This window comes from Polaribacter sargassicola, assembly GCF_021991835.1.
GTDB lineage: Bacteria > Bacteroidota > Bacteroidia > Flavobacteriales > Flavobacteriaceae > Polaribacter > Polaribacter sargassicola.
This window is the reverse complement of the sequence record NZ_JAHDAU010000001.1, coordinates 230,685-288,355: the sequence shown is the minus strand read 5'-3', so window position 1 is coordinate 288,355 and position 57,671 is coordinate 230,685. Positions and strand designations below refer to the sequence as shown.

Genomic DNA, 57,671 nt, shown 5'->3' with positions numbered 1-57,671 from the left:
AAAAAATGGCGGCACAAGCCAAGAAGCCGTAATGAAAACGATACAAGTAATGGAAGAATCTCCGTTATTTAATTCTGGTAAAGGAGCTGTTTTTACACATGAAGAAACCAATGAATTAGACGCTTCTTTTATGGACGGAAAAACATTAAATGCAGGTGCAGTTGCCGGTGTAACAAATGTAAAAAGCCCAATAGAATTGGCTATAAAAGTAATGACAGATTCTGATCATGTAATGCTTTCTGGTAAAGGGGCATCAGAATTTGCAAAAGAAAAAGGATTAGAAATTGTAGACCCAAGTTATTTTTATACAGAAAGACGATTTAAATCTTTAAAAAGAATAAAAGACAAAGAAAAAACAGAATTAGATCATGATGATAAAACGGCTGTTTTTTATGATTCTGATATTAAAAATGCCAAATTTGGTACTGTAGGTTGTGTTGCTTTAGATAAAGAAGGAAATATTGCCGCAGGAACTTCTACAGGAGGAATGACAAACAAGCGTTGGGGTAGAATTGGAGATTCGCCAATTATAGGTTCTGGTACTTACGCTAATAATGCAACATGTGGTGTTTCATCTACAGGTTGGGGAGAATATTTTATTAGAAATCAAGTAGCTTATGATATTTCTGCTCAAATGGAATATAAAAATAGTTCTTTAAAAGAAGCAACAAAAGATGTTATTCAAAATAAGCTAACTAAACTTGGTGGTACAGGCGGTGTTGTAGCTTTAGATAAAAATGGAAATATGTCTTTTGAGTTTAATACAGCAGGTATGTACAGAGCTTCTATGGATGATAAAGGAGAATTAGTTGTAAAAATATACAAAGAATAAAACAATATTTGTTTAAAATTTTAGGCAATACAGATTTATTAGAAAAATTAATTTGTATTGCCTTTTTGTTTATTTAAGACCGTTAATGTAGTGGTCTTTTCTTTATCATACCTCCTTTTATATCTTTTATACTATTCATTATAATAAAAGCATTCGATTCAATTTTTTCAATTTCTGTATTTAATTTATTAACCTCTAAACGAGTTATTACAGTATAAATAATTTCTTTTTCGTTAGCAACTCCTTCTTTCTCAAAACCACCTTTTCCTTTATAAATTGTTACAGCACGCCCCAATTTATGAGTAATCATTTCTTTTATTCTTGTACTTTGAGAAGAAATAATAGTTACACCAATATATTCTTCTATACCTTCTATTATAAAATCTAATGTTTTAGAGGCTGCCATATAAGTTATCATAGAATATAATGCTATTTCAATAGAAAGTAAATAAGCGGCAACAGAAAAAATAATAACATTAATTAGTATAATAATATCACCAATGGTTGTACCAAATTTTCTACTTAAATAAATGGCAAGAACTTCTGTACCGTCTATAACAGCGCCACCTCTAATAGAAAGGCCAATACCTGCACCAAGAAAAAAACCTCCAAAAATTGCAACTAATAAATCATCATTTGTAACGTTAGGAAAAGGTACAACTGCAACACAAAGTGCTAAACCAGCAATAGCTAAAGCCGTTTTTATAGCAAACTGTTTTCCCATAATTTTATAGCCCATAATTACAAAAGGAAAGTTGATGCAAATAATTAAAATATAAAGAGGAATTCCTGTAATTGCAGCTATTAGTAAAGAAATACCTGTAGCACCACCATCTATAAAATCGTTTGTTAATAAAAAACCTTTAAAACCAAAAGAAGCAGAAAATATACCAACAATTATTAATAAAAGGTTTTTAAAGTTACGTTTAAAGTTAATTAGAATTTCTTTATACCTTTTGGCAAGTTTATATTCTGATGGTTTTCCTTTAGGATACTTTTTTTTATCCTTAAACTTAAGAGTTGTTTTTATTATGATATTTGCTAAGTAAGATTTCATTATGTTAAGATTAAGAGAGTTTTATTAATAGGGGGTCAGATAAAATGAGTTTTAATTCATTTTAAAACGAAATTAATAGTTTTTTAAATAACAACACGTATTGTAAGTGACAAAAAAACCAACTCATTTGAGTTGGTTTTTTATTTTTTAAATAGATATCTTTTAGAAGTTATTTAGAGCTGTAAATTAACCACTTTTTTGGAAGTGGTCTTAGAGAAAGTTCTATTTCTTCGGATTTTATTTGTTTTTTAAAACCTAAACGAGATATTTTAGGCACAGACAAGTTAATATTATTATTCTTATTGATAAGCTCTAAAACTTCATGTATAGATCTATCAGAACACAATACTAAGTTATTCATTATTAGATTAGATTCGGTGTTTAAATCATAAAAATCTACAAAATATTTAGGCACATTATCTTTATAAATAACCCATTGAGAATATGTTTTTTTTGATGGTACTATAATTTCTTTGCGCCCTTTTAATGTTCTGTATAATTTTTTTTTTAATATCATTTAAATGTTAGTTGGCATGTAAAACTAGAAAAACAGGATAATTTTTTAAATACCTATTTATAGGTATTTTTATTGCAAGCAAATACTGTGTTTTACCTAAGTAAAACCTTTGTAGGTATCTTTAATAGTAAATTTTTAAATATTGAGGGAAGAGAAATTAGCTAAGTTGGCTAATGATATAAATTATAATTTTAAGTAGCTTAGAACAAATTATAATCAATTTTAGATTGTTGTTACAAAAGCTTTTAAATAGTTTCTATGTAATAAGACAACCATTTTTCTGGAATTGGTTCTAAAGAAAGTTCTATTTCTTCAGATTTTATTTGTTTTTTAAAACCTAAACGAGATATTTTAGGCACAGATAAGTTAATATTGTTTCTTTTATTAATTAGCTCTAAAACTTCATGTATAGATTTTTCAGAACATAAAACTAAGTTATTCATTATTAGATTAGATTCTGTTTTTAAATCATAAAAATCTACATAAAAAGCAGGTTTATTATTTTCATAAATAACCCATTGAGAACTTTTTTTCTTAATGGTTTCCACAATTTCTTTAGTACCACTTAGAGTTCTATATGTATTCTTTTTTAATTTCATTAATTATGTTTTATATAAAATTAGACTCTTAATTTTTACAAAAGTCACATTATCGGTAATAATATTAATTATTCAATAAAGATGTTTTTAAAGGATGTTAATTTTTATATAAATATCAGAAGTTATATTTTATCCCAGAAAACAGACCTAAATTATAAGGCGCAAAACCGTTAGAGTTTTTACTAAAAGTGTTTAGTTGCGCTTTAATCATAGGGTTTAAATTAAATGACCAACTGTTGTTTAAAAAGTAATTAAAATCAAAACCAAAATTTCCACTAAAATTGATGTCGTTTAAATTGGTAGCTTCTCCAGATTTTAAGAGTAGTTGAGTACTAAAGTTTATTTTGTTTTTTTGTAAAAATAAAGAGCTAAAACCAGCAACTAATTCGGTGTTAAATTTATTAGTAGCTACAAGATTGTATTTAACCTCTATAGGGATTTCTATATAACCATAATTCTGATTTAAATTACCGTTTAAATCTGATGTGCTAGTCATTATTGAATTAAATTCATCAAAGTTTTCAAAATCAGAAATTTCGTTAGTATTAGCAGTAAAGTTAAAAGAACTACCAGTATTAAAAGTAACAGAAGCTGTAGAGTTTCTTGCAATAGAAGGCGATACAGTAATTTGTTTATTAGTGTAATTAGTTTCTTGCAAAAATATACCAGATTGAATGCTCCATTTTTTATTTATTTGATAACCTACTTGTAAACCATAAGAGATAGAATTTTTTCCTTGAGTTGTGTTGGATAAATTTTGATCTATTGGAGAAGAATTTGAAAAAGAATTAGAATTTAAAACTGCAAAAACAGGTGAAATAGACCAATTTTTTTTAGAAGATTTTGCAATATAAACACTGTCTTTCTGCTTTATAAAATTATTAAAATCTATCTTTTTAATAGATGTATTCTTGTTTGTTTTAGTAGTATTTTTTTGTTGTTCTTTGTTCTTATTTATTAAAGTATCTCTTTTTTTATTAGCGTGTTTTTGAGTTTTGTTTTCTTCAACTTTTTTATTTTTTTCATCAGAATTATTAGCTAATAATATCTTTTTCATAGCGTTTTTTGAGCTAACAATCTTCTCCTCTTTAATTGAGTTTTTTGTAGTAGATTTTTTGTCTTTATCTGTTTTTTGTTTGGTGTTATTATCAACAATACGTATGTTTTCTTCAATTTTTTCTGGCAGAATTAAAGAATCTATACTTTCTGTTTTTTTAAGCGGAGTATTACTGTTTGTAATTATGATATTAGAATCGTTTTTAATAAAATCATCATTAGTAGAAAAAGGGTATAAAAATAATCCTAAAATTAGTAATGCGGCAACACCTGCAGTTGTAAACCACCAAAAAGGAATTACTTTACGTTTTTTCTTTTTAAGTTTAGACTCTATGTTATTCCATACTTTTTTATTTGGAGTTACCTCCAAATCTTTAAGTTGGTCTTTAAACAATTTATCTATATTCTTATTACTCATTAATTAAGCTTTTTGTGCCTTTTTTTGATAAATTTCTAATTTATCTTTAAGAATTTTTCTTGCTCTAGATAAGTTAGATTTAGAAGTTCCTTCAGAAATATCTAACATTTTAGCAATCTCTTTATGCGAAAAATTATCTAAAACATATAAATTGAAAACCAGCCTATATCTATCTGGTAATTCTTGAATAAATTTTAATAAAACATCTACATTTACAGTAGTATTTTCTAGATCTAAATCTGTTTCTTCTTGTTCATCATCATATTCTTTTACAATTTGTAAAGGAGATTTTTCTCTATACTTTTGCAGTGCTGTATTTATGGTAATTCTTTTTAACCATCCTTCAAAAGAACCTTTGTTTTTATATTGATTAATTTTATCAAATATTGTAATAAAACTGTCTTGTAAAGTGTCTTCTGCATCTTGATAATTACGAGAGTATTTTAAACATACAGCAAAAAGCTTATCAGAAAAAATCTGATAAACTTCTGCTTGCGCTGTAATTTTTTGTTTGCAGCATTCTTGTATGAGTTTCTCTAGTTTGATGAGGCTAATTTACAGGAACTATTATTTCATCAAAAATATTTTCTCCATCACTATCAACTCCTTTAAAAAATTTAAAGATATAATCTTCTTTTTGTGATGCCATAATTGGTATGTCGTATTCTTCTTGTATAATTTGTTCAGCACAATCATCATCTAAATTTACTAAAGCTGTAACAGCTACAATTCTAGTAGTATCTTGTGTTTCGTAATAAATTCTATCAAAAGAATAGCAATAATTTGGCAGCGAATATTTTATGTGTATGGTATCAACTTCACCAAATGTTAAACTATCTGGAGTTATTGCTTCATCTATTGGTAAATACTCATACGTGTAATTAGGAGTATAAGAATCATCTAGGCAAGATGTAAAAACAATTAAACTAAATAAAAGTAATGTAAGTTTTTTCATTAAAGTGTGTATTTATAAATTAGTATTTAAGTATTGGATATCCATTTTGGCATTCTATAGAAACAGGAGTAGCAGCTAAAGCACAGTCAGAAATTATTCCGTGTTTTTCATTATAATCTTTTTCTGCTTGCGTATATATTTTAATTTTTTCTAAAAAAGCATCAATATCTATTTGATTAGAATAAGGTATATATCCTTGCGGACCACCACAAGCTTTTGCTCCATAAGCGGTAAAAGACCAATTGTTAATATCTGTACAAGAAATGCTATATGCTAGTTCTTCTATTTCTGTAAATAGGTCTATTAAATTTTTATGATCTATTTCTTGCTCTGTAAGCTCTTTTTTAACGACCAATTCAGTTTCTGTTAACGAAACTATTTTTAAAGCATAATCTGTAGGAAAACTTTGTTTAGAAATATTAATAATTTGATTCTTTAACTCAAAAGTACCTTCTACATTAAAGTAAGAAAGTGGTGGCGTGCCACACCAACCAGATGTGCGTTCTGTATAAATATTTTGTTGGTTAAAAGAAATTCCATAACCTTTGTTAGGTAAAGATTCTCCTCTTTTATAAGTTGTCGTTTCTCCGTTGTAAACAGGTTCTACCCAATTACCAAGTAATAAATTATCTGCATCTAAGGTAATTTGGTTTTCTTCACAAGAAAAAAACAACAGCGTAAAAAGAATAAGTATGCTATTTTTAAAGTTCATATTTTTAAATAATAGTTTTAGGTTAACTTTTATATTTAAAAGATGTAAAAAGAATTAAAAGGTTGCGTGTAATAATACTATTTTTGTAAAAGTATATGCAAGAAGATATTTTTAACATACAGACACAAGAAGATTTTAAGCAAGTTGCTTTAGCCATTTTTAAACATCAGTTTAATAATAATAAGGTGTATAGATCTTTTTGTGATCTACTATATATTCATCCTTCAGATGTTACTAAGGTTAATGAAATTCCGTTTTTACCTATTCAATTCTTTAAGAGCAGAAAAGTAATTTCATCATTAGAAAAAGAGCAAGAAATTTTTACAAGTTCTGGTACAACGGGTAGTGTTACAAGTAAACATTATGTAACGGATATTAATCTTTATAAAGAAAGCTATTTAAAAGGATTTGCTCACTTTTATGGAGATATAGAAGATTATGTTGTGTTGGCTTTGTTGCCTAATTATTTAGAACGTAAAGGTTCTTCTTTGGTTTTTATGGTAGATGATTTAATAAAAAAATCGAAGAATGAGCAAAGCGGCTTTTATTTAAATAATATTGATGAATTAGCCGTAAAATTATCAGAATTAGATAAAAAAGGACAAAAAGTTTTATTAATAGGAGTTTCTTTTGCTTTGTTAGATTTGGTTGAAAGCCAAAAATTTCACCTAAAAAACACCATAATTATGGAAACTGGTGGAATGAAAGGTAGAAGAAAAGAATTGGTTAGAGAAGAATTACACGAACTTTTACAAGATGGATTTGGAGTTGATAGAATTCACTCAGAATACGGAATGACAGAGTTGTTAAGCCAAGGATATTCTAAAGGAAATGGTATTTTTAAAACGCCACCTTGGATGAAAATTCTTACCAGAGATACAGAAGATGCTTTAACCATACAACAGACCGGAAAAACAGGTGGAATTAATGTTATTGATTTAGCAAACTATAATTCTTGTTCTTTTATTGCCACACAAGATTTAGGAAAAGTATACCAGAATGATACGTTTGAAATTATTGGACGTTTTGATAATTCTGATATTAGAGGTTGTAATTTAATGGTTTTGTAATTTAAAGATAATTTTTACGACTATTTGTAAAAATATAAATTTATGAAACCTTATTTAACAATTCTATTTTTAGTAGTATCAACATCTTTATTTTCTCAAAAAAACAGTTATAATATTCAAAAAGGCTATGTTGCAGAAGGCTACGATGTAGTTATGTATTTTAAAAACAAAGCTGTTAAAGGAGATAAAAAATTTACAACAGCGCATGATGGTGTAAAATACAAATTTGTATCTAAAGAAAATTTAGAGATTTTTAAAAAATCACCAGAAAAATATATACCTGCTTATGGTGGTTATTGTGCATATGCAATAGGCGCAAAAGGAGACAAAGTATCTATAGACCCTAAAACATTTGAAATAAGAGACGGAAAAATTTATTTATTTTACAATTCTTGGGGAATAAATACGTTAGAACTTTGGGAGAAAGAAGGAGCAGAAGAATTAAAAAATAAGGCTGATAAAAATTGGCAAAAAATTATTAAAGAGTAATATAATGATTGAAAGCAATCTTGGGGGAGTTTGTGAATGTAGTTGAAAAGAAAAAAGAGCTGAATCATCTTCAGCTCTTTTTTTAGTTTTATAATATTTATAAATTACTCTACACTTAATAAATAATACGTTTTTTTACCTCTTTGTAAAAGCACATATTTATTAGCTATTAAATCTTCTTTTGTAATAGAGTAATCTTCTTTTACTTTTTCTTTATTTACAGAAATTGCATTTTCTTTTAATGCTCTTCTTGCGTCTCCGTTAGATTTTAAGAAGTTTGTTTTTGCAGCTAAAGCTCCAATCATATCTAAACCTTCTTCTATGTCTGTAGCAGAAACTGTAGCTTGTGGTACACCATCAAACACGTCTAAAAAAGTTTGTTCATCTAAAGATTTTAAATCAGAAGCTGTAGATTTTCCAAATAAAATAGTAGAAGCTTTTAAAGCATTTTTATAAGCTTCTTTTCCATGAGTTAAAATAGTAACTTCTTCTCCTAATTTTTTCTGCAATAAACGTAAATGCGGATTTTCTTTATGTTCTGCAATTAAATTCTCTATAGTTTCTTTATCTAAAAATGTAAACTTTTTAATAAAATTTTCTGCATCTTCATCAGAAGAATTTAACCAATATTGGTAAAATTTGTAAGGCGATGTTCTGTCTGCATTTAACCAAACATTACCACCTTCTGTCTTACCAAATTTTGTTCCATCTGCTTTTGTAACTAAAGGCACTGTAATTGCGTACGCTTTTCCTTGTGCTTTTCTACGGATTAATTCTGTACCAGTGGTAATATTTCCCCATTGATCAGAACCACCCATTTGTAGCATACAATTTTTCTCTTTGTATAGGTGATAAAAATCGTATCCTTGAAATAACTGATATGTAAATTCTGTAAAACTCATACCTACAGAAGATTCTGAGCTTAAACGTTTTTTTACAGAATCTTTAGCCATCATGTAGTTTACAGTAATATGTTTACCTGTATCTCTAACAAAATCGATTAACGAAATATCTTTCATCCAATCGTAATTATTAACCAATTCTGCTTTGTTTTCTGCAGTTGCATCAAAATCTAAATAACGCTCTAAATTTTCTCTAACACCTGCAATATTTTTTTCTAAAGTTGCTTCGTCTAATAAGTTTCTTTCTGCAGATTTACCAGAAGGATCACCAACCATACCTGTTGCACCACCAATTAAAGCAATAGGATTATGCCCTGCGTTTTGAAAGTGTTTTAAAATAAAAATTTGAACCAAACTACCAATGTGTAGAGAATCTGCAGTAGGATCAAAACCGATATAACCAGCGGTTTTATTTTTTAATAAATATTCTTCCGTGTCTGGCATAATATCATGCAATAGTCCACGCCAGCGTAATTCTTCAACAAAGTTTGTCATTATAAATCTAAATTAATTCAATTTTAAATAGGTGTGTTAAATCAATGTTTTCGAAACTTATATATACGTTCGGTATCTTTAATTTAACGCTTTTATGGCAATTAATCATTTACCATTTTCGTAGCGCAAAGATAAACTTATCAATGAAAAAATCATAAATTAGCCGTATGATTTTAGTTACCGGAGGAACAGGTTTGGTTGGTGCACATTTATTATATCATTTAATTAAAAATGATGAAAAAGTACGTGCTATATATCGCACCAAAGAGAAAATAAAAAAAGTAAAAGAAGTTTTTTCTTTTTATACTGATGATGATTCTCTAATTTCTAAAATAGAGTGGTTTAAAGCTGATGTTACAGAAGTGCCTTCTATGATTCCGGCTTTTGTTGGTGTTAAAAAAGTATATCATTGTGCTGCATTAATTTCTTTTAATCCTAAAGATTATAGAGAAATGCGAAAAATAAATATTCATGGAACAGCAATTATTGTAAATCTTGCTATTGATGCCAAAATTGATAAAATTTGTTTTGTAGGTTCTATTGCTTCTGTTGGCGATTCTTTAAAAGGAGGTTTAATTACAGAAGAAAATGAATGGAATAAAGAGAATGATAATAGCGGTTACTCAATTACTAAATTTGGAGCAGAAATGGAAATTTGGAGAGCAAGCCAAGAAGGAGTTGATGTAGTTATTGTAAACCCAGGTGTAATTTTAGGAAGTGGTTTTTGGCAACAAGGTTCTAGTAAATTATTCTCTCAAATTTATAAAGGATTTAAATATTATACAGAAGGTATTACTGGTTTTGTTGGTGTAAAAGATGTAGTAGAAGTAATGGTTAAGTTGATGAATTCTAATATAAAAAATGAACGTTTTATATTGGTTTCTGAAAACAAATCTTTTAAAGAAATTTTTTATATGATGGCTACTTTTTTTGGTAAAAAAATGCCTTCTAAAAAAATAAAACCTTGGCAAACTAATATTTTTTGGAGAATTTCTTGGTTGATATCTTTATTAACAAAAAAAGCACCTCTTTTAAGTAAATACTCTGCAAAAAGTGCACATTCTGTATCTAGATATTCATCAGAAAAAATTGAAAATATGTTACCTTTTCAGTTTGAAAAAATTGAAGAAGTAATAAAAAGAGTGTGTAAAAATTTTACTTCTTTTTAAGACCTTTAATGCTGTCTACTTTTAGTAATATTTTATTACTTTTAAGTATAGAATCGTTTGTAATAGAATCTTTTTTATCGCTTATTTTTTTGTAAAAAGATTTTTTTTCTTCCAATCGCTTTTTAACATCATCTATCATTTCACCGTATAAATCTATTTCAGAAATGTAGTAAAAATTACTTCTTTTAAAACGAGAACTATCAATTTTATATTTATCGTACACAAAAGACATGTAATTAATCTTAGATTCGTTGTTTTTGTTTTTTACAAATTTAGAAGAAGAAGCTATCATCATGTCTTCTATTAATAGCATCATTGTATCTTTCGGTATTAGATCTTCTGGTTTTTTAAAAATAGTATTACTTGTGCAAGAAACCAAAAAAACAAAGAGTAATAAATAGCTTATTTTTTTCATGTTATCTGTTAAAAGTAAGTCGTTTACCTTTTGTTTGGTCGTCAAATACACCATTGTTGTATATTAGTTTTCCGTTTACAAAAGTATGTGTTATAGTAGAAGAAAAAGTTGTGCCTTCAAAAGGAGACCAACCACATTTATATAAAATATTGTCTTTAGAAACTGTTTGAGGTTTGTTTGTGTCAATTAAAACTAAATCGGCAAAATAACCTTCTTTAACAAAACCTCTTTTTTCTATTTGAAATAATTTTGCTGGATTATGACTCATCTTTTCAACAGCTTTTTCAATAGAAATTACACCTTCTTTTACTTTTTCTAAAATAGCAATTACGGCATGTTGTACTAAAGGTCCGCCACTTGGTGCTTTTGTGTATACGTTATCTTTTTCTTCTAACGTATGTGGTGCGTGGTCTGTTGCTAAAACATCAATTCTATCATCTAAAAAAGCTTTCCATAAACCTTGTCTGTCGGTTTCAGTTTTTACAGCCGGATTCCATTTTATATGTGTTCCTTTTTCTTCATAATCTTTATCAGAAAACCATAAATGATGCACACAAACTTCTGCTGTAATTTGTTTTTCTTCTAACGGGATGTCGTTTCTAAATAACTCTGTTTCTTTAGCAGTTGATAGATGAAAAATATGCAATCTTGCACCTGTTTTTTTAGCCAATTCTATAGCTTTAGAAGAGGATAAATAACAAGCTTCTTCGCTTCTAATAATTGGATGGTATTTTACAGGAATGTCATCGCCATATTTATCTTTAAACTCTTGTGTGTTTTTTCTAATAGTTGCTTCATCTTCACAATGTACAGAAATAATCATTTTTGTTGATGAGAAAATTTTTTCTAAAACAGCTTCATTATCAACTAACATATTTCCTGTAGAAGAACCCAAGAACAACTTAATTCCTGCAACTTTTTTTGGATCTGTCTTTAATAATTCTTCTAAATTATCATTGGTTCCACCAAACATAAAAGAATAATTTGCGTAAGAATCTTTAGCAGCAATTTTAAATTTATCTTCTAATAAATCTTGTGTTGTAGCTTGTGGTACAGTGTTTGGCATTTCTATAAAAGTAGTAATTCCGCCAGCAACTGCAGCCCTACTTTCTGTTTCTATATTTGCTTTGTGTGTTAAACCAGGCTCTCTAAAATGCACCTGATCATCAATAAAACCAGGAATTAAAGTTTTTCCTTCAGCATCAATAATAGTAGCATTTTTTGCTGTTGTTATTTCTGCTGCAATTTCTTTTATAATTTCATTTTCAATTAAAACATCACCTTTAAAAGTATTGTTTTCATTTACTATTGTTGCGTTTTTTATTAAGTAAGAATTCATCTTGCAATTTTATTTTGGTAAACCTTTTAATCTCATTTTTATTACTCCAAATAAAGCTTCATAAACAATATTACCACTCATTTTAGAAGTACCTAAAGTTCTGTCTGTAAAAATAACAGAAACTTCTTTTATATTAAAGTTATGTTTCCAAGCTTTAAACTTCATTTCTATTTGAAAAGCATAACCTACAAACTTTATTTTGTCTAGATTAATTGTTTCTAATACTTCTCTTTTCCAGCAAACAAAACCAGCTGTAGTATCAAAAAGAGGAATTTTAGTTACTAAACGTACGTATTTTGATGCAAAATAAGAAAGTAATAACCTTTTCATATCCCAATTAACAACATTTACTTGATTGTTAACATATCTAGAGCCAACGGAAACATCTCCGTTTTCTTTTTTACAAGCATTATACAAGCGGATTAAATCTTCTGGGTTATGAGAAAAATCTGCATCCATTTCTATAATATAATCATATTTTTTTGCAATTGCCCATTTAAATCCATGAATATAAGCTGTACCTAAACCATTTTTGCCTTTTCTTTTTTCTATAAAAAGACGATTAGGAAATTTTAGCATTAACTCCTCTACAATTTCAGCAGTTCCATCAGGAGAGTTATCATCAACAACTAAAATATCAAAATCTTTTTCTTGATTAAAAGTAGCTGTAATTATAGCTTTTATATTTTCTTTTTCGTTATAGGTAGGAATTATGACTAACGCGTCTGACATAAATAAAATTTCATGTGGTAAGTAGGCAAATATACATGATTTAATTACTAATTTTGTGTTAATATTATAAAACCAAAAAGGTGGAAGTATTAGAAAGGATAAGTTTAAATTCTGATTGGATTACCATATTGTTGGTAACCCTTATTGCTATGGTTTTTTTTTTAAAACTATTAAATGCAAAAAAGTTAGAATCCTATGCTTTATCAATGTTTCAAAGACGTTTTATTCTTAAAGAAATGGAAGAAGAGATTAGTTTTTTAGATTCTTTTCAGGTAATAACTTCTTTATTTTCAACCCTAGTTTTTTCTTTACTTATATATTATTTAAGTCTCTCTTTTTCTTTAAATTTTGTATCAGGTCCTATAAGTTTTAGTTTTATTTTTTTAGGTGTTCTTGGTTATTTTGTGATTAAGAGAGGGTTAGAATTTTTAATGTCTTTGTTGTTTGAAATTAAACCTATAATTGGTTTTTTTTTAATGTCTAAACTAAGCTATTTATATTCTGTTTCATTTTTCTTGCTTTTTGCTCTTTTTTTGTTTGAGTATTCTAGAGTAAATATTGGTTTTTTACTCTGTTTTTCAGGGGCTTTGTTTTTTCTTCGTTCGGTCTTAATTTTTGTAAATAATAAAAAGCTGATTTTTAGTAAGTTGTTTTATTTTATTTTGTACATTTGCAGCTTCGAAATAGCACCTTTATTTATACTGTTTAAATTGATGTTTTAAATACAAAACGAAGCGTATGAAAGTGAAAACAATTTTAGTGTCACAACCAAAACCGAAGACAGAAACTTCTCCTTACTTTGATTTATCTGATAAACAAAAAGTAAAGATAGATTTTAGACCTTTTATTCATGTAGAAGGTATTCCTGTAAAAGAAGTTAGAGGAGAGAAAGTTGATCTTAAAAACTTTAGTGCAATTATTTTAACAAGTAGAAATGCAGTAGATCATTTCTTTAGAATTGCAGAAGAAATGCGTTTTAGAGTGCCAGATGATATGAAATATTTCTGTCAATCTGAAGCTGTTGCTTATTACTTACAAAAGTATGTGGTTTATAGAAAACGTAAAATTTATGTTGGCCCTAGATCATTTACAGAATTATTAAAATTAATAAAGAAACATAAAACTGAAAAGTTTTTATTACCAAGTTCAGACAAATTAAAACCTTTAATTCCTGAAGAATTAGATAAGTTAGGTATAAATTGGACTCGATTAGATTTATATAGAACTGTAGTAAGTGATTTATCTGACTTAGAAAATGTTTTTTACGACGTTTTAGTATTCTTTAGCCCATCTGGTATAGAGTCTTTATTAAAGAACTTTCCAGATTTTAAACAAAACAAAACAAGAATAGCTGCTTTTGGTAATTCTACAATAAAAGCTGTTACAGAAGCTGGTTTTAAATGCGATATTGTTGCACCATCACCAGAAACACCTTCTATGACAATGGCTTTAGATAAATATATTAAAGAAGTAAATAAAAAATAATTTACTTACATTCTTTTAAAATTGAGAAAAACCGAACAGAAATGTTCGGTTTTTGTGTTTTTAGAATATTATATCATAAAAAATAACATATTCTTAAATTTTAGATTTTAAATTTTTGTGTGTTTCATGTTTTTTAAATACATTCAACAAGAAATAATAAACTAAATTAAAATTTAATATTGTGGCTAAAAAACTAATTACATTTGGTGAAGTAATGATGCGCTTATCTCCACCAGGATATACAAAATTTTCTCAAGCAAGTTCTTTTGATATTGTGTTTGGAGGAGGAGAAGCAAACGTAGGAATTTCTTGTGGATATTTAGGAATGAAAGCTGCGCATGTAACCCGTTTTCCAGACAATGCTCTTGGTAAAGCAGCCACACAATTTTTACGTAAACATTGGTTAAGCACTGTAGATGTAGTTTATGGTGATAATATGTTAGGTAAGTATTTTTTAGAAAAAGGAGCAGTACACAGACCTAGTGAGGTAATTTATGAAAGAGAAGGTTCTGCTTTTTCTTTAATAGAACCACACATGGTAAATTGGAAAAAAGTACTTAAAGGTGCAGATTGGTTTCATTACACAGGTATTACACCAGCTATTTCAGAAGGCGCAGCACAATGTTGTTTAGATGCTATTAAAACTGCTAATAAAATGGGTATAAAGGTTTCTGGTGATATTAATTCTCGTAATAATATGTGGAAATACGGTAAAACCATGCAAGAAGTAATGCCAGAATTGGTAAAAAACACAGACATAGTTCTTACTAGTAATCGTGGTATTCATGAAATTTTTGGTCTTGGCGAATTAGGTGGCGGTTTTAGTGCTTCTGCTAAATTATTAATGGACAAATACCCAAGAATAGAAAAAGTAGTAGGTAAAACAAGAAAATCTATCAGTGCTTCTCATCAACAAATACAAGGTAAAATGTGGGATGGAAAACAATTTATAAAAGCAGAAAGATTAGATATTACACATGTTATAGATCGTGTTGGTACAGGAGATGCTTTTGCATCGGGTATTATTTATGGTTTATTACATTATAAAGACGATATGGATGCTTTAAATTTTGCCACAGCCGCTTGTGCTTTAAAACATACCGTTCTTGGCGATGTAAATATGGTTTCTGTAGAAAATGTAACCAGTTTAATGGATGGTGATACTTCTGGAAAAATAAAGAGATAATTTTTTGTTTTTAGTAGCTATTTCCTGCTTTCCGTTATATCTTTTTGTGAAAAACAAAAAGGATGTCACTGCAATCAGGGCTAAGTGTATTTGTTAACTATTTGTTATTTAGAAACAGATGTTTTTCCTTTTAGTTGTAAAGAATTAACTTCGCTAACGTCAATTAAAAACGAGGTATTTTAAATTTAAATTCCAAGTATTTTAATAGTCTATGTATAAGTTAAAAATAGAACTTAAAACAATATATGAAAACATTAAAAGAACAAACTGATGCAAAAATAGCAGCAGGAAGAAAAAATAACCCTAATTTTATGAAAGGGGTTGATGATATTATAGCAAAAGCAAAATCTTTTCAAGAAGGAAAAGACGCCATTAAAATAGGAGAAAAAGCACCAGATTTTCAACTACCAAACCCAAAAGGAGATTCAGTTTCTTTGTCTTCTTTATTAGAAAAAGGACCTCTTGTAGTTACTTTTTATCGAGGCAGTTGGTGTCCGTATTGTAATTTACAATTAAGAGCATTGCAAGCTAAATTAAGCGAAATTCATACTCTAGGAGCAGAGTTAGTTGCAATCAGTCCAGAAGTGCCAGACGGATCATTAACAAAAAATGAAATTAATGAAATGGATTTTATTGTATTGTCAGATCAAGACGCAAAAGTAGCTTCGCAATATGGTGTTGCTTGGGAAGTTCCAGAATTTTTAATGGAACATATGCGAGTAGATCGTAATCTAGATTTAAAGAAAATTAATAACGGTAACGCAAGTATATTGCCAATTCCGGCTACATTTATATTAGGTACAGACGGAGTTGTTAAATGGAGTTATGTAAATGTAGATTATAGAACACGTTCTGAGCCAGAAGAAATTATTGAGGCTTTAAAAGCCCTTTCTTAGAAGCTATTTCCTGCTTTCCGTTATATCTTTTTGTGAAAAACAAAAAGGATGCCACTGCAATCAGGGCTAAGCTTGTTTGACAACAATTAGATTGTAATTGAGTTTAGTACTTATCTAAAAGTAAAATATTTTAGGTCTCTTTAAGTTTTTAAAACTTGAAGAGACTTTCTTTTTGAACCTGATAAGATTAAATTTTAAGCAAACAAAGTAGCAAAAGCTTCTTCTATTTTACCAACTAAAATCAATTTTATAGAATGATTTTTAGAAGATATTTTATTGTATTTTGATGTTACAATGGTTTTGTAGCCTAATTTTTCTGCTTCTGTAATTCTTTGGTCAATTTTAGAAACCGGTCTAATTTCTCCTGCCAAACCAACTTCTGCAGCAAAACATACATTTGGGTTTATAGCAATATCTTGGTTAGATGATAAAATTGCTGCAACAACCGCTAAATCTATTGCAGGGTCATCTACATTTATACCACCAGTAATATTTAAAAAAACATCTTTTGCACCTAATTTAAAACCTGCTCGTTTTTCTAAAACAGCTAAAAGCATGTTTAAACGTTTTAAATTATAACCGGTTGTAGAACGTTGTGGAGTTCCGTAAACAGCAGTAGAAACCAAGGCTTGTATTTCTATCATTAAAGGTCTAATTCCTTCTAAAGTGCTTGCAATTGCAGTTCCGCTTAAATCTGCATCTTTTTTTGAAATCAATATTTCAGACGGATTTGAGATTTCTCTTAATCCGTTAGAAAGCATTTCGTAAATACCTAATTCTGATGTAGAACCAAATCTGTTTTTCTGACTTCTTAAAATTCTGTAGGTATGATTTCTGTCTCCTTCAAATTGTAAAACAACATCTACCATGTGTTCTAAAATTTTTGGACCTGCAATGTTTCCTTCTTTGTTAATGTGGCCAATTAATAAAACAGGAGTAGCTGTTTCTTTGGCAAATTTTATTAACTCTGCAGAGGTTTCTCTAATTTGAGAAATAGTTCCGGGAGATGCTTCTATAGAATTTGTGTGTAGTGTTTGTATAGAATCTATAACCAAAACATCTGGTCCTGTTTCTTCTATATTTTTAAAAATTTGTTGTGTGCTAGTTTCTGTTAAAATTAAACAGTTAGAGTTATTGGCTTCTAAACGTTCTGCTCTCATTTTTATTTGAGACTGACTTTCCTCACCAGAAACATACAATACTTTTTGGCTAATGTTTAAAGCAACTTGCAATAATAAAGTAGATTTACCAATACCAGGTTCTCCACCCAAAAGTGTAACAGAACCTTTTACCAATCCGCCACCTAAAACAGTGTCTAATTCGTTGTTATTGGTAACAACTCTTTCTTCTGGGTTTAGTTGTATGTCGGCAATTTTTAAAGGTTTGTTTACTGTTTGTTTTGCAGTTGTACTTTGTTTCCAAACACGTTTTTCTTCTTTTTGTACAACTTCTTCTACAATGGTATTCCATTCTTTACAAGCGCCACATTGGCCAACCCATTTTGCGTGTTGTGTTCCACAATTTTGACAGAAAAAAGTTGTTTTGGTTTTGGCCATTTATTTTGATTTGTAAAGTTTAAAAGGAGTAAAGTTACAAAGTAAAATTGATTTTAAACACTAAATTAATTTTACAGAATTTTAAAAGTTGGCAAACAGTTGCGTTAGCGATTGAATGGCATGTTTGAGCTCTTTTTTAGTTGTCAGTTCGAGTGAATTTGTGAAGAATGAACAAATTTGTATCGAGAACAAAACTAAAAAAAGCGAGTAATGAAAGCGCGACCTTTAGGGAACGCCAAAAAAATATTTATTTTGAACAAGAAAATAAAGTTAAGAGTAAAAATTAGTTATTATAAATGATATTTCATAAGTTGGTGATTTGGTAAATAAAGTTTATTATGTTTAAAGAAATTGTAGGAATAGAGCCTTTGGGGTTAATTGATTCGGCAAATTTAAAATTAGAATCGTTTGCAGATAATTTGGTGTTGCATACTGATATGCCAACTACTGATGATGAAATTGTAAAACGAATTGGTGCTGCAGATGCCGTTTTATTGAGTTATACTACAACATTAACAAAAGAAATTTTAGAGCGTTGCCCAAACGTAAAATATATAGGAATGTGTTGTTCTTTATATACACCAGAAAGTGCAAATGTTGATATTAATTATGCAAATTCAAAAGGAATAACGGTTACAGGTGTAAGAGATTATGGTGATGAAGGTGTTGTGGAATATGTAATTAGCGAATTGGTAAGATGTTTACATGGTTTTGGAAACACATCTGATGGAAAACCTAGAAAAGCTTGGAGTGGAATTCCGAGAGAAATTACAGGTTTAAAAGTGGGTGTTATTGGTTTGGGAAAGTTAGGAGGTATGGTTGCTGATGGACTTAACTTTTTAGGTGCAGATATTACTTATTTTGCTAGAAGTGAAAAACAAGAAGCCAAAGAAAAAGGATACCATTTTTTACCTTTAGATAAATTAATGGAAACAAATGAAGTTGTAATTGCTGCGTTAAATAAAAACACCGTTTTATTGCATGAAGAGGAATTTTTAAAATTTGGAAATTCTAAAATATTATTCAATATTGGATTATCTCCTGCTTGGGATTCAGTACCTTTTAACAAATGGATAAACACAGATAATAATGTTGTGTATTGTGACTCTTTAGGTGCTTTAGGAGGAAAAGAACTATTAAAACTACCAAACGTAAATTGTTTTGAAGTTTCTAGTGGTAGAACACAACAAGCATTTGTTAGGTTAAGCGAAAAAGTAATAGAAAATATAAACACCTACTTTAAAGGTTAACCTTTAAAATAGGCTTTATTAAGTTATTTATTTTTATTGTAAATAGGTAAGAATAGAAATGCTAAGCCACCAAAAACAATAATCATTGCGGTTTGCGCAGTCCACATAATCCAACCAAAAGCAGTTGCAGGTTCTGTAGGAATATCAAACAAAGCCAAAGCACCAGCTACAGCTATTGGGTATAAACCAATTCCGCCATTTGTTGCCGCAATAGCAAATCCGCCAGCAATAAAACCAATTAAAACACCGCCAAACGGAAGGCTTAAACCGTCTATTGCAGGTATTGTTGCCCAAAACATGGCTACGTACATTACCCAAATAAAAATAGTATGAAAAATAAAAGCCCATTTATTTTTCATTTTAAAAATACTGGTAACACCTTCTATTAAACCAGTAATAAAAGTTTTAATTTTTAGTAAAAAACCAGATTCTGCTTTTTTTACAAAAGATGAAAAGATGAAAAAACCAATAACTAAAACAGCTAAACCAATAATTATTTTTGTTGGATTAAAGTTTTGTGTTAGTAAGTTGTAAATAAAATCGAACTGAACAAAAAGTGTAATTGCAACGATAGAAAGCATCATTATTAAATCTGCAATACGTTCTGCAACAATGGTTCCGAAACCTTTTTCAAACGGAATTTTCTCGTAATTTGCCATTACGGTTGCTCTAGAAATTTCTCCGGCTCTTGGCAAAGCTAAGTTTACCAAATAACCAACTAAAACAGCTAAAACACTGTTGGTAAATTTTGGTTTAAAACCTAAAGGTTCTAACATAAACTTCCAGCGGTAAGCTCTAGAGAGGTGGCTTAAAATTCCGAAAAATAAACCAAGAAAAATATAACTGTAATTAGCTTCTTTAAAATAACCTATTAAAACATCTATAGATATTTTAGAGATAGAATACCAAACTAAAAAACCTCCCAAAACGAGAGGTAATATAATTTTTAAAGTCTTTTTAATATCCAAACCTATGTAAGAGTATTATCTGCTTCATTAGGGAAAACTAAACTTGGTTTAAAAGTTTTGGCTTCTTCAAAATCCATAAAAGCATAAACAATTAAAATTAACACATCGTTTACCGCAACTCTTCTTGCTGCAGCACCATTTAATGTAATTTCTCCACTACCTCTAGGTCCGGGAATTGCATAAGTTTCTAAACGCTCTCCATTATTGTTGTTTACTATTTGAACGCGTTCTCCTTCTATAATGTTTGCTGCATCCATTAAATCTTCATCAATGGTAATGCTTCCTATATAATTTAAATCTGCACCTGTAACTTTTACACGGTGGATTTTAGATTTTACAACTTGTACTAACATGCGGCAAAAATAAGCTTTTTTTGGTTAATTTTTATTTAAACGAATGTTATCAATTAATCTTATTTCTCCTGCAAATACTGCAATAAAAGCTCTGTATTTTTTGTTAGATTCTTTATTTTTTATGGTTTCTAATGATTTTTCATCAGCAATAGTAAAGTACTCTAAATCTAATAAAGGATGTTTTTTAAATTGATTTTCTACCCATTCGGTTACGTTAATAGCATTTTCTGTGCCAAATTTTTTATTAGCTTTTTTTAATGTTTTATAAATAAAAGGAGCGGCTTCTCTGTGTTTTTTAGATAAACGAATATTTCTAGAACTCATTGCTAAGCCGTCTTCTTCTCTAAAAATTGGACAACCTTTTATTTTTACAGGAAGTTGGTTTTTTTCTACCATTTTTTTGATAATCTGCAATTGCTGAAAATCTTTTTCGCCAAAATAAGCCTTGTTAGGTGTTACAATTTCAAAAAATGTTTTTACAATTGTACCAACACCATCAAAATGACCTTCTCTAAATTTACCTTCCATTTGATGTTCTAAACCATCAAAATTAAATTTTTCTGATTTTACGTTGTTTTCATAAATTTCTTCTACAGAAGGAAAAAACAAAACATCACAATTAGTACTTTTTAGTAATTTAGTATCGTTATCTAACGTTTTTGGGTATTTTATTAGGTCTTCTTGGTTGTTAAATTGTGTAGGATTTACAAAAATACTAACAACAACAATGTCGTTTTTTTTCTTAGCTTTTTTAATTAAAGATAAGTGGCCATCGTGTAATGCGCCCATTGTAGGCACAAAGCCAATAGTTTTATTTTCCTTTTTTATATGTGTTAAAAAGGTTTTTATTTCTTCTTTAGTAGTAAAAATTCTCATCTTCAAAAATTGAGTAAAGTCTGCAAACTTACCATTTTAACACGATATTTGCATAAAAATTCGTATTTTTGCACTTCTTATAAAAGAGTTTGATTTAATGAAGGACAAAAGAATATTATTTGTTTCGTCTGAGGTAGTGCCTTACTTACCAGAAACAGAGTTATCGTCAACAGCTTTTAATGTTGCAAAAAACGCACATTCTAAAGGGGTACAAACAAGAATCTTTATGCCAAGGTATGGCGTTATTAACGAAAGAAGACATCAGCTACATGAAGTAATTCGTTTGTCTGGTATGAACCTGGTTGTTAATGATATGGACATGCCTTTAATTATAAAGGTAGCATCTATACCTAAAGAAAGAATGCAAGTTTATTTTATTGATAATGAAGAATACTTTAAAAGAAAAGCTGTTTTTTCTGATGAAGATGATAATTTGTTTCCAGATAATGATGAGCGTGCAATTTTCTTTGCTAAAGGTGTTGTAGAAACTGTTAAAAAGTTAAATTGGGCTCCAGATATTATACATGTTCATGGTTGGTTAGCTTCTTTATTACCACTATATTTAAAAGAATTTTATAAAGAAGAGCCATTATTTACAGAAAGTAAAATTATTACTTCTCTTTACGATAATAGTTTTGAGGGTAATTTGAATGAGAAATTGGCGGATAAAGTAAAGTTTGATGACATTAGTGAAGACAAAGTTTTAACATTAAAGACGCCAAATTATACAAACATCTTAAAAAGCGCGATAGAAAATTCTGATGCAATTATTCATGGAAGTGAAAATGTTTCAGAAGAATTAAGTTCTTTTATAGAAGAAAAAGAGCTTCCTGTTTTAGAATATCAAACAGAAAATATAAAAGAAACTTATTTAGAATTTTATGCTAATTTAATTTCAGAAGATTAATTCTTCTTGGATAAGAATATTTTTGATAATTTCCCCTATTATTATCGCAGTTTAAAAATAGAATTTGAGCTTGTTCAAATAAAACAAGTTTCATAAAAATATTTTAAATGTATATATTGGGAAAAAACACTAACAAATATAATTTCAGGTTTTTATAGCCTAATTAATCTTTGTTAGTGTTTTTTATTTTAAATTATTTAGTAATTAAAGGTGAAAAACCTATTTTTAAAATATCTTTATAAACAAAATAGAAAATAGCTATGTGCGGAATTACCGGTTATATTGGTTCTAGAGAAGCCTATCCTATAATAATAAATGGTCTTAAAAGACTAGAATATAGAGGTTATGATAGTGCAGGGATTATGATGTATAATGATGAAAAAATACATCTATCTAAAACAAAAGGAAAAGTTTCTGATTTAGAAAAAATAGTTGCTGAAGATCCAGATAGAAAAGAAGGAAGTATAGGTATTGGTCATACGCGTTGGGCAACCCACGGTATTCCTAATGATGTAAATTCTCACCCACATCTTTCTCAATCAGGGAATTTAGTAATTGTTCATAACGGAATTATTGAAAATTACGATACACTTAGAAAAGAATTAGTATCAAGAGGATATACTTTTAAAAGTGATACAGACACAGAGGTTCTTGTAAATTTAATAGAAGAGGTTAAAAAAGAAAGAAATTGTAAGCTAGGTAAAGCAGTACAATTAGCCTTAAACTATGTAATTGGTGCCTATGCAATTGCGGTTTTTGATAAAACAAGACCAAATGAAATTATCGTTGCTCGTTTAGGAAGTCCTATTGCAATTGGAGTAGGAGAAGATAATTCTGAGTTTTTTATAGCGTCAGACGCCTCCCCATTTATAGAATATACAAAAGATGCTATTTATTTAGAAGACGAAGAATTAGCAATAATTAAACTAGATAAAGAGATTAAAGTTCGTAAAATTAAAGATGATACTTTAGTTGATGCTAATATTCAAGAGCTAGAAATAAGTTTAGAGCAAATAGAAAAAGGAGGTTATGATCACTTTATGCTTAAAGAAATTCATGAGCAGCCTAAAGCTATTTTAGATACTTTTAGAGGTAGAATGTTGCCAGATAGTGGTATTATAAAAATGGCAGGTATAGATAACCACCTTAATAAGTTTTTGAATGCAGAAAGAATAATAATTGTTGCTTGTGGTACTTCTTGGCACGCAGGTTTGGTTGGGGAGTATCTTATAGAAGATATGGCTAGAATTCCTGTTGAAGTAGAATATGCATCAGAATTTAGATATAGAAACCCAATTATTACACCTAAAGATGTGGTAATTGCTATTTCGCAATCTGGTGAAACAGCAGATACTTTAGCGGCAATTAAGTTGGCTAAATCTAAAGGAGCATTTGTTTTTGGAATCTGTAATGTTGTAGGTTCTTCTATAGCAAGAGAAACACATGCAGGTGCTTATACACATGCAGGGCCAGAAATAGGTGTTGCATCTACAAAAGCATTTACAACACAAATTACTGTATTAACACTAATTTCATTAAAGTTAGCAAAATCGAAAGGTAATTTATCGGATTCTGATTTTAGAATGTATTTACAGAAATTACAATTGATTCCTAAAAAAGTAGAAGCTTTATTAGAAATTGATGAAAAGGTAAAAGAAATAGCAGCTGTATATAAAGATGCGCCTAATTGTTTGTATTTAGGACGAGGGTTTAATTTTCCTGTGGCTTTAGAGGGAGCGTTAAAGCTTAAAGAAATTTCTTACATTCATGCAGAAGGTTATCCTGCTGCAGAAATGAAACATGGACCAATTGCTTTAATTGATGAAAATATGCCAATTTTTGTTATTGCAATAAATAAAGGTCATTATGAAAAAGTTGTAAGTAACATTCAAGAGATAAAATCTAGAGCAGGAAAAATTATTGCGATTATTACTAAAGGAGATGTTACAGTAAGAGAAATTGCAGACCATGTAATTGAGATACCAGAAACAGAAGAGGCTTTATCGCCATTGTTAACAACTGTTCCGTTTCAATTATTGTCTTATCATATAGCTGTAATGTTAAATAAAAATGTAGATCAACCTAGAAACTTAGCAAAATCTGTTACGGTTGAATAAAATTATAAATTCTATAAAAAAAGACCAGCTTAAGCTGGTCTTTTTTTATAATCTAACTTCAAATGTAATTGGTATACTATAACTAACACTTACAGGAAGTCCTCTTTGTTTACCAGGGGTCATCTTTGGTAGAGAACTAATTATTTCTACAACTTCTTTTTCTAGTCTTGGGTGTGGCCCTCTAGCATTAACATTTGTTACTTTTCCAGTTTTATCAATTCTAAAAATTACAAACATTTTTTTCTTTCCTTCACTTAAACCTAATTCGGTTGCTAAACTTGTGTCAAATCTTTTACCAAAATACTGTGTTACATTTTTTGTAAAACATGCTTTAAGTTTAGTGTTGTCTCCTTTGCATCCAGGGTAAACAGGTACATTTTCAATTAATATAAAAGGAATATCTTCTACAACTTCTTCTACTTCTTCTACTTCAATAATATCTTCTGTATTTACAATTACACTTTCAGATTCATCTGTTTCTGTAGATTCAATAACGGTTTCTTCTACCTTTAAATCATCTTCTACCACTTTAATTTGTTCTACAACAGGTGGTGGTGTTTTTGGTGCAGGAGGTTTTATTTCTTGGATTGCAACAATCGGTATATCCTCTTGTATTTCATCCGTCATATGTGCTTGCCCTAAGCTTTTTACATCATTTTTTTCATATGTTTTATGTTCTACTAGTGCGTAAATAATAAATAAGGATAAAACTAACCCTATTTGCATGAAAATTTTACTAAAATTTTCTAACTGTTGTTTTGGATTTTTTTTAACTTCCATTTTGTAACCCTTTTAAAAATTTATAATCTTAATAATTTTACCTAAAATTGTTTATAAGAAATTATCAAATTCTTAGAATTTCTATTTCTTATTGTAAAATTATAAATTATAAGGGTTTTAAAATATGATTTTCATCATACTTTGTCGTGTATTTTAATAGGGGTATTATTGTTCCAAATAGTAAGTATGTCTGTAGCAACGCTTGAACCACTTCCTGCTGCTATGGCAAACTGGCTACGCCAACCAGCAATGGTTCCGCAACAGTATAATCCTTTTTTTATAAGGTGATTTTTGTTTGTTAATTGAATTCTGTCTTTTTTAGGGTTAGCTCTTTGGTGAGGTTCTATAAAAGATTCTAGACCATTTATTGTAAAAGGCTTAGAGTAGTTTAGGGCAATAACAACTATTTTACTTACGTATTTGCTTTTGTTACTTGTTACGATATAGCCAGAATTATTACTTTCAACAGAAATTACTTTTTCATTTTCAATTTGAGAAATATGAGGATATAAAGAAGATAAATGTTGTTTTCCATCATTTAAAACATCTTCACCTAAAGTTTTTGGTTTTAACCCTAAAACATTGTTTAATAAAGCATTTTGTAAATGAGAATTTCTTTGATGCGAAATAATTCCTATTTTTTTGTCTTTAGCAAAATCTTTATTTTTTGCAGAACCAACAACTAAGGCGCATTGTAGGCCAGAAACCCCAGCTCCGATAATTAGAAGATCAAAATTCATTTTAAATAAAAAGCATTTTAATATTGGTCGCAAATAGTTTTACAGAAATGGCTAACAAAATAACTCCAAATATTTTTCTAATTATTTGAATTCCGTTTGGGCCAATAATGCGTTCTATCTTAGAAGAAGTTTTTAAAACAATGTAAATTAAAATAACATTTAATAAAACTGCAACTATAATATTTTCTATATGAAATTCGGCTCTAAGAGATAGTAAGGTGGTTAAACTACCAGGTCCTGCAATTAAAGGAAACGCAATAGGAAATATAGAGGCAGACATTGCATTTACATCTCCATCATTATCTTGGTATAAGGTAATACCTAAAATCATTTCTAAGGCAATAAAAAATAATATAAAAGCACCTGCAACTGCAAAAGAATTTACATCAATACCAATTAATCTTAATAAACTTTGTCCTAAAAACAGAAAAAGAATCATAATAAAACCTGCAATAATTGCTGCTTTTTCTGATTGAATATGACCAGATTTTTTTCTTAAATCAATAATGATAGGAATATTACCAATTACATCAATTACAGCAAATAAGACCATAAAAGCTGTAATAATATCTTTAAAATTAAAATTCATAAGAGTATTATATTTTTTGCAAAATTAGAGAACTTTATTTTAGGAATAATATAAATTTCTTGAAAAAAATAATACTATTTTTGCACTATGTTTCAATTAGGAAAAACAATCGTTTCTGAAGATATTATCGAAAAAGATTTTGTCTGTAATTTGTCTGCCTGTAAGGGAGCTTGTTGTATTGATGGTGATGCTGGTGCGCCTTTATCTTTAGAGGAGACTAAAATTTTAGAAGATATTTACCCAAAAGTAAAACCTTTTTTACGTAAAGAAGGTATTGAGGTTATTGAAAAAGAAGGTACTTGGATTACTAGTGAGTGGGGAGAGTTAGAAACCCCTTTAATTGATGGGGCAGATTGTGCTTATGTTATTTTTGATGAAAAAAATACTGCTTTATGTGCAATTGAAGAAGCTTATAATCAAGGAGATATTGATTGGAAAAAACCAATTTCTTGTCACTTATACCCTATAAGAATAAAAGATTATAGTGAGTTTTCTGCCGTAAACTACGACAAATGGGAAATATGTGATGATGCGTGTTCTTTAGGAAAAGAATTACAAGTGCCAGTTTATAAATTTGTTAAGCAAGCTTTAATTAGAAAATTTGGTGAAGATTGGTATGCTGAATTAGAAAAAGTAGCAGAAAAACATTTAGAATAAAGGTATAGAGATTACAACCTTTGTACCTGCAGAATTTAAGTCTTTATCAAATAAATCTTCATAAATAATAGCGTAGTTTTTTTTGTAATTTCTATAAAAGTGATACAGTCTTCCCTTTGTTATATTTATACCCATAGATTTTTTAGATAACGATTTTTTAGAAATTATTTCTGCAGAAGCTTTTCTCCCAATACCGTTATCTTGAATTGTAATTTCTATCAACCCTTTTTGATTTTTAACAACAGAAAGCATAATTTTTTTATTATCTTTTTTGGTAGATAAACCATGCCAAAGAGCATTTTCTAAAAAAGGTTGTAAGGCAAATGGAGGTATTTTTACGGCTTGTAAATTAATGTCTTCATCTACATTTACAATGTATTTTATTTTATTAGTAAAACGAATATTTTCTATAGTTATATATAACTCCATAGTTTCTAACTCTTCTTCTAAGCAAATTACTCTTGTGTTAGAGCCTTCTAATATTTTTCTAATTAATTTAGAAAATTTATTTAAATAACGACTGGCTAATTTAGCATCGTTATTAATAATGTAAAGCTTAATAGAGTTTAGTGCATTAAAAATAAAATGAGGATTCATTTGACTTCTTAAAGCATCTCTTTTTAAAGAAAGTATGTCTTTTTCATTTTTAAGTCCTTTTTGTTTAATAGCAAAAGTTAATAAGGCAATAATTAAGGTAAAAATACAAATAGCTATTACCCATAAATTTCTATTTCTAGTAATTTGTAGTTCTGCTATTTCGTTTTTATTTGCTAAGTATTTTATTTCATTATTACTTCTTTCTTTGTCATAGTGCGTTATTAATTGGCTAACGTAGAATAAGTTTTTTTCATTTATAATTTTAGCTTCTTCTTCTTTAGATATTTTGTAGTAATTATAAGCTTTTTTGTAATCTTTTAGTTTTTCATATAAGAAAGCAAAATTTTCGTTTGCTTTAACAATTACAGTTTGTATATTATAATTTGTGGCAAGGTCTAATGCTTTATTTAAATTAAGTTTAGCTTCTGTAAGTTTTCCTGTATAAATTTGTGCTAAAGCTAATGTGTTATAAGTTTTAGAAAGATAATATTTGTCGTTTTCTTTTATTGCTTTTTGTAAAATAGTATCTACTGTAACAAGTGCTTTTGTATATTCTTTTTTCTGAATTAAAACGTTTGCAATGCTATATCCACAGATAATTTTACCAATATCAGATTTTATAAGATTGTTGTAATACAGAGATTTATGATAGCTTTGTAATGCTTTGTCTAATTCGTTTAAATTTTCATATGCTTGCCCCATATTTTGATGATTTATAGCAAGACCATATTTAAGGTTAAGCGTTTCTTGTGGTATAATAGATTTTCTAAATTCTTTTAAAGCTAAATTATATTGTTTTAGGGAAATATAAATATTACCCATACTATTTTGGCAATTACTTATGCTTTTTCTAACTTCTATAGAAGGATTTTTTATGCTAAGCGCTTTGTTTAATGCTTCTTGATGATAGTATAAGGCATTTCTTATATCATCTTGTCTTCTGTATACAGAGCCAATGGAATTTAAATTTTGAATTTCAGAAAGACTATTTTTTGTTTCTATGCTAAGTGCAAGTGCTTTTTTATACTCATTAATAGATTTATTAAATAAAGAAAGATTTCTGTAATATTTACCTAAAGAGTTAAAACCATATAATTGCCCTTCTATATAAGAAGCTGCTTTGCTTTTTTTTACAAATAATTCTAGTTTTTGTAAATTTTTAAGATCATCATTAAGAATAGAATCTATTACATTAAAAGAAGAAATTTTGTTGCTAATAAGGTAATTTATTTCATCATTTTGAGAAAATGAACAAAGGCTAAAAAATATAAAATAAAAGGTTAATAAATTTACTTTCATCGATTAAAACTTGTCTAAAAAATCTGCTTTTTTTTGACGAGAAACAGGTATTTTATGGTTTTTATCTAAAACAATATAACCATCGTTTTTTAAAAATTCTTTTACTTTTTTTAAGTTGATAATAAAAGAATTATGAACTCTGTAAAAAAGATCTGTAGGTAATAATTGGTTAATTTCTTTTAGTTTTTTGGTGACAACAATTTTCTTGTTTTCAATTGTGTTTATTGTGCAGTAATTACCGTCAGACTCTATAAAAAGTATTTCTTTAGGTTCTAAAAAAATAAGTTTTCCATCGGTATTTAATATAATTTTTTTTTGAGTCAGTTTTTTATTAAAATTTAATAAAACTGTTTCAACTGTAGCAGAGTTTAAGGTGTTAAAACTATATTTTTTTATTTTTTTTATTGTTTCTGTTAAATCATCAGAGTCTATAGGTTTTAATAGATAATCTATAGCTTCGTTTTTAATAGCCTTTATAGCGTACTCATTATAAGCGGTGGTAATAATTACAGCAAAATCTCTAGATTTTAGTTTGTTTAAAAATTGAAAACCATCCATTGTTGGCATATCTATGTCTAAAAAAAGACAATCAATATTATTTTTCTCTAAATAAATTAATCCTTCTTTAGGATCATTAAAGGTGGCAACAATTTTTAATTGGTCATTAAAATTAGATAATTCCCAAGATAAACCATCTATAGCTTTAGGTTCATCGTCTATTATAACTGCTTTTAACATAAACAACTTTTAGTCAAAAATACTATAATATTTTTAGATGTTATCTAAAGGTTATAAAGTTTCAATTTTTTTGTTTTTACTACCATTTATACATTAATAATAACCGCTTATACAAAAAAAGCGTGCTAAGATTAAAATAATATTTAAATTTGAATCGCATTTTGAGGGAAGTGCATATAAAAATAATTTTAGGAGCATCACATTTCTTGTGATGCTTTTTTTATGTACTTTTCTAAGTATTTATAATAACTTCCTTTTCTTATTTTTGTATTATGGAAATTAATAAATATTTAGATGCTACTTATTTAAAGACAGCAAATCAAGCTAATCTTTCAGAAAAAGAGAATCAACAAAAAGTAATAGATTTAATAAAAGAAGCTATTTTATTTGATTATAAATTAGTGATGATTAGGGCAAATTATATTTCTTTAGCAAAAGAGTTGCTTGTAGAGTCTGGCAAAGAAATTCTTATAGGTACTGTTATTGGTTTTCATGAAGGTGTGTCTTCTATAGAAGAAAAATTAGTAGAAGCTAAGAATGCAATAGATTTAGGAGCAGATGAGTTAGATTTTGTTATAAACTATAGTGCTTTTAAAAAAGGGAAAATAGATCTTGTAAAAGAAGAAATTACAAAAGGTATAGAAATTTGTTTGGCAAACAACAAGGTAGTAAAATGGATAATTGAGGTTGCTGCTCTAACGGACAAAGAAATAGTTGTAATTTCGCAATTAATAAAAGAGGTTGTTTTTAATGTCTTTGGTGCAGATAAAGCAGCAAATGTTTTTGTAAAATCTTCTACGGGTTTTTTTAAAACAGAAAATAATTTACCAAATGGAGCTACATTAAATACAATGAAATTAATTGTAGATAATGCAAAACCATTAAACGTAAAAGCTGCAGGTGGCGTTAGAGATTATGAAACCGCAATAAAAATGATTAATTTAGGTGTAGATAGAATTGGGACATCTTCTTCTAAAGAGATTGTTAATAAAGAAAAAAATAGTAATTCAGAATATTAGATTTGGTAGAATACTTTGCTCATGAAACTGCAGTAATAGACAAGGGTTGCAGTATAGGAAAAGATACTAAGATATGGCATTTTAGTCATATTATGACCGATTGTGTTATTGGAGAACAGTGTAATATTGGTCAAAATGTAGTGGTTTCACCAAACGTAATTTTGGGTAAAAATGTTAAAGTTCAAAATAATGTTTCTATTTACACAGGTGTAATATGCGAAGATGATGTTTTTTTAGGGCCTTCTATGGTTTTTACAAATGTTATTAATCCAAGAAGTGCTATAAAAAGACAAAGTGAATATAAAGAAACTATAGTAAAAAAAGGAGCGACTATTGGAGCTAATGCTACTATTATTTGCGGTAATACTATAGGTCAATTTGCACTTATAGGCGCAGGTGCTGTTGTTACAAAAGAAGTTTTACCTTTTGCTTTAGTGGTTGGTAATCCATCAAAACAAATAGGTTGGGTAAGTGAGTATGGACATACTTTAAATTTTGATAAAGAAGGAAATGCTACTTGTATAGAAAGTAATCAAAAATATAAATTAAAGAATAATACAGTTATAAAATTATAGAATGCTAAAAAAATACATATTTCTAGTTTTGTTGTTTCCGTCAATATTTTTTGCTCAAGAAGAAAAATATCCGGTTTACGATACTTGTAAAAATACAGAATTAAGCTTTTTACAAAATTGTTTTTATGCCACTACAGAAAAACTTTTCTTTTCAGAATTTAAAACACCATCTATTGTAATAGAAGAAAGATTTATAGGTACAGCAAATACTATTTTTGCGGTTACAGAAGAAGGTGAGTTTAAATTAATTTATATAAATACTCCTTATGAAGAGGTTAAGGAAGAGATAAAAAGGGTTTTTAAAACTTTTCCTAAAATAAAACCCGCTAGGTATAATAATCATGATATAGAAATGAAGTTTGAATTACCTATAGGGTTTCCTCTAAATCAAAAAACAAAAAAAGTAACTACACCAGTTGCAGTTCATCCTATTAAAGAAAACCCAAAAGAAAGTTTATTTGATGTTGTAGAAGAAAATAAACATTTAGAAACAGATTTTATAGAACATAAGAGTAAATTAAATATTCCTTTTACACACAGAAGTTATGTAGATTACGAGTTTGCTATGCATAAAGCAAACGGTACGCATACGGCATCTAAACCATATACTTATAACGAAATAAGTAAGTATTATGATTTAACAAAAGAGAAAAAACAGTTTTTAAAACCAAACAAAGAAACTTGGTTGGGTAAAAAAGTATGGAACGAGCATTTGTTAGAAGTAGTCAATAAAAATTATTGGTTTACAGTAGATTTTTTATTAGATGTTCAGTTAGGTAAAGACGATTCTGATGTAGATTACACTTATAACAATTCTAGAATTGTTAATATTAATGGAGAAATCGGTAAAAATTTATCTTTTTCTACTAGTTATTACGAGAGTCAAGGAAGGTTTGCAGATTATGTAAATAGTTTTATCACCAATCGTGCTACTAATGTAAGACCTAAAAATTCTGAAGGATTAGTGCCTGGAAGAGGAAAAACAAAAGGGTTTAAAACAGATTCTCACGATTATCCAGTAGCAGAAGCATATATAGCATATACTCCAAATAAGTTCATGCAATTTCAATTTGGAAATGGTAAAAATTTTATAGGAGATGGTTATAGATCTTTTATTTTATCAGATGTGTCTTCTCCATCTACATATTTAAAGATGAAATTAGATATTTGGAAAATACAATATACCAATGTTTGGATGTGGAGTACAGAGCCTTCTATAAGTTCTGTTTCTGATGCAAATGAGCACGCAAGAAAGTATATTGCAGCTCATTATTTTAGTATAAATGTTAATGATAGATTAAATTTAGGTTTTTTTGAAACAGCTATTTCTAAAGGAGAAAATGGTATTGATGCAGGTTTCTTAAACCCTCTTATATTTTATAGATCTTTAGAGTTTAATAGAGGAGAAGATGCAGGTAATGCAATTCTTGGTATGTCTGCTAAATATAAATTAAATGACAATATTTCTTTATACTCTCAATTTATTTTAGATGAGTTTTCTGTAGGTAATTTAAGTGATTTAACTGATTGGAAACATAAGTATGCATACCAAATTGGAGCAAAATATTTTGATGCTTTTAAAGTTGAAAATTTATTTTTACAGCTAGAGTATAATCGTGCTCGTCCTTATACTTTTTCTCATAAATCACCAATTTTAAATTATGGTAACTATAGCCAACCTTTAGGGCACCTTTGGGGTGCTAATTTCTGGGAAACGGTTGCTATAGCTAGATATAAGAAAGGAAGATGGAGCGGGAGCGCAAAATTTATTTTAGGAAAAAAAGGATTTGATTACCAAGATCAGTCGGTAAGTTATGGAGGAGATATTTACTTGTCTTATGAAAGTAGACCGTCAGACACAGGTATTGAGCTGACTCAAGGGAATACTGCTAATATATTTATTGCAGACTTACAGGCAAACTATTTGATCAATCCGTCAAATAATACGAACCTTTTTGCAGGTTTATCGTACAGGGATTTTTCTCCTGAAGCTTCATCAAATGGATATCCGGTAGATTCAACTGTATGGTTTTCAGTGGGTGTAAGGGCAGATTTATTTAATTGGTACTTTGATTTTTAAAATTAAGTTAAAGTTAAGGCTAAAGAGTTTTTTTTATATATCTTTGCAGCGTGGTTTATTTTTAACCACACTTTTTCTTTTTCATAGCAATTTTCCCACTCATTTATTGAGTGGGTTTTTTTATTTAAATTAAAATGTAGTTAAAAAACAAGGTAAAGTCATATTTATCAAATATCTTTGCAAACTATTTTATAAAATGGAATCAACAGTAACTACAGACACTAAAATATCTATGCAAGCTATTTTTTCAGACTTTAAACAACTTACAAAAGTTGGTTTGTCTTTAAGTGTTGTCTTTTCTTCTGTTGCTGGTTATTTATTAGCAGTAAATGTTATCAATTACTTTACACTTATAATGTTGGCAATAGGTGGTTTTTTTATGGTTGGGGCATCAAATGCATTTAATCAAATAATAGAAAAAGATACAGATGCTATAATGAAACGTACCCAAAATAGACCTTTACCAACAGGTAGAATGTCGGTTGGTGTGGCGCTTACTATAGCAATTTTATTTACAATTTCTGGTCTTTCAATTTTATATAGTATAAATCCTAAAACAGCATTGTTTGGTGCTATTTCTATATTTTTATATACTAGTGTTTACACACCTTTAAAACCAGTAACCCCTTTATCTGTTTTTGTTGGTGCAATACCAGGAGCAATACCGTTTATGCTAGGTTGGGTTGCAGAAACTAATCATTTTGGGTTAGAAGCAGGTTTTTTATTTATGATTCAGTTCTTTTGGCAATTCCCTCATTTTTGGGCAATTGGTTGGTTGCAATTTGAAGAATATAAAAAAGCAGGTTTTAATATGTTACCTATGAAAACAAAAGACAAAGGAGCTGTAAAACAAATTATATTTTATACAGTAATTATGATTTTGGTATCTATAGCACCAGTTTTAAAATTATCTGGGTTGTTTTATATTTACCCTATTACAGCTGTAATTATTGCTTTGTTGGGTGGGTTAATGCTATATTTTTCAGTTAAATTACATAAAAGTGAAGAAAATATAGATGCTAGAAAACTAATGTTATCTAGTGTATTATATATTACTTTAGTACAAATTATATATGTAGTAGATAAATTTTTACATTAATAATGATACAAGAACAAATAGTAAAAGAAGAATTATTAGTTGCTAAGAAAAAATCAGCAAAACCTATGTTATGGGTTTCTATGATTAGTATGACAATGTTTTTTGCAGGATTAACAAGTGCATACGTAATTAGTATGAAAAGAGATGATTGGGTTTCTTTTGATTTGCCGAGCGCATTTTACGTAAGTACTTTTTTAATTATAGCGAGTAGCATAGCACTTTTTTTGTCACAAAAATTTTTAAAAAATAACAAAAGACAACTATCATTAATACTATTAGTTGTAACTTTTTTATTAGGAATTGGTTTTGTGTGGCAACAATATGTAGGTTTTAATCAATTAAAAAGTATTGGCTTGTTTTTTACAGGCCCAGAAAGTACGGTGTCAACATCTTTTATAATCGGAATCACTTTTATGCATGTTTTACACGTGTTGGCAGGGGTTTTTGTACTTTTAGTTGTTATTTATAATCATTTTAAATACAAATACAAATCAGACAATATGCTTGGGTTTGAACTTGGTGCAATCTTCTGGCATTTTGTAGATATACTATGGATTTACCTATTTTTCTTTTTCTATTTTATTAGGTGATGAAAAATAGTTATTTTTGGCAAACTAACTAACAACAATTAATAGAGATTATTATATGGAAGCAAATATTGCTATACCTTCGGATAGTAAAGGAACTTGGAGCGGAGGTGGTGTAAAACCATTTGGTGCAAGTTATGGTAAGATGATGATGTGGTTTTTTATCGTTTCTGATGCTTTAACTTTTTCAGGTTTTTTAGCCGCTTACGGTTTAACACGATTTAAATTTATCGATTCTTGGCCTATTGCAGATGAGGTGTTTACTCACTTTCCTGGTTTACATGGTGTACATGCGCCAATGTATTATGTAGCTTTAATGACATTTATACTTATTGTATCTTCTGTAACAATGGTATTAGCAGTAGATGCAGGTCATCAAAAGAAACAAAGTAAAGTAGCTTGGTATATGTTTGCTACTATTGTTTTCGGTATTATTTTTGTTGGTTCTCAGGCTTGGGAGTGGAAAAATTTTATTAACGGTTCTTACGGAGCAGTTAAAACCACTGATGGTAAAATTTTACAATTCGTAAAAGATGGTCATCAAATTGCTTTATCAGATTTTGTTGTAGGAGAAAGAACAGATGGTAGAGTTCAACACAAAAGAGAAAATGGATTATGGTTTGAGGGAGAAGGTACAATTGCTAACTATTCAGTAGCTCAAGTACAAGAAGCATATAAAGCAAATCAAGATGTTTTAATTCGTTCAGAATTAATAGATCCAGCAACAAAACAAAAAATAATTTTTTCTAGAGAAGACGGAGCTTTACGTTTAGCTAAAGCAAAATTAGTTGTAGAAGGAGCTAACTTACATGTTAATGAATATGGTAATAGCATTTTTGCAGATTTCTTTTTCTTTATAACAGGTTTTCACGGTTTTCACGTATTATCAGGTATTATACTTAATATCATTATTTTTATTAATGTAATTTTAGGTACTTATGAAAGAAGAGGACATTATGAAATGGTAGAAAAAGTTGGGTTGTATTGGCACTTTGTAGATTTAGTTTGGGTATTTGTATTTACTTTCTTCTACTTAGTTTAATAAAAAATAGCATTTTAAAATGGCACACGCACACGAGTCTAACACAAAAAGAATTTGGGTAGTTTTAGGTATTTTAAGTCTTTTAACTACAGTAGAAGTTGTTTTGGGTATTATTAAACCAGCTTCTTTACACTTACACGGAATTGGAACTAGTTGGTTAAACTGGATATTTATTATCTTAACTCTAGTTAAAGCATATTATATAGCCTGGGCATTTATGCACTTAGAAGGAGAAAAAAAATGGTTTAGACGTTCTATAGTTTGGTCTGCTGTTTTTCTAATATGTTACATAATAGTCTTATTTTTAACAGAAGGAGGCTATTTACACAGTACATTAGGACCACTTGTAAAATGGTAATTTAAAAAAATTAAAAAGGTGGTTTTTACCACCTTTTTTTATACAAAACAATTTTTAGAGATCTTCAATAAAAATAAATGATTAAACTTACTAAAAAAAGAATTGTATTATTTTTACTATTCATTTTTCCTTTAATATGTTTTTTAATATTATCAACAGGTACAAATAATTTTACAAAACTACCAGTTGTAAATAAAAATGTAATAGATATTTCAACTATTGATGCCACAAAGACTTTTAAAGACAATATTTCTATTGTCTGTTTTTTAGGTGAAGATATGGATAGTAATAAAGGAGGTTTTCTAAATTTAAATGAAAAAATTTATAAGAAATTTATAGAGTATAATAATTTTCAAATAATAGCGATTTATCCTAAAGGAAAAGAAAAAGAAGCTAAAGAAATAGAGAAATCTATTAGTGCTTTTACAGATATGGTAAAATGGAATTTTATTGCAGCATCTAAAGATAAGATTACTCTATTTTATAATAGTTTAAACGCTAAAGAAACATTATCTAACTATTATTCATCAAAAGTGTTTTTAATAGATAGAAATGGAGATTTGAGAGGAAGAATAGATGATGAAGACAATGTTGACGGAAAATTATTAGGATACAATATGAAATCTGTCTCTGAGTTAAATGGTAAATTAAAAGACGATGTATTAGTTTTGTATTATGAGTATTATGCAGCGTTTAAAGAGAAAAATAGTAACAAAGCAGATAGAAAGGAAGTAGGTTTATGAAAAAAAAATATTCATACGTAGGTGTTTCTTTTATTATTCTTTTATTCGGAATTTATGTTGTTAGAAACCTAGATAGAAGAGTTGATGAAAATGATCTTGTGCAAGACGATCGATTAAACAAAGTTGATAAAAAAATAGATTCAAAAAGTAATTTATTTAAATTTAATAAAGTACCAGATTTTGAATTTATTAATCAAAATGGATTAACAATTACAAATAAGAATTATGATGGTAAAGTTTATGTTGTAGAGTTTTTCTTTACAACTTGTCCAACTATTTGTCCTATTATGAATAGAAAGATGTTAACTATTCAAAATGAATTTAAAGAAAATTCTAATTTTGGTATTGCATCCATTTCTATAACACCAGATATTGATACACCAGAAGTAATGAAAGAATATGCCAAAAATCATGAAATTACTCATAAAAACTGGCATTTATTAACGGGTAAATCAGATGATATTGTTTACGAGTTATCTAATAAGGGATTTAAATTATTTGCAGGAAAAGGAGAAGAAGAACACGGAGGTTTTGAGCATTCTGGATTATTTGCTTTAGTAGATAAAAATGGTTTTATAAGATCTAGAAAGGATAAGTTTGGTAATCCGATAATGTATTATAGAGCTATAGAAGAACAAGGTTTTCCTGATCAAATTAAAGAGTTAAAAGAAGATATTAAAATTTTGCTTAATGAGTAGTTTATCACAAGAAAAAAAATATAAGAAAATAATTACTGTATTATCAGTTTTTATTCCAATAGCTGTAGCGGCTTTGTTTGGTATTAACTTAAAAAAACTTGGCTTTAATGTAGAGCCTTTAACTTTTTTGCCACCAATTTATGCAACTATAAATGGTCTTACAGCTGTTCTTTTAGTAGCTGCAGTGGTGGCTATAAAAAAAGGAAATAGAAAATTGCATGAGCAATTAAATACAATTGCTATTGCTTGCTCTTTAGTTTTTCTTGTATTGTATATAGGATATCATATGACATCTGATTCTACAAAATATGGGGGAGAAGGAGTTATAAAATATATTTACTATTTTATTTTGTTTACTCATATTGTTTTATCAATTATTATAATTCCGCTTGTATTAACAACTTATATGAGAGCAAAGTTGGGTAATTTTCCTCAGCATAAAAAAATAGCTAAAATAACGTTTCCTTTATGGTTGTACGTTGCAGTTACTGGTGTTATAGTTTATTTAATGATATCTCCTTACTATGCTTAAAAAAGGTTTCTTATTTTTAGTTTTAACTATTTTTTTTATTTCAGAAACTACATATTCTCAATGTGCAATGTGTAAAGCAGTAGTAGAAAACGGAGATGTTTCTATTGCAGAAGGTGTTAATAATGGTATTACTTATTTAATGGTTTTTCCTTATTTGTTAATAGGTATATTGTTTTATGTAATCTACAGATATAAAAAGAAAGCTAAAATTTAATTATAACTTTTTTTATTTTGTAACATATTTTACTTTTAGTCGTCTTACTTGTGTTAATATAAAATTGTTGTTTTTATTTAAATTTTAATTAAAGGCATAAACTAAAATAAAATACATTTTGAAAACTAAACCTATACTTTTTGTAGCTCTTTTTATTTCTATTGCTACTTTTTCTCAAAAAAAATGGACACTTAAAGAATGTGTAGATCAAGCGCTAGAAAAAAACATATCAATTCAACAAAATAAATTAAGTTTAGAACTATCTAAAAAAGATGTAGAGATTGCTAAAGGTAATTTTTTACCATATTTAGGAGCTTCTTCTTCTGGTACATTTAACTCTGGTTTATCTCAAGATGAAAGTGGTGTTTTAAAAAATACAAATAACTTTTCTTCTAGTTTAGGTTTAGGTTTTAGTGGTGTTATTTTTAATGGGTATGTAAATACTAATACTTATAAACAAGCTCAATTAGGTGTAGAGTCTAGTGTTTTAGATTTAAAGAAAATAGAAAATGACATTTCTTTATTTGTTGTAAATGGTTATTTAAATGTTTTATTTGCCAAAGAAAACCTAAAAGCTGCACAAGTACAATTTGAAATAAGTAGTAAACAAATAGATGCAGTAAAAACTAGATTTGAGTCTGGTGTAATACCTAAAGGAGATTTATTAAACGCTCAATCAACTGCGGCTACAGATCAACAAGCAGTTATTACACAAGAAAATGCTTTAGATTTAGCATTGTTAAATTTAGCGCAGTTATTACAAATACCTGTTAATAATTTTGATGTTGCATCTATTAATGTAGATTCTCCTTCTGCAATTCTGCTTTATGAGAACTCAGATGTTGTTTTTGAAAAATCTTTAACAAGAATGCCAGAAATAAAAAGAGCAGAATTGGCAATAGAAAATGCAGACCTAAGCATTGCAATTTCTAAAGGAGCTTTTTTACCAACGTTATCCTATTCTTTAAATGCAGGAAGTTCTTATTATCATCAATTTAATAATTTAGTATTCAACCAAAAGAATGCTTCTTATTTTAGTCAATTTGAAGATAGACTTCAGTATGGAGCGGGTTTTTCTTTAAGCATTCCTATCTTTAATAGATTTCAAACTAAAAACAGCGTAGCAAAATCTAAAATCAATAAAGAAATTTCTATAACTCAATTAGAAAGCGAAAAATTAAATTTAAAACAAACCATAGAGCAAGCTTTTTTAGATGTTAAATCTGCTTTAAAAACTTTTGAAGCATCAAAGATTTCTCTAGAAGCTCAAAAAGAAGCTTTTAAAAATGCACAGGAGAGTTATAATTATGGAGCAATGACTTTGTTTGATTTTGATCTTGTAAGAACTCGTTTAGTAAATGCAGAAGCATCATTAATTAGTTCTAAATACGATTATATTTTTAAAACAAAAGTGTTACAATTTTATTCTGGCGAGTTAGAAATGGATTAATAGAATTATAGTTTTCTTATACAACCTCGCATATAAGCGAGGTTTTTTGTTTTATATAAAATAGATTATCACTTATATTTGTACTAAAATTTACAATTTGGCAATTATTCTTAATATTGAAACTGCAACTAAAAATTGCTCTGTAAGTATTGCAAATAACGGAGAAGTTATTTCAATTAAAGAACTTAATAACGGTAATTACTCTCATGCAGAAGTTCTACATCAATATATAATTGATGTTTTAAATGATGCAAAAATTTCTACTACAGAAATAGATGCTGTAGCTGTAAGTAAAGGCCCTGGGTCTTATACAGGGTTAAGAATTGGTGTTTCTGCTGCAAAAGGCCTTTGTTTTGCCTTTAATAAGCCTTTAATATCTATAGAAACATTAGAATCTTTGGCGAATGCTATATCTGTAGAATCGGGTTTTATTATTCCTATGTTAGATGCTAGAAGGATGGAAGTTTATGCCACTATTTATGATAAAGATTTTAATAGAAAAAGAGAAATACAAGCAGAAATAATAGAAGAATGTTCTTTTGCTGAATATTTAGAAAGAGATAAAGTTTATTTTTTAGGAGATGGTGCTAATAAATGCAAAAGTGTTATTAAACATGATAATGCAATTTTTATTGATGATGTATATCCATCGGCAAAACAAATGGCAGTTCTGTCTTTTAATAAATACAAAAAAAACGACATCGAAGATGTCGCTTATTTTGAACCTTTTTATTTAAAAGATTTTGTTGTAATTCCAGAAAAAAAATCTAAGATTTATAAAAACTAATTATTTCTTCTAAATCCTCTTTACTTTTTCTATTCAGTTTGTTTTTTTTCATGTAATTTTTAACTTCTTTTTGTTTATCACCAAAAAACGAATAGAACTCTTTTTTATTTGTAGGTATTTTTACAGCATTTGTTCCATCAAAAGTAACATAATAGTGTTCTTTAACTTTAGAGTATGTTGGTGGTTGATATTTTTCATAACCATTATCAGGTACTTTAGCTGGGTTTAATTTTTTTATTTCTTTAATAAGTATGCAGTTTGTGTTGCATTCATCAGAAACTAAAAAATAAGTTAATTCACCTTCATTTTTATAAACTTTGTAGGCTTTTTTGGGTGAGAATAAAATACTACTTCCTAGTGTTTTTTTTAAATAAATGTTAGATGTTTCATCAACTTTTATTTCAATTTCACCTAAAAGAGCATCAAACTTAAATAAAATTTTTTTATTAGAATCTTTAATAGTTCCGTAAGAAAATTTATCATTTATGTACCTAGTACCTTTAATCTCTTTATCTCTTTTATCTATAGAAATAATTTGATCACTATTATCATAGCTAGAGTATGCACTTTCTGTGTTCTGAGAAAATGAATTAAAACTTAGTATTAAAGAAAATAAGACTAAAAATTTAATGTGATTCATTTGTTTATTTTTTAATTTCAACTTGGTGTGGATAAGGAATTTCAATACCAGCTTCATCAAGCGCTAATTTTACTTTTTCTGTAGTTTCAAAGTATACATCCCAATAGTCTGCTGTTTTAGTCCATGGTCTAACAGCAAAGTTTACAGAACTATCAGCTAATTCAGATACCATAACCGCAGGCGCAGGATCTTTTAAAACTTTAGGATTAGACTTAATAACGTTCATTAAAATTTCTTTTGTTTGCTTAATATCGGCATCATAAGATACACCAAATGTTAAATCTACACGTCTTGTACCTAACGTTGTATAGTTAATGATATTTCCGTTAGATAAATTACCGTTAGGTATAATAATTTCTTTGTTAGATAAACCGATAAGTTTAGTGGTAAAGATTGATATTTCTTTTACTCCACCAATTTCTCCTTGAGCTTCTATAACATCACCAAGTTTAAAAGGTTTAAATATCATTATTAAAACTCCACCAGCAAAGTTTGCTAAAGAACCTTGTAAAGCCAAACCAACAGCTAAACCTGCAGCTGCAATAATTGCTGCAAAAGAAGCAGTTTCTATTCCTAATTTAGAAATTACAGTAATAAATAGTAGTATTTTTAATGCCCAGCTTAATAAATCACCTAAAAATTTTTGTAGCGTTTCATCTAAACCACCTTTTTTCATCATTTTTTTAGATGTCTTAACGACTATTTTGATTAAAAATAGACCAATAACTAAGATAGCTAAAGCTAAAATTATTTTAGGACTGTATTCTAATATTAAATCATTTAAGTATTGGATGTATTCTTTCATTATTATTTATTTTAGTTTTTATGAGTTTAAGTGTAAAAATAGTAAAATTAAATCTTCTGTATTTTTTCTATTCAATTTTTTAGACTTCATGTAACTCTTTACTTTCTCTTTTTTATCACCAAAAAGATTTAAAAAAGCGTTCTTGTTATTTGGTAGTTTTATAAGATTGGTGTTATTTATAGATATAAATATTTTATCTTTTTGTTTAATAAACCTTGATTCTGTTTTTAGTTCAAAATTATTTTTTGGCATTTTACCTTCTATAAAATCTACTTTAGGTTTACGGTAAATAGAATAGTTTCCTTTAGCTAATATTTCAAAATAACCTAACTTATCTTCATTTTTTAAAATGATAAAACTTCTGTTAATTTTAAAGAAATTAATAATTTGATTTTCTTTCTTATAAGTATAATAAGTTTGATTGTTTTGTACAAACTCCATTTCATCATTATATATATTATATCTTAATTCATACTTGTTCTGTTGATCATTATCTATATATGATTCTTCAAAATTAGGTGTTAAATATTTTATATGTGCAGTTTTTTGTAGTGCATCCCAATCTTCAGATAAAGCTTTATCTACATTTGGAGGTTTGACTTCTACCATTACTCCGTTTATAAACATAGTTAAATTGTCTATTTGAGAATAACTTAATGTAGTGGTAAAAATAAATATTATAAGTGTTATTTTTTTTAGATTCATCGGTAAATAATTTCTTTTAAAAGTAATAAAATTCCTATTAGAATAATTACATATTGTGTTAAAAATCTGTAGATTATAATATCTATAAATTCCCAATGTTAAATTAATGTTACCATAATGTTTACAAAATGTAATTAAAATTGTATATTTGTAACTGTAATGTTAAATTAAAAACGGAAAATCATGAAAAACATACTAACACTTATAGCTATTTGTATAGTTTCAATAGCATATTCACAAGATATAAAACCAACATTTACTATAGAAGGAGATTTAGTAAAAGCTGTTTATTATAACGAAGACGGATCAATAGATACACAAGGTTACTTTAAGAATAAGAAGTTAACAGGAGAATGGATTAAGTTTGATAAAGAAGGAAATAAGGTTCAGATAGCTAAATATAAAGATGGAAAAAAAGTAGGTAAATGGTTTTTTTGGGATAAAGAATCTTTAAAGGAAGTAAATTATAATGATAATGTAGTTGTAAACGTAAGTTTATGGAAACAAGAATCTTATTATGCTGTTAATAAGTAATAAGTATTATCATTATCAAAAAAAACTCCAAGATTATTCTTGGAGTTTTTTTTGTGTTTAATTAATGTTTTTATGTCAACTTAAGATTAGGTTATTTGTCTTATTATAAAGAATTTAAAACAATATCCAGATAAAGATATTTCTTAATAACTAAAATTACTCTTACATTTTAATCTGTATAAGAAATAAAGAAGAACAAATAGTTTAAGCTTTACATATAATTTATAAAAGTGTAGTTTAATGAATCTATTAGTTTAAACTTAATCTTATAAATTATACTTTCAATTACTTTTTTTGATGTTTATAAACTTAATCAAAAAAAAAGCCGTTTAGATTAATATCTAAACGGCTTTTGTATATCTTAATCCTAAGATTACTCAACAATTAAAGTAAAAGGAATACTATATTTTACACCTACAGGCTTACCTCTTTGTTTACCTGGTTTCATTGTTGGTAATTGTTTCATTACTTTAATTACCTCACTTTTAATTTTTGGGTGTGGTGCTCTTGCATTAACGTCTACAATTTTACCTGTTTTATCAATTTTAAAACCAATAAATACTCTTTTTCTTCCAGAAGATAATCCTAATTCGTTAGGTAAATCTGCATCAAACTTTCTAGAAAAGTGCTTTTGTACCATTTTACTAAAACAAGCTTTTAACTCATTTTTATCTCCTTTACATCCAGGAAATACAGGTACATCTTCAATAATCATAAAACTTACATCTTCTACAACTTCTTCTACTTCTTCTACTTCTACAATTTCTTCTACTTCTATTGCTTCAGTTTCATCTGTCTCTGTAGATTCAATTACAGTTTCTTCAATTTCTTTTTCATCCTCTACAATTTCTATTTTTTCTGGTGTTGGTGGTGGCGGAGTTTTTGGTTTTACTGGCTCTACTCTTTCAGTAATAACCGTTTCTTCTTCCATCTCTGCGTTCATAGTTACCGTACCTAAGTCACCAATAACTTTATCATAAGTTTTCTTTTCTATTGCTGCGTAAGTAACAAAAAGGGCTAAAGCTAGTCCTATTTGCATGAAAATCTTACTGTAATTTTCTAAGTTCGACTTTGGGTTTTTCTTAATTTCCATTGTAAAGAGTTTTTAATAGTTCGCTAATTTAATTAAATTATTGGTTTATATACAAGTCTTAGTGCTAATTAAGTTTAATTTTTTTTATAATTAGATTAAAAATTAATAAACCTAAGACAATCCCTAGTGTATTTGCAAGAATATCTTTATAATCTCCTGTTCTATACTCTGTTAGGATACTTTGAAGCACTTCAATAATTATGCCATAAATTACACATGAAATAATTATGAGTAATTTTATTGATTTTTTTTTGTAAAAAGAGAAAAGCCAAGATATTGATAAAGAAAAATAAGCAATTAAATGGTAAACTTTATCAGAGTTACCAAAGCTTATTACTTCCGTTTTAGGCATTCTCATTAAACTTAAATAGGCAATAATAATTGTTATTGTAATTGCTACAATAAAAAGATTATCCGTTAATAAGCTCTTTATAGGCTTCTGCATCTAATAAATCTGATATTTGAGAACTATCTGATATTTCAATTTTAATCATCCAACCTTTACCATAAGGATCAGAATTTACCAATTCTGGTTCATCTTCTAATTCTTCATTAAACTCTATTACCTCTCCTGTTAATGGCATAAATAAATCAGAAACTGTTTTTACAGCTTCAACAGAACCAAAAACATCTCCTTCTTCTACGGTATCATCTAAAGTATCTACGTCTACATAAACGATGTCTCCTAATTCTCCTTGTGCAAAATCTGTAATACCTACTGTAGCTACAGATCCTTCAATTTTAATCCACTCGTGGTCTTTTGTGTATTTTAATTCTGATGGTAAATTCATTTTTTTTTAATTATTGTTTTTAATTTTAGTTTGCTCCTAGGTTGTAGATAATGTTAAAACCACCATTAATTGATTGCCTTGGGTATGTGGTAGAAATAGCATATCTAGATGTTTGATGATTGTAATAGAATGATGCCGTTAAACTACTACTTAATCTATAATCTGCGGTAAATTTAATAGAAAAAAGTTTTTGACCACCACTTATTTGATTATTATCTTCTTCTATAGATCTAATTTGTGTTAAATTATCTCTTAAAGATACATCTGCTCTTAAATTTACATCGCCTTTTAGGGTTTGTTTTTTACCTGTAAAACGAGTGTTGAATTTTACATCTTTTATAATATAACCTAAACCAAAAATATATTCTTTTCCTTTAATGTCTGTTAAAGTGCTATTATTAAAATTCATTGTTAGAGTTCTGTCGCTTTTAATTTCACCTCTAAAAGAAAAAGAATTTCTCATTTTCATGTCTAATTTTATTAATGGAGAAAATTCATCTACCAAGGTAACAGAAGAAACTAGTAAATCTGGCTCGTAATTATTAGCAGAATTAAGATTTGCAAAAGGATTGTCTTTATCGTGTTGTAAATTGTTTGTAAAACTAGAAAGAGTATAAGAAGAGTTATAACCATGTGTAACTACAAAATTGCTAAAGTTTTTCTTAAAAAACTTTAATTTCATTAAGCCAGTATATCTTAATGCCCAGTTTGGTATTGGTATATCTCTAAATAAACCTGTATTTACCTTGTTAGGATCTTTACCAGAATATGCAGCCATAAATGCTGGTAATAATACTTGTTGACTGTTTGTACCAAAACCAGTACCTGGCACAGTATTTTCTCTTGCCAATCTATCAGATATAATAGATGTGTAGTCTTTTAATTTTTGAAATAAGTTGTCACCATCAGAAAATACTGTTGAAAGCATAGAGTAACTTGTACTAAAGTTACCTGTTTCATAAAGAGGTGTATCTTCAAATTGAGAACTTCCACTAAGAAGATCTAGTTGTTGTGTGGTGTTTCTTGTTTGTATTTTGTTTCCTCTAACATCTATATTTAAATCTGTAATAGGTTTAAGTGTAAAAGTGTAATCTAATTTATTATAATGAGTTTTACTAAATGATTTACTGTAGTAATCTTCTCCTTGGTTTCTAGTAACAAACCATCCATTTTCTAATGCTTTGTTTCTAATGTCTACTTGGCTACCAAAAGCAAAAGAAGTTGGTGCTCCACCTAAAAAACCAATGTCTTCTGTGTAACCTGGCAAATATTGCCCGTTATTTTCTGAATAACTTATTTGTGCCTGTTTTACAGAAGTTACAATATCATAAGTACCTTTTAATATTTTTTTACCTAAAGATAATTTTTTGTTTTGTGATATTCTGTTTGGTGTTCTAGGCAAGCTAGGGCCTGGTAAATTTTTAGTTTCTTTAGATTGTTTTTTTGCGTTTTTTAGTCCCTTACGTTGGTTTTTGGTAAGTAATAATTTTTCGAAACCCAAACCTTTATAAAAATTTTCTAGGCTAAAGGTTGTGTTTAAATTATGTGTATTAGAGTTTTGTATTACATTACCTGTAATGTATAAAGAGGGTACTTCTGCTCCATCAATAGTTACAGTAGTTTGTGGCGCTGCTTGCCAATCAAAATCTGCTGTGTATGCATAATCTGCTTTTATAAAACTTAAAAAAGGAATTTTATCAATAGGTAAATTATAGATTCCGTTTAATTTTTGATGATAATGATCTGCTCTACCGGTATTAAAGAAATCATCAAAAACCTGAATTTCATCATCACTATTAAAAGTATCGTAAATATAACTATTTGTGGCATTAAAGTTTAATTGTAATGATTTTGTTAGATCAAAACCAATAGTATAATCCCAGTCAAATAGATAATTACGTTGTTTTAATTCTGGCTGTGGCGTTAACCCGTCAACTAAATTTCTAGATTGTTGTTCGTTATAATACCTGTTAAAACTAGAGTTAATTGCAAAAGTTTTAGGGATAGGATTAAAGTTAAAATCTTTAAGTAATTTAAAGTATTTATTTTCAAAAGCCTTTGTGTTTTTAAAAGGCTCAAAAGGTTTAGAATCGAAATTAAAATTATAGGAAGCAGATGCTCTAACGCTTTCATTAATTCGCTTTTCTATACTGTAATTTCTTTGGAATTCTTTGTTATGAGCATAAGAAACAGATACGTTTTCTATGTCATAAAATTTTGGTTTTTTAGTAGAGTTTGGGTTTCTATTCTTTTTTACATTTGTAAAACTAATACTTGTTCTTTTTGTATAATCTCTAGAAAAATCGCTGTTATCATTAGATTCTAATGCGTCTGATAATTCTACATCTTGATATTGAGGGTCATATTTTGGATCTATAATTATTTTACTAACACTATAGCTCATTGGTAATTGAATTCCCCATTTTTCTGGAGTTAAAACTTTACCTAAATTAATACTTGTAGCAATATCGTATTGTTTTGTTTCTTCTAAACTACGTTGGCTTACTCTATCTTCTACATTACCAAAACCAACTGTAGACATGCTACCCGATAAAGATACGTTTGCAACATCTGCAAAATTAGCATCTGCATTAACAACTGCAGCCCAACCACCATCATTATCAAAATCTGCAGAACGTAATTCGTTAAACCAAACCTCTCCACTTATTGGTGATGTTGTTGTGTTTTTTAACCCTAACATTATTGTACTTAATTCTGCTAAAGTTGGGTTACCTTTTACAGATAATCTGTAAGGTATATCTGCATCTTGTTCTGTAGATGTGTACACTTCTGTTAACAATACACCTAATTTATCTCTTTCTAGTTTTACCAATCCAAAGGTTTCTAAAAATGCATCTAAGTTATTTTCTTCTGGCCAAATATCTAAAGCAGTAATACCACTAGTACTTACTTTTAAAGGTAATTCTATTTGATAATAATTGTCATCTAAGTCTGTACCTAATCTTATAATTGCAGAAAAATCATCATCATTTATATCTAAGTCATCTTCATTTTTTTGAAGATGCATAAACATTTTTAAGTTTTTATACCTTCTTAAATCTATACTAATGTTTTTATAGATTGCTCTTGTACTGTTTGCTGCTAAGTTGGTAACCTTTAAAGTTGCAGCTTGTTCATTTTGTAATTGTACAGTAGTGCTACCTTGTAAACTTTCTCTTTCTATTCCCGGAGGCTCAATATAACTACCATCATTTTGTTCAATACTAACAACACCAACTTCAAAATCTCTTAATTCATTATCGTCTAAATCTTCTGGTTCACTTAAAGTATCGTCTAATGTTTTTGTGTAGCGTCTCCAATCTCCACGAACTAAATCTAGTTCTCCAAAACGTAAAACAACAGGCATTTTAAAGTTTGTTAAAAACATTCTTATAAAACGAATGCTATTAAAATCTGTAATTCCATTAACCGCAGTTCCACTATTAATTGGTACTCTAAACTGATACCAAGTAGTTTGTTTAGTTTCTCCGTTTTCTAAAGTAACTTGAGTTGTTTTTTCATCAACAATAAAATTTTGCCCAACCACAAAGTCATTTTTACTCATAGAGATTCTATATTCATAATAGCTTTCTACAGTATTCATGGTTTGATCTTTATTAATATCTTCTACATCTGGGTATGATGTAGATGATGTAGGATAAGATTCTGTAGATTGATTTAAAGTTGGCGAGTTGCCTTCTGTATTATTGTAATTTTTATATCTAGTAATAATAGAAGCGTTAATGTTATCTAACTCGCTACCTCTAAAATATTGAAAGTTATCTGATGAGATATCATTAGGGTTTAATTTACTAAAGTCTAATGTAGGGTAGTTTTGCTGATAGTAATTTAGTTCTTCATCATTTTTTAAACCATCAAAACCAACATCTTGGTTTGTTCTTGCATCATCTTCTTCATTAAAAGCATAAATAATAGAAGAACTTGTAGGTATTTTACCCCAAATTGTAGAGTCTGTAGATAAATCTCCACCAGTTTCTGGTAAGCCATTTTCGTACATTTTTCTACTATCTCTTAAAATATCTTCAGAAACATTACCTAAATTTATATATAAATCTCCTACTTGGTTTGCTACATTATTAGGGTTTACGCCTAGTGGCAAACCTTCTTCGTTAGTAATGGAGTAGTTTTCATACGGATCCATAATCCAGAATTGAATGTACTCTACATTTGCTTGGTCAAAATTATTGGTAGTTAAGGCTCGCATAATTCCACCCCATCTATTTTCTGGGTCAGAAAAAGTTCTATCTGTATTTACAGTAGATCCGGTATCAAAATTATAAGCACCTCTTTCTGAAGGGAAAAAAGCTAAATCTAATGTATTTATTAAAGATGTTTGTGTAATGTCTAACTCTACATTAGGAAATAATTCTTGATAACTAATTTGTCTAGTTTCTGCTCTAGAAAGCTCATTTGCATCAATATTAGAAGGAGTGTCACCAAAACCATAAAATATTTGATCTATACTATACCAAGCTAGTTTTGCTCTTTTATAGTTGTAAGAAATGTCTTCTAACTCTCCATTAAAGTTAGGAAAATACCTGGGTGTACTTGCTTCGTACCAATCTAAAGGAGATAGTATACTAATTGGTATTTGAGAGGCTTCAAAATCATCTATATAAGTTGTTGCAGCACCTGTAACATCAATACCACTTGGTGTACCTGGTATTAAATATGCCATATCTGCTCTAACGGATAAATTAGAAGGCACATCTGTATCTACAAAAGGTAATTTGTTTGCTAATTTTGTAAAGTAAGGTACTTCTGTAGAGTAATCTATATTAAACCCTAACATGGTATTGTTTATTGGGTCTGATCCATAATTTACTTTCTGAGTTATTGGTCTTTCATTTACATTTAAAATAGTAGCACCAACAATAAAATTTTCAGAAAAAGTGTGTTCAACATCTACACCCATAAAGGTTTTACGTTGTTGATTAAATACTGCATTGTTTTCTGTAGATACACTAATTGGTGTGTCTGATGCTTGTAAACCCGGATCTATAATTTGTACACGCCCTAAAGAATAATCTACAACATAATCTACACCTTCTACTAACTGTCTACCGCCTGCTGTTACATTTACAGAACCTCTAGGTACATTGTAAGCTCCGATGGAAATTCCTCCAGAACTTTCTGATTTAAAATATCCTTTTAAAGAATATTTATCCTTGTTTTGATAGTTGTTTTGCGCGTTAACCTTTGTGTTTAAATAAAGTTCTTTAAATATATAAGCTTCGTCTAAGGTTTCATCTAAACCAACATCTGTTGTGCTTTGTTTTACTAAATCATTACCAAAAGGTTCTGGTTCTGGAAAAAATATAAATCCTTTTTCAGAGTTTACCGTTACACCTTCTACATAATCAAAATAACCGTCTGGAGATTTGTACTGACTTTGGTCTAGTTGGTCTAATTTTAAAACTTGAATTAAAGGTAGGTTGGCAATGCCAGATGTATTTGCATTTTGTAAAACGTTAGAAGAAATACCTGTTTGGTCATCTCTATATTGAATTTCGAAAATAAAACCATCTTGAGATAAAGGATATGCGCCTAAAGCATAAACGTTTTTCATCATTAAACGCCATGTAGGAAAAGCTTCTTTTAAACCTGTTGTTGTATTTGTTCTGCTGGTTGTTAAAATTTCGCTACGTAATAATTTTACAACTAAGTTTTCTGGTGCTAATATTCCATCATTAGAAAATTCTCCAACTTTAAAAGAAGTCTCTGTACTACCAGAAACACCACCAGCAACGGTATATTCATACGCAACAGCTAAAACTTCTCCATCGTTTAACCTACTATTTAAAGAGATAAAACCTAACTGAGAGTTTAATGTGTATTCACTTTCGCTTAATTTTCTGGCATTTTCTAAAACAGAATAATCTACACCTTCACTCATGTTATAAGGTTGTAGTGTAGAGTTTACTGTAGAAATATTTCTAACTCCGCTAGTTGTTGTTAATAAGTTAGATAAATTATTAGATTCGTTTGTAGGTATATTTCCTCCACTTGTTGTTGGCGGGTTTGTTGCTGTAATAGCACCTGTTTGGTTTACAAGAAAATCACTATCAGATTCTCCAATATCAGCTAAAGCTACAATGCTTCTATAATCTTCTGTGCTAGAACTTCTATTAGTTATCCAAACTTCAATTCTTGTAATATTTACTTGACTATTAATTAAAGGATAATTTTTAAGAGAGTTGGCGTAATTATCTATAAAATATTGCGATAAGAAAAAGTGCCTATCATTATCATAATCTGTTACTTGTAAATCAAACTCTTGTATAGATGCTCCTCCTTCAGAAACTGTTGTTGTGCTTTCTGAGTTTTGTTGAGAAAAAACAGCTGTTACATTTGTATTACCAAATTTTAATTGTGTTTTTACCCCAAATAAACTTTGTGCTCCATTAATTAAAGAGTTTTTAATTGGCATAGAAATATTACCAGCTTCTATACCTTGTATAATTCCGTCTTCGTTATATTTTACATCAGAAAGAGATGGAGGTATAAACTCTACTCTTACTAAGTTTTGAAAATCGAAAGTAGATTGTGTATCGTAATTTGCAGTAAAAGAGAGTCTATTACCAACTTTAGCCTGTATACTTGCGCTTATTTGTTGGTCAAAATCAAAAGTTAAACTACTTCTATTTTCTTCTGTTAATTGTGGGTTTTCTGTATTTTGATATATTAATCCTAATTTTAAATTAAGACTTCCTGTTGGTGTTACTTCAATTGTGTTACCTCCAAAAATAGTTTCAAAAAATTTAGAATTTACATAATAGGAAGGAAGTAAGTTTTTTTGAGTATCTGCAGATCCTTTTTTATTAGGATTTGTTGCGCTTATTTTTTCTTTAAAATACTGCTTCATATCTCTTTTAAGACGATAGTTAGCATATTCTTCTGGTGTTAGAAAAATAGGAGTTCTTGTATAATAATCTCCTATTTTTTCAATAATTAAATATTGATTTAAAGCTTTGTCAAAAATAATTTCTTTTTCGGCTAAATAATCTAAAAATAAACCACCTGTTTGCTCTTTTTTAAATTTATATCTTAAGTTTAATGAGTCTTTTTGTTCTGTTATAGAATCTTTTTTATTTGCTGTTTGACTGAATACTGAAACTTGAGTTGTTAGAGTAAAGACAAGAATTAAAAATATATTTTTTAAAAATCTATTCAACTTGCTATAAATTTTTTAAGGCTAATTTTATTAATTTTTCTACAGTAGCTTCTGGGGTTTCTTTTAAAATATTAGAAATAACTTTTTCTGATTGTTTTTTATTAAACCCTAAAACTTCTAAAGCAGATAACGCTTCATCTTTGTTGGTATTGCTTGCAGATACAGAAACTTCATCAATATTAAAGGTTTTTAGAATTTTATCCTTTAAATCTACAATAACTCTTTGTGCCGTTTTTACACCAATACCTTTAACAGATTGTATTAATTTTACATTTTCAGAGGCAATTGCTTGTTGTATTTCTTCGGATGTCATAGAAGAACACATTGTTCTTGCAATGCTTGGTCCTACACCAGAAACAGAAATTAATAATTTAAAAACTTCCCTCTCTATTTTGGTAGCAAAACCATAAAGAGTGTGTGCATCTTCTCTTATAGATAAATGTGTGTATAAAACAACAAGTTCATCATCTGGTAAACTCGAAAAAGTATTTAAAGAAATATGAAGTAAATAACCAACACCAGCACAGTCTACAACTGCCTCTGTTGGACTTTTTTCTACAAGTTTACCTCTAATTTGTGTAATCATAAAATGCTTTTTCGAGTTTAAAGATTGTGTTTTTTAGTTTAAGTTTCTCTTTTCTTTTTCTTGTGCATCTACAGCTGCTAAAGCGGCCATATTAACCATTTCATCTACACTTGCACCCAATTGTAAAATGTGTACTGGTTTGCTTAATCCTAAAATTATAGGACCTATAGATTCTGCTTTGTTTACTTCTTTTAATAATTTGTAAGTAATGTTTGCAGATTCTAAATTAGGGAAAATTAAGACATTTACTTTTTTACCATTTAATTTAGAAAAAGGAAATTCTTTGGCTAACATTTCTGGGTTTAAAGCAAAATCTGCTTGAATTTCACCATCAACAACCGTTTCTGGAAAATGGCGATGTAAATAAGAAACAGCTTCTCTAATTTTTTTAGAAGTTTCTGAGTTAGAAGATCCGAAGTTAGAGAAAGAAACCATTGCCATATTTGGTTTCATACCAAACATTTTAACAAAGTTAGATGCCATTTGAGAAATTTTAACCAAATCTTTTGCAGAAGGATTGATATTAATAGTAGTATCTGCTAAAAATAATGGTCCTTGTTTGGTTAGCATAAGGTTGCTTGCAGCAATTTTAGTAATTCCTTTGTCTTTTTCAATCAATTCTAAAATTGGTTTAACTACAGATGGATAAGGTCTAGAGTAACCTGTTATTAAAGCATCTGCTTCGCCTTCATTTACCATCATTGCAGCAAAGTAATTACGCTCTCGCATTAATTTTTTTGCTTCAGATAAAGTACGACCTTTACGTTGTCTGTTTTTCCAATAAACTCCACCAAAACGATTTCTACGTTCTGTTTCTTCATCTGTTTTAGGATCGATAATTGTAACGTTTTCTGTAAAGCCAATTTCTTCCATTAACTCTAAGATTACTTCTTTTCTTCCTAATAAAATAGGGATTCCTATTTTTTCATCATGTACTCTTTGTGCAGCTTTTAAAACATCTAAATGGTCTGCTTCTGCAAAAACAATACGTTTTTTATTACTTCTTGCTCTGTTGTGTAAAAGTCTAACTTCTTTACTACCAGAACCAGATCTTTCCATTAATTCTTCACGGTATCTATTCCAATCTTCAATTGGTTCTAAAGCAACGCCAGAGTCCATTGCTGCTTTGGCAATTGCTGGTGGAATTTCGTAAATTAATCTTGGGTCAAATGGTTTAGGAATGATGTAATCTCTACCGTAAGCAAGGCTTACTTCGTCATACACAATATTTACTTGTTCTGGTACAGATTTTTTAGCTAAATCAGCCAAAGCGTGTACTGCGGCCATTTTCATTTCTTCGTTAATTTTTGTTGCTCTAACATCTAAAGCACCTCTAAAAATAAACGGAAAACCAAGAACATTATTTACTTGGTTAGGATGATCTGATCTACCGGTTGCCATAATAATGTCTTTTCTTGTGGCAATTGCTAAATCGTAATCTATTTCTGGAACCGGATTTGCCATTGCAAAAACAATAGGATCATTTGCCATGGTTAATAACATTTCTGGCGATACAACATTACCCATAGATAAACCAATAAATACATCTGCATTGTGCATTGCTTCTTCTAAAGTATTTAAGTCTTTGTCCGTTGCAAATTCTGCTTTTTGAGAAGTAAGGTTGTCTCTATCTTTTCTAATAACACCTTTACTATCGCACATTATTACATTTTCTCTTTTTACACCCAGTCTTAAGTATAAACGAGTACAAGAAATTGCAGCAGCTCCGGCACCGTTTACTACAATTTGTACTTTAGTAATGTCTTTTTCTGTAATATCAATAGCATTTTTTAACGCGGCAGCAGAAATTATTGCGGTTCCGTGTTGGTCATCATGCATTACAGGAATGTCTAATTCTTCTTTTAAGCGTCTTTCTATTTCAAAAGCTTCAGGCGCTTTAATATCTTCTAAGTTAATTCCTCCAAAAGTAGGCGCAATTGCTTTTACAGTTTGTATAAATTTTTCTACATCCGTTTCATCAACTTCAATATCAAAAACATCAATATCTGCAAATATTTTAAAAAGTAAACCTTTACCTTCCATTACAGGTTTAGAGGCTTCTGCACCAATATCACCCAAACCTAAAACAGCTGTTCCGTTAGATATTACGGCTACTAAATTTCCTTTAGCTGTGTATTTGTATGCGTTGTTTTTATCTTTTGCAATTTCCAAACAAGGCTCTGCAACACCAGGCGAATATGCCAATGCTAAATCGTGTTGAGTAGCATATTTTTTAGTAGGAACAACTTCAATTTTTCCTGGTTTTGGTTTTGCATGATATAGTAAAGCTTCGTGTCTTTTTCTAGAATCGCTCATAAAATTAAGTCTTTGCTTGTTTAAGCAACAAATATATGGTTTTAAGCTAAAGAGTAAATAAAATTTTAGTTCTTTTAAGGTGTTGTTTTTATGCTGCTAAAGAGCCTTTTTTGTGTTTAAATGCTTTTAAATTAGTGAATTATTGTAATCTGTTTTAAAAAGTTAATATTTAATTGTAACCAAAGTAGTATGTTTACGTCTATAAAATGAAAACCAAACTATGCAGAAAATTACTTTTTTATTATTTCTTTTTGTTGCATCATCTATATTATCTCAAGTAAAAGGAAAAATTACAGATAAAAACAATAATCCATTATCTTTTGTTAGTGTTTATTTAGATAATTCAATAACTGGTACAACTTCTAATGATAATGGTAATTATGTTTTAGAGCTTACAAAAAAAGGAAATTATACTATTGTTTTTCAGATTTTGGGTTATAAAACTCTAAAAAAGAAAGTAAATATTTCTTCTTTTCCCTTTAAGTTAAATGTAAGTTTAGAAGAAGAAAATGTAGCGCTAAAAGGTATTTCTATTTCAACAAAAGATAACCCAGCTAATAGAATTATTAGAAATGTAATTGCTAATAAAGATAAGAATACAGATAAATATGCCAGGTATACAGCCAATTTTTATTCGAGAGGATTGTATAGAATTAAAGATGCTCCAGAGAAATTTTTAGGTCAGAATATGGGGGATTATGGTGGTGGTTTAGACTCTACAAGAAGTGGTATTGTGTATTTGTCTGAAACTATTTCTGAAATTAAGTTTCAAAAAAAACCGAAAAACTTTCAAGAAAAAATTATAGCCTCTAAGGTTTCTGGAGAAGATAACGGAGTTAGTTTTAATAGGGCAGAAGATGCAAATATCAACTTTTATGATAACAGTGTAGATTTTGGTAACGATTTAGTTTCACCAATTTCTACCAATGCTTTTAGTTATTATAATTATAGTTTAGAGGGAGTTTTTAATGATAAAAATGGTAAGCTCATCAATAAAATAAATATTATTCCTAAAAGGAAAAACGATCGTGTTTTTACCGGTTTTTTATATGTTGTAGAAGATGATTGGGCTTTGTACGGTGCAGATGTTTTTGTTACAGGTAAGCAAATAAATATACCAATGGTAGATGTTTTACACTTAAAACAAAATTATAATTATGTTGATAAAAATGATGCGTGGGTTTTAATTAGCCAGAGTATAGATTTTAAGATAAATGCATTTGGATTTAAATTAGATGGTAAGTTTTCTTCAGCATATTCAAACTATAATTTTACACCTAGTTTCACAACAAATAATTTTACAAATGAGGTTTTAAGTTTTGCAAAACAAGCAACAGAAAAAGATGCTGCTTATTGGAATGCTATTAGGCCGGTTCCGTTAACTTTAGAAGAAGTAAAAGATTATAAAGTGAAAGATAGTTTAAAAGTAGTTAGAAAATCTAAAAAATATTTAGACTCTGTTAATAAAATACAAAACGAATTTAAAACCTTATCACCAATAACAGGTTATACATATAGAAATTCGTTTAAAAAATGGTCTTTTTCTTATGATGGTTTAATTGGTGATTTAGGCTTTAATACAGTACAAGGTTTTAATACATCTTTAGGTTTTAGTTTTTTTAAAGAACAAAATGAAAAAGGAAAATGGTGGAATATTGGTGTAAAAGCGAATTATGGTTTGTCTGATGAGCGAATAAGACCCACTTTCTTTTTTAGTAAAAAATGGAATAATTTTTCTAGACCAAGAATGTATATTTCTGGAGGAAATACTACAGCTCAGTTTAATGGAAGAAATCCTATAATGAAAATTAATAACACCATTAGTTCTTTAATTTATAGGCATAATTACATAAAAATTTACGAAAAAGATTTTGCTAAAATCAGTTATTCGGAAGAAGTTAAAAACGGAATTTACTTTGCATCTTCTTTAGAATATGCAAAAAGAAAACCATTATTTAATACTACAAATTACTCGTTTATAAAAGAAGAAGGCAACGATAAATACAAGTCTAATAATCCGTTAGATATTACAGATTTTGATAATGCACCTTTTGCAGCGCATAATATTGCA

General features: G+C 28.6%; 56 protein-coding genes (2 of these 56 cut by a window edge). 27 read left to right on the top strand and 29 right to left on the bottom strand.

Annotated features, from left to right (window positions below; translation table 11 throughout):
* A protein-coding gene (locus tag KI686_RS01170; RefSeq protein WP_237587397.1) for an isoaspartyl peptidase/L-asparaginase family protein crosses the window boundary here: on the top strand, window positions 1-832 show its 3' portion. Its footprint begins 230 nt before the window's first position; only the last 832 of its 1,062 coding nucleotides appear in the window; the start codon falls outside the window, past its left edge; it ends in the stop codon at window positions 830-832.
* An 82-nt stretch (window positions 833-914) separates the two neighbouring features.
* Here KI686_RS01170 and KI686_RS01165 read toward each other — a convergent pair whose 3' ends face one another.
* From KI686_RS01165 to KI686_RS01135, 7 genes are all read right to left on the bottom strand, one after another.
* On the bottom strand, window positions 915-1,889 hold the full coding sequence (locus KI686_RS01165; protein WP_237587396.1) for a YitT family protein: 975 nt from the start codon (window positions 1,887-1,889) through the stop codon (window positions 915-917).
* Between the two features lie 169 nt (window positions 1,890-2,058).
* Window positions 2,059-2,406, bottom strand: a complete 348-nt coding sequence (locus KI686_RS01160; RefSeq protein ID WP_237587395.1) for a hypothetical protein — start codon at window positions 2,404-2,406, stop codon at window positions 2,059-2,061.
* A gap of 245 nt (window positions 2,407-2,651) precedes the next feature.
* A complete protein-coding gene (locus tag KI686_RS01155) occupies window positions 2,652-3,005 on the bottom strand; it encodes a hypothetical protein (protein ID WP_237587394.1) in 354 nt (117 codons plus the stop codon).
* A 115-nt stretch (window positions 3,006-3,120) separates the two neighbouring features.
* Window positions 3,121-4,479: a hypothetical protein gene (locus KI686_RS01150; protein WP_237587393.1), complete on the bottom strand. Its 1,359-nt coding sequence runs from the start codon at window positions 4,477-4,479 to the stop codon at window positions 3,121-3,123.
* A gap of 3 nt (window positions 4,480-4,482) precedes the next feature.
* On the bottom strand, window positions 4,483-5,025 hold the full coding sequence (locus tag KI686_RS01145) for an RNA polymerase sigma factor (protein ID WP_237587836.1): 543 nt from the start codon (window positions 5,023-5,025) through the stop codon (window positions 4,483-4,485).
* A gap of 4 nt (window positions 5,026-5,029) precedes the next feature.
* The gene (locus tag KI686_RS01140) at window positions 5,030-5,434 is read right to left on the bottom strand and encodes a hypothetical protein (protein WP_237587392.1); all 405 of its coding nucleotides are present in this window, start codon (window positions 5,432-5,434) and stop codon (window positions 5,030-5,032) included.
* A 19-nt stretch (window positions 5,435-5,453) separates the two neighbouring features.
* Window positions 5,454-6,146: a hypothetical protein gene (locus KI686_RS01135; RefSeq protein ID WP_237587391.1), complete on the bottom strand. Its 693-nt coding sequence runs from the start codon at window positions 6,144-6,146 to the stop codon at window positions 5,454-5,456.
* 95 nt (window positions 6,147-6,241) lie between these two features.
* On the opposite strand from KI686_RS01135, the gene KI686_RS01130 reads away from it, so the two are divergent.
* Window positions 6,242-7,216, top strand: coding sequence for a LuxE/PaaK family acyltransferase (locus tag KI686_RS01130; RefSeq protein WP_237587390.1), 975 nt, complete (start codon window positions 6,242-6,244; stop codon window positions 7,214-7,216).
* 42 nt (window positions 7,217-7,258) lie between these two features.
* On the top strand, window positions 7,259-7,705 hold the full coding sequence (locus tag KI686_RS01125) for a YHS domain-containing (seleno)protein (RefSeq protein WP_237587389.1): 447 nt from the start codon (window positions 7,259-7,261) through the stop codon (window positions 7,703-7,705).
* A gap of 104 nt (window positions 7,706-7,809) precedes the next feature.
* On the opposite strand, the gene tyrS is transcribed toward KI686_RS01125, so the two are convergent.
* Window positions 7,810-9,102 carry a tyrosine--tRNA ligase gene (gene tyrS / locus KI686_RS01120; RefSeq protein ID WP_237587388.1) on the bottom strand — a complete coding sequence of 431 codons (1,293 nt, stop codon included), beginning with the start codon at window positions 9,100-9,102 and terminating at the stop codon, window positions 7,810-7,812.
* Window positions 9,103-9,269: 167 nt separating this feature from the next.
* Between tyrS and KI686_RS01115 the strand changes: the two genes are divergently transcribed.
* Window positions 9,270-10,271: an NAD-dependent epimerase/dehydratase family protein gene (locus KI686_RS01115; protein WP_237587387.1), complete on the top strand. Its 1,002-nt coding sequence runs from the start codon at window positions 9,270-9,272 to the stop codon at window positions 10,269-10,271.
* Here the strand turns inward: KI686_RS01115 and KI686_RS01110 are convergent.
* From KI686_RS01110 to KI686_RS01100, 3 genes are read right to left on the bottom strand one after another with little or no spacing between them, the layout of a single operon-like run.
* Window positions 10,258-10,686 (bottom strand): DUF4296 domain-containing protein, encoded by a 429-nt coding sequence (locus KI686_RS01110; protein ID WP_237587386.1) that lies wholly within the window; start codon window positions 10,684-10,686, stop codon window positions 10,258-10,260. The genes KI686_RS01115 and KI686_RS01110 overlap by 14 nt on opposite strands.
* 1 nt (window position 10,687) lies before the next feature.
* On the bottom strand, window positions 10,688-12,025 hold the full coding sequence (locus KI686_RS01105; RefSeq protein WP_237587385.1) for a dihydroorotase: 1,338 nt from the start codon (window positions 12,023-12,025) through the stop codon (window positions 10,688-10,690).
* Window positions 12,026-12,034: 9 nt separating this feature from the next.
* Window positions 12,035-12,757: a polyprenol monophosphomannose synthase gene (locus KI686_RS01100; RefSeq protein WP_237587384.1), complete on the bottom strand. Its 723-nt coding sequence runs from the start codon at window positions 12,755-12,757 to the stop codon at window positions 12,035-12,037.
* A gap of 80 nt (window positions 12,758-12,837) precedes the next feature.
* Between KI686_RS01100 and KI686_RS16870 the strand changes: the two genes are divergently transcribed.
* The 4 genes from KI686_RS16870 to KI686_RS01085 all read left to right on the top strand — a co-directional run bounded on the left by KI686_RS16870 (window position 12,838) and on the right by KI686_RS01085 (window position 16,324).
* Window positions 12,838-13,479, top strand: a complete 642-nt coding sequence (locus tag KI686_RS16870; RefSeq protein WP_368735863.1) for a DUF4271 domain-containing protein — start codon at window positions 12,838-12,840, stop codon at window positions 13,477-13,479.
* 16 nt (window positions 13,480-13,495) lie between these two features.
* Window positions 13,496-14,242, top strand: coding sequence for a uroporphyrinogen-III synthase (locus tag KI686_RS01095; RefSeq protein ID WP_237587383.1), 747 nt, complete (start codon window positions 13,496-13,498; stop codon window positions 14,240-14,242).
* 181 nt (window positions 14,243-14,423) lie between these two features.
* A complete protein-coding gene (locus KI686_RS01090) occupies window positions 14,424-15,428 on the top strand; it encodes a sugar kinase (protein ID WP_237587382.1) in 1,005 nt (334 codons plus the stop codon).
* A gap of 245 nt (window positions 15,429-15,673) precedes the next feature.
* A complete protein-coding gene (locus tag KI686_RS01085; protein WP_237587381.1) occupies window positions 15,674-16,324 on the top strand; it encodes a peroxiredoxin-like family protein in 651 nt (216 codons plus the stop codon).
* 194 nt (window positions 16,325-16,518) lie between these two features.
* Here the strand turns inward: KI686_RS01085 and radA are convergent, their stop codons facing one another.
* Window positions 16,519-17,880, bottom strand: coding sequence for a DNA repair protein RadA (radA, locus tag KI686_RS01080; protein WP_237587380.1), 1,362 nt, complete (start codon window positions 17,878-17,880; stop codon window positions 16,519-16,521).
* Between the two features lie 338 nt (window positions 17,881-18,218).
* Between radA and KI686_RS01075 the strand changes: the two genes are divergently transcribed.
* Window positions 18,219-19,130: an NAD(P)-dependent oxidoreductase gene (locus tag KI686_RS01075; protein WP_237587379.1), complete on the top strand. Its 912-nt coding sequence runs from the start codon at window positions 18,219-18,221 to the stop codon at window positions 19,128-19,130.
* Between the two features lie 23 nt (window positions 19,131-19,153).
* Here the strand turns inward: KI686_RS01075 and KI686_RS01070 are convergent, their stop codons facing one another.
* Genes KI686_RS01070 through panC form a run of 3 tightly spaced genes read right to left on the bottom strand, consistent with a single transcriptional unit; the run spans window position 19,154 to window position 21,327 of the window.
* Window positions 19,154-20,098: a lysylphosphatidylglycerol synthase transmembrane domain-containing protein gene (locus KI686_RS01070; RefSeq protein WP_237587378.1), complete on the bottom strand. Its 945-nt coding sequence runs from the start codon at window positions 20,096-20,098 to the stop codon at window positions 19,154-19,156.
* Window positions 20,099-20,100: 2 nt separating this feature from the next.
* Window positions 20,101-20,451, bottom strand: a complete 351-nt coding sequence (panD, locus tag KI686_RS01065) for an aspartate 1-decarboxylase (protein WP_237587377.1) — start codon at window positions 20,449-20,451, stop codon at window positions 20,101-20,103.
* A 24-nt stretch (window positions 20,452-20,475) separates the two neighbouring features.
* A complete protein-coding gene (panC, locus tag KI686_RS01060) occupies window positions 20,476-21,327 on the bottom strand; it encodes a pantoate--beta-alanine ligase (RefSeq protein ID WP_237587376.1) in 852 nt (283 codons plus the stop codon).
* A 97-nt stretch (window positions 21,328-21,424) separates the two neighbouring features.
* Here panC and KI686_RS01055 point away from each other — a divergent pair, with 97 nt between their 5' ends.
* Together KI686_RS01055 and glmS are read left to right on the top strand one after the other, a co-directional pair.
* Window positions 21,425-22,234, top strand: coding sequence for a glycogen/starch synthase (locus KI686_RS01055; protein ID WP_237587375.1), 810 nt, complete (start codon window positions 21,425-21,427; stop codon window positions 22,232-22,234).
* Between the two features lie 260 nt (window positions 22,235-22,494).
* A complete protein-coding gene (gene glmS, locus KI686_RS01050) occupies window positions 22,495-24,351 on the top strand; it encodes a glutamine--fructose-6-phosphate transaminase (isomerizing) (RefSeq protein ID WP_237587374.1) in 1,857 nt (618 codons plus the stop codon).
* Window positions 24,352-24,396: 45 nt separating this feature from the next.
* On the opposite strand, the gene KI686_RS01045 is transcribed toward glmS, so the two are convergent.
* The 3 genes from KI686_RS01045 to KI686_RS01035 all read right to left on the bottom strand — a co-directional run bounded on the left by KI686_RS01045 (window position 24,397) and on the right by KI686_RS01035 (window position 26,460).
* Window positions 24,397-25,131 (bottom strand): energy transducer TonB, encoded by a 735-nt coding sequence (locus KI686_RS01045; protein ID WP_237587373.1) that lies wholly within the window; start codon window positions 25,129-25,131, stop codon window positions 24,397-24,399.
* A 134-nt stretch (window positions 25,132-25,265) separates the two neighbouring features.
* Window positions 25,266-25,871, bottom strand: coding sequence for an FAD-dependent oxidoreductase (locus tag KI686_RS01040; RefSeq protein WP_237587372.1), 606 nt, complete (start codon window positions 25,869-25,871; stop codon window positions 25,266-25,268).
* 1 nt (window position 25,872) lies between these two features.
* Window positions 25,873-26,460, bottom strand: coding sequence for a MarC family protein (locus KI686_RS01035; protein WP_237587371.1), 588 nt, complete (start codon window positions 26,458-26,460; stop codon window positions 25,873-25,875).
* Between the two features lie 87 nt (window positions 26,461-26,547).
* On the opposite strand from KI686_RS01035, the gene KI686_RS01030 reads away from it, so the two are divergent.
* Window positions 26,548-27,117: a DUF3109 family protein gene (locus KI686_RS01030; RefSeq protein ID WP_237587370.1), complete on the top strand. Its 570-nt coding sequence runs from the start codon at window positions 26,548-26,550 to the stop codon at window positions 27,115-27,117.
* Here the strand turns inward: KI686_RS01030 and KI686_RS01025 are convergent.
* Both KI686_RS01025 and KI686_RS01020 read right to left on the bottom strand, forming a co-directional pair.
* Window positions 27,109-29,013, bottom strand: coding sequence for a tetratricopeptide repeat-containing sensor histidine kinase (locus KI686_RS01025; RefSeq protein ID WP_237587369.1), 1,905 nt, complete (start codon window positions 29,011-29,013; stop codon window positions 27,109-27,111). The genes KI686_RS01030 and KI686_RS01025 overlap by 9 nt on opposite strands.
* Window positions 29,014-29,016: 3 nt before the next feature.
* Window positions 29,017-29,751: a LytR/AlgR family response regulator transcription factor gene (locus KI686_RS01020; RefSeq protein ID WP_237587368.1), complete on the bottom strand. Its 735-nt coding sequence runs from the start codon at window positions 29,749-29,751 to the stop codon at window positions 29,017-29,019.
* A gap of 272 nt (window positions 29,752-30,023) precedes the next feature.
* On the opposite strand from KI686_RS01020, the gene deoC reads away from it, so the two are divergent.
* The 13 genes from deoC to tsaB all read left to right on the top strand — a co-directional run bounded on the left by deoC (window position 30,024) and on the right by tsaB (window position 40,935).
* Window positions 30,024-30,770, top strand: a complete 747-nt coding sequence (gene deoC / locus KI686_RS01015) for a deoxyribose-phosphate aldolase (RefSeq protein ID WP_237587367.1) — start codon at window positions 30,024-30,026, stop codon at window positions 30,768-30,770.
* A gap of 2 nt (window positions 30,771-30,772) precedes the next feature.
* On the top strand, window positions 30,773-31,345 hold the full coding sequence (locus tag KI686_RS01010; RefSeq protein WP_237587366.1) for an acyltransferase: 573 nt from the start codon (window positions 30,773-30,775) through the stop codon (window positions 31,343-31,345).
* Window position 31,346: 1 nt separating this feature from the next.
* The gene (locus KI686_RS01005; RefSeq protein WP_237587365.1) at window positions 31,347-33,425 is read left to right on the top strand and encodes a gliding motility protein RemB; all 2,079 of its coding nucleotides are present in this window, start codon (window positions 31,347-31,349) and stop codon (window positions 33,423-33,425) included.
* Between the two features lie 196 nt (window positions 33,426-33,621).
* The gene (gene cyoE / locus KI686_RS01000) at window positions 33,622-34,524 is read left to right on the top strand and encodes a heme o synthase (protein ID WP_237587364.1); all 903 of its coding nucleotides are present in this window, start codon (window positions 33,622-33,624) and stop codon (window positions 34,522-34,524) included.
* Window positions 34,525-34,526: 2 nt separating this feature from the next.
* Entirely contained in the window at window positions 34,527-35,114 is a 588-nt protein-coding gene (locus tag KI686_RS00995) for a cytochrome c oxidase subunit 3 (RefSeq protein WP_237587363.1), read from the top strand.
* 55 nt (window positions 35,115-35,169) lie between these two features.
* Window positions 35,170-36,153 (top strand): cytochrome c oxidase subunit 3, encoded by a 984-nt coding sequence (locus tag KI686_RS00990; protein ID WP_237587362.1) that lies wholly within the window; start codon window positions 35,170-35,172, stop codon window positions 36,151-36,153.
* A gap of 19 nt (window positions 36,154-36,172) precedes the next feature.
* On the top strand, window positions 36,173-36,511 hold the full coding sequence (locus KI686_RS00985) for a cytochrome C oxidase subunit IV family protein (RefSeq protein WP_237587361.1): 339 nt from the start codon (window positions 36,173-36,175) through the stop codon (window positions 36,509-36,511).
* Window positions 36,512-36,588: 77 nt separating this feature from the next.
* Window positions 36,589-37,254 (top strand): hypothetical protein, encoded by a 666-nt coding sequence (locus KI686_RS00980; RefSeq protein WP_237587360.1) that lies wholly within the window; start codon window positions 36,589-36,591, stop codon window positions 37,252-37,254.
* On the top strand, window positions 37,251-37,952 hold the full coding sequence (locus KI686_RS00975) for an SCO family protein (protein ID WP_237587359.1): 702 nt from the start codon (window positions 37,251-37,253) through the stop codon (window positions 37,950-37,952). Before KI686_RS00980 ends, KI686_RS00975 begins: the two co-directional genes overlap by 4 nt.
* Entirely contained in the window at window positions 37,945-38,484 is a 540-nt protein-coding gene (locus tag KI686_RS00970; protein WP_237587358.1) for a DUF420 domain-containing protein, read from the top strand. The genes KI686_RS00975 and KI686_RS00970 overlap by 8 nt, the downstream gene beginning before the upstream one ends.
* Window positions 38,477-38,698, top strand: coding sequence for a hypothetical protein (locus KI686_RS00965; RefSeq protein WP_237587357.1), 222 nt, complete (start codon window positions 38,477-38,479; stop codon window positions 38,696-38,698). Before KI686_RS00970 ends, KI686_RS00965 begins: the two co-directional genes overlap by 8 nt.
* Before the next feature lie 118 nt (window positions 38,699-38,816).
* Window positions 38,817-40,148: a TolC family protein gene (locus KI686_RS00960; protein ID WP_237587356.1), complete on the top strand. Its 1,332-nt coding sequence runs from the start codon at window positions 38,817-38,819 to the stop codon at window positions 40,146-40,148.
* A 97-nt stretch (window positions 40,149-40,245) separates the two neighbouring features.
* Window positions 40,246-40,935 (top strand): tRNA (adenosine(37)-N6)-threonylcarbamoyltransferase complex dimerization subunit type 1 TsaB, encoded by a 690-nt coding sequence (gene tsaB / locus KI686_RS00955; protein ID WP_237587355.1) that lies wholly within the window; start codon window positions 40,246-40,248, stop codon window positions 40,933-40,935.
* Here tsaB and KI686_RS00950 read toward each other — a convergent pair.
* Genes KI686_RS00950 through KI686_RS00940 form a run of 3 tightly spaced genes read right to left on the bottom strand, consistent with a single transcriptional unit; the run spans window position 40,916 to window position 43,085 of the window.
* A complete protein-coding gene (locus KI686_RS00950; RefSeq protein WP_237587354.1) occupies window positions 40,916-41,575 on the bottom strand; it encodes a hypothetical protein in 660 nt (219 codons plus the stop codon). The two genes, tsaB and KI686_RS00950, sit on opposite strands and share 20 nt — an antisense overlap.
* A gap of 4 nt (window positions 41,576-41,579) precedes the next feature.
* A complete protein-coding gene (locus KI686_RS00945) occupies window positions 41,580-42,380 on the bottom strand; it encodes a mechanosensitive ion channel family protein (protein ID WP_237587353.1) in 801 nt (266 codons plus the stop codon).
* 18 nt (window positions 42,381-42,398) lie between these two features.
* Window positions 42,399-43,085 carry a hypothetical protein gene (locus KI686_RS00940; RefSeq protein ID WP_237587352.1) on the bottom strand — a complete coding sequence of 229 codons (687 nt, stop codon included), beginning with the start codon at window positions 43,083-43,085 and terminating at the stop codon, window positions 42,399-42,401.
* A 183-nt stretch (window positions 43,086-43,268) separates the two neighbouring features.
* Here KI686_RS00940 and KI686_RS00935 point away from each other — a divergent pair, with 183 nt between their 5' ends.
* The gene (locus KI686_RS00935; RefSeq protein ID WP_237587351.1) at window positions 43,269-43,619 is read left to right on the top strand and encodes a toxin-antitoxin system YwqK family antitoxin; all 351 of its coding nucleotides are present in this window, start codon (window positions 43,269-43,271) and stop codon (window positions 43,617-43,619) included.
* A gap of 373 nt (window positions 43,620-43,992) precedes the next feature.
* Here the strand turns inward: KI686_RS00935 and KI686_RS00930 are convergent, their stop codons facing one another.
* The 6 genes from KI686_RS00930 to KI686_RS00905 all read right to left on the bottom strand — a co-directional run bounded on the left by KI686_RS00930 (window position 43,993) and on the right by KI686_RS00905 (window position 55,600).
* Window positions 43,993-44,712 (bottom strand): energy transducer TonB, encoded by a 720-nt coding sequence (locus KI686_RS00930; RefSeq protein WP_237587350.1) that lies wholly within the window; start codon window positions 44,710-44,712, stop codon window positions 43,993-43,995.
* Between the two features lie 64 nt (window positions 44,713-44,776).
* On the bottom strand, window positions 44,777-45,064 hold the full coding sequence (locus tag KI686_RS00925; protein ID WP_237587349.1) for a VanZ family protein: 288 nt from the start codon (window positions 45,062-45,064) through the stop codon (window positions 44,777-44,779).
* 58 nt (window positions 45,065-45,122) lie between these two features.
* Entirely contained in the window at window positions 45,123-45,503 is a 381-nt protein-coding gene (gcvH, locus tag KI686_RS00920; RefSeq protein ID WP_237587348.1) for a glycine cleavage system protein GcvH, read from the bottom strand.
* Window positions 45,504-45,528: 25 nt separating this feature from the next.
* Complete coding sequence (gene sov, locus KI686_RS00915; protein WP_237587347.1) at window positions 45,529-52,698, bottom strand: T9SS outer membrane translocon Sov/SprA; 7,170 nt, start codon at window positions 52,696-52,698, stop codon at window positions 45,529-45,531.
* Window positions 52,699-52,702: 4 nt separating this feature from the next.
* Entirely contained in the window at window positions 52,703-53,284 is a 582-nt protein-coding gene (ruvA, locus tag KI686_RS00910) for a Holliday junction branch migration protein RuvA (RefSeq protein WP_237587346.1), read from the bottom strand.
* A 33-nt stretch (window positions 53,285-53,317) separates the two neighbouring features.
* Window positions 53,318-55,600, bottom strand: coding sequence for an NADP-dependent malic enzyme (locus tag KI686_RS00905; protein WP_237587345.1), 2,283 nt, complete (start codon window positions 55,598-55,600; stop codon window positions 53,318-53,320).
* Between the two features lie 220 nt (window positions 55,601-55,820).
* Here KI686_RS00905 and KI686_RS00900 point away from each other — a divergent pair, with 220 nt between their 5' ends.
* Window positions 55,821-57,671, top strand: the 5' portion of a protein-coding gene (locus KI686_RS00900) for a DUF5686 and carboxypeptidase regulatory-like domain-containing protein (protein WP_237587344.1). 618 nt of this gene lie beyond the right edge of the window; only the first 1,851 of its 2,469 coding nucleotides appear in the window; the start codon lies at window positions 55,821-55,823; its stop codon lies beyond the right edge, outside the window.

Coding starts and splice junctions, on each gene's coding strand:
- KI686_RS01165 (WP_237587396.1), bottom strand. CDS start 1,889: ATGAAATCTTACTTAGCAAATATCATAATAAAAACAACTCTTAAGTTT.
- KI686_RS01160 (WP_237587395.1), bottom strand. CDS start 2,406: ATGATATTAAAAAAAAAATTATACAGAACATTAAAAGGGCGCAAAGAA.
- KI686_RS01155 (WP_237587394.1), bottom strand. CDS start 3,005: ATGAAATTAAAAAAGAATACATATAGAACTCTAAGTGGTACTAAAGAA.
- KI686_RS01150 (WP_237587393.1), bottom strand. CDS start 4,479: ATGAGTAATAAGAATATAGATAAATTGTTTAAAGACCAACTTAAAGAT.
- KI686_RS01140 (WP_237587392.1), bottom strand. CDS start 5,434: ATGAAAAAACTTACATTACTTTTATTTAGTTTAATTGTTTTTACATCT.
- KI686_RS01135 (WP_237587391.1), bottom strand. CDS start 6,146: ATGAACTTTAAAAATAGCATACTTATTCTTTTTACGCTGTTGTTTTTT.
- KI686_RS01130 (WP_237587390.1), top strand. CDS start 6,242: ATGCAAGAAGATATTTTTAACATACAGACACAAGAAGATTTTAAGCAA.
- KI686_RS01125 (WP_237587389.1), top strand. CDS start 7,259: ATGAAACCTTATTTAACAATTCTATTTTTAGTAGTATCAACATCTTTA.
- tyrS (WP_237587388.1), bottom strand. CDS start 9,102: ATGACAAACTTTGTTGAAGAATTACGCTGGCGTGGACTATTGCATGAT.
- KI686_RS01115 (WP_237587387.1), top strand. CDS start 9,270: ATGATTTTAGTTACCGGAGGAACAGGTTTGGTTGGTGCACATTTATTA.
- KI686_RS01110 (WP_237587386.1), bottom strand. CDS start 10,686: ATGAAAAAAATAAGCTATTTATTACTCTTTGTTTTTTTGGTTTCTTGC.
- KI686_RS01105 (WP_237587385.1), bottom strand. CDS start 12,025: ATGAATTCTTACTTAATAAAAAACGCAACAATAGTAAATGAAAACAAT.
- KI686_RS01100 (WP_237587384.1), bottom strand. CDS start 12,757: ATGTCAGACGCGTTAGTCATAATTCCTACCTATAACGAAAAAGAAAAT.
- KI686_RS01095 (WP_237587383.1), top strand. CDS start 13,496: ATGAAAGTGAAAACAATTTTAGTGTCACAACCAAAACCGAAGACAGAA.
- KI686_RS01085 (WP_237587381.1), top strand. CDS start 15,674: ATGAAAACATTAAAAGAACAAACTGATGCAAAAATAGCAGCAGGAAGA.
- radA (WP_237587380.1), bottom strand. CDS start 17,880: ATGGCCAAAACCAAAACAACTTTTTTCTGTCAAAATTGTGGAACACAA.
- KI686_RS01075 (WP_237587379.1), top strand. CDS start 18,219: ATGTTTAAAGAAATTGTAGGAATAGAGCCTTTGGGGTTAATTGATTCG.
- panD (WP_237587377.1), bottom strand. CDS start 20,451: ATGTTAGTACAAGTTGTAAAATCTAAAATCCACCGTGTAAAAGTTACA.
- panC (WP_237587376.1), bottom strand. CDS start 21,327: ATGAGAATTTTTACTACTAAAGAAGAAATAAAAACCTTTTTAACACAT.
- KI686_RS01055 (WP_237587375.1), top strand. CDS start 21,425: ATGAAGGACAAAAGAATATTATTTGTTTCGTCTGAGGTAGTGCCTTAC.
- glmS (WP_237587374.1), top strand. CDS start 22,495: ATGTGCGGAATTACCGGTTATATTGGTTCTAGAGAAGCCTATCCTATA.
- KI686_RS01045 (WP_237587373.1), bottom strand. CDS start 25,131: ATGGAAGTTAAAAAAAATCCAAAACAACAGTTAGAAAATTTTAGTAAA.
- KI686_RS01040 (WP_237587372.1), bottom strand. CDS start 25,871: ATGAATTTTGATCTTCTAATTATCGGAGCTGGGGTTTCTGGCCTACAA.
- KI686_RS01035 (WP_237587371.1), bottom strand. CDS start 26,460: ATGAATTTTAATTTTAAAGATATTATTACAGCTTTTATGGTCTTATTT.
- KI686_RS01030 (WP_237587370.1), top strand. CDS start 26,548: ATGTTTCAATTAGGAAAAACAATCGTTTCTGAAGATATTATCGAAAAA.
- KI686_RS01025 (WP_237587369.1), bottom strand. CDS start 29,013: ATGAAAGTAAATTTATTAACCTTTTATTTTATATTTTTTAGCCTTTGT.
- KI686_RS01020 (WP_237587368.1), bottom strand. CDS start 29,751: ATGTTAAAAGCAGTTATAATAGACGATGAACCTAAAGCTATAGATGGT.
- deoC (WP_237587367.1), top strand. CDS start 30,024: ATGGAAATTAATAAATATTTAGATGCTACTTATTTAAAGACAGCAAAT.
- KI686_RS01005 (WP_237587365.1), top strand. CDS start 31,347: ATGCTAAAAAAATACATATTTCTAGTTTTGTTGTTTCCGTCAATATTT.
- cyoE (WP_237587364.1), top strand. CDS start 33,622: ATGGAATCAACAGTAACTACAGACACTAAAATATCTATGCAAGCTATT.
- KI686_RS00995 (WP_237587363.1), top strand. CDS start 34,527: ATGATACAAGAACAAATAGTAAAAGAAGAATTATTAGTTGCTAAGAAA.
- KI686_RS00990 (WP_237587362.1), top strand. CDS start 35,170: ATGGAAGCAAATATTGCTATACCTTCGGATAGTAAAGGAACTTGGAGC.
- KI686_RS00985 (WP_237587361.1), top strand. CDS start 36,173: ATGGCACACGCACACGAGTCTAACACAAAAAGAATTTGGGTAGTTTTA.
- KI686_RS00980 (WP_237587360.1), top strand. CDS start 36,589: ATGATTAAACTTACTAAAAAAAGAATTGTATTATTTTTACTATTCATT.
- KI686_RS00975 (WP_237587359.1), top strand. CDS start 37,251: ATGAAAAAAAAATATTCATACGTAGGTGTTTCTTTTATTATTCTTTTA.
- KI686_RS00970 (WP_237587358.1), top strand. CDS start 37,945: ATGAGTAGTTTATCACAAGAAAAAAAATATAAGAAAATAATTACTGTA.
- KI686_RS00965 (WP_237587357.1), top strand. CDS start 38,477: ATGCTTAAAAAAGGTTTCTTATTTTTAGTTTTAACTATTTTTTTTATT.
- KI686_RS00950 (WP_237587354.1), bottom strand. CDS start 41,575: ATGAATCACATTAAATTTTTAGTCTTATTTTCTTTAATACTAAGTTTT.
- KI686_RS00945 (WP_237587353.1), bottom strand. CDS start 42,380: ATGAAAGAATACATCCAATACTTAAATGATTTAATATTAGAATACAGT.
- KI686_RS00940 (WP_237587352.1), bottom strand. CDS start 43,085: ATGAATCTAAAAAAAATAACACTTATAATATTTATTTTTACCACTACA.
- KI686_RS00935 (WP_237587351.1), top strand. CDS start 43,269: ATGAAAAACATACTAACACTTATAGCTATTTGTATAGTTTCAATAGCA.
- KI686_RS00930 (WP_237587350.1), bottom strand. CDS start 44,712: ATGGAAATTAAGAAAAACCCAAAGTCGAACTTAGAAAATTACAGTAAG.
- KI686_RS00925 (WP_237587349.1), bottom strand. CDS start 45,064: ATGCCTAAAACGGAAGTAATAAGCTTTGGTAACTCTGATAAAGTTTAC.
- gcvH (WP_237587348.1), bottom strand. CDS start 45,503: ATGAATTTACCATCAGAATTAAAATACACAAAAGACCACGAGTGGATT.
- ruvA (WP_237587346.1), bottom strand. CDS start 53,284: ATGATTACACAAATTAGAGGTAAACTTGTAGAAAAAAGTCCAACAGAG.
- KI686_RS00905 (WP_237587345.1), bottom strand. CDS start 55,600: ATGAGCGATTCTAGAAAAAGACACGAAGCTTTACTATATCATGCAAAA.